The organism is Flavobacterium columnare (genome assembly GCF_014844295.1).
Classification (GTDB): Bacteria; Bacteroidota; Bacteroidia; order Flavobacteriales; family Flavobacteriaceae; genus Flavobacterium; species Flavobacterium columnare.
The window spans coordinates 12,501-70,171 of record NZ_CP054494.1 but is presented as its reverse complement, the minus strand read 5'-3'; the positions used below and the strand labels follow the sequence as shown (position 1 = coordinate 70,171).

Sequence of the window (57,671 nt, the reverse complement as noted above, 5' to 3'; positions counted from 1 at the left end):
TGAAGCAAATCAAATATTTATTTATAGCGCTTTGTTTAGTCGTTTCTAATCAGATAATTGCGCAATATACAGATGAAATTAATACCAATAGACCCGGTAATTCAGCAGGTGCTTTTTCGGTTGGGAAAAACGTTTTGCAGATAGAAGGAGGTTTATACTATGCTAACGAATCACATTCAGTATTAAATTATGAGGCCAATGGTTTTGGAGCAGACTTAACCACTCGTTACGGACTTTTAAAAGAACAATTAGAGGTATCTCTTGATTTGCAATATCAAATAGATCACTATACTGCTGGAATCTTTAATAAGAATAGAAAGGGTTTACGTCAAACAACCTTAGGAGCCAAATATCTTTTTTATGATCCATTTAAAAAAGGTGAAAAAAAACCTAACATATATAGTTGGAGGGCCAATCATAAATTTGATTGGAAACGATTAATCCCTGCTATATCAGGATATGTAGGTGTAAATTATACTATGAATAATGATTATGCCATACCAGATGAATTAGCTTTTTCTCCTAAAGCAGTTTTGATTACACAGCATCATCTGGATAGAAGATGGGTAATCGTGACTAACTTTTTTGCCGATAAAATTATTTCCAAAGCATTTAATTATGGTTATGTAATAACTGTAACCTATGGGATTAACGAAAAATGGTCCGCAATGCTTGAAAATAAAGGAATTAAAGGGAATTATTACTCAGATGGTATTTTTACTACAGGGATAACTTATTTGTTAAATAAAAACCTCCAATTAGACGCTTCTATTAGTAAAAATATAAAAAGCACACCTGATTTATTATATGGAGGATTGGGAGTTTCTTGGCGATTTGATAAAAAGCATCAAGATCCAAAAATTAAAAACGGCAAAGAGGTTAAAGAAGTTAAAAAAGAAGAAAAAAGAAAATCAAAAAAAGGTATTTTGTCAGAAGAAGAATTAGATAAAGCCGCTGAAAAAGCAGAAAAACAAAAACGAAAAAACGAAAAAAATAAAATAGAAGAAGTAAAGCCTGTAGAAGAAAAGAAAAAACGTGTTGATGATTTAGAAGATTCAGGTAACTAAGCGGTTTTATATATGATAACAATTATTGAAGCTAAAACAAAAAAACAACTAAAGGAATTTATAAAATTTCCATTTCAATTATATAAAAACAACCCCTATTGGGTACCACCATTAATTAGTGATGAAATGGAAACCTTTGATAAAAAGAAAAATCCCGTTTTTAAAAATGCAGAAGCCTACTTTTATCTAGCTTATTCAAACAATACAATAGTAGGACGTGTAGCGGCCATAATTAATTGGGACGAAGTAGAACAATTAAGTAGAAAAAAAACACGTTTTGGTTGGTTTGAAGCTATTGATGATATAGAAGTTACCAAGCTATTAATTGAAAAAGTAACAGAATTAGGGACCAAAAAACAAATGGATCATATAGAAGGACCTATGGGATTTTCTAATTTAGATAAAGTAGGATTTCTTACCACAGGATTTGATCAGTTGAGTACTGCTATAGGCTGGCATACACAACCGTATTATATAAACCATTTTGAAAAATTAGGCTTTCAGGTAGAAAAAAAATACATAGAAAGTGAATTTAGTTTTGATGGGGTTCCTTATGAACCCATAAAAAAAGCCTCGGATCTTGTAAAAAAACGTTACGGTTTTAAATCTATAAATTTTACTAATACAAAAGAAATAGAACCCTATGTAGATCGAATGTTTGAATTGTTTAATCAGTCATACGTGAAACTTCAGTCATTTGTTGTTATTACTAAAGATCAGATTGACTATTTTAAGAAAAAATACATCCCCTTTGTGAATCCTGAATATATAAAATTTGTAGAGGATGCAAATGGAAATATTATTGCTTTTGCTATTGTTATGCCTAATTATGCTCCAGCTCAACAAGCAATAAAAGGAAAACTTTTTCCTTTTGGTTTTTTAAAAATGCTTCAAGCAAAGAAAAATAATAAGGAAGCCGTTTTTTACTTAATAGGAATAGCACCTGAATACCAAAGCAAGGGAGTAACAGCGGTTATATTTGAAGAGTATCACAAGGTTTTTACTAAAAGAGGGGTAACTAAATGCATCAGGACACCTGAACTAGAAGAAAATGTAGCGATACAAAATCTTTGGAAAAACTTTAATCCTATAATTACGAAAAGAAGATGTACTTTTAGTAGATCTTTGTAAGTTACCACAGTAAAAAGGTTCCAAAAAAGAAGAGTTAACTAATACTTGTATATATTTCTAAACAAAAATAGAATATAAAACACTAGAAAAGAAATCAAATACCTTAAAAAACGACCCCCTGCTTTTTAAAGATATCTAATTTTTAAAAAACAGGAGGTATGATTTATTTAAATTTAAAAGAAAGACTTACATAATAAGCAATTAGATCTTAACAGTCCATCCAAAAGGATCATTAGTTACTTTATGCTGAATAAAAGTTAGTGATTCTTTTAATTGTTTTGCATAAGAATTGTCAATAGTAGGCAGTTCGTAATATTCTTCTTTGTATTGAAAACCTTTTATAGGGCTTACAACAGCTGCAGTACCCGCTCCAAAAATTTCAAGTAAACTACCGTCTTTTGCTGCTTCAATTAATTCAGAAACAAATACTGGACGTACCATTACTTGTATACCTTTACTTTCAGCTAAGGTAATTAAGGTTTTACGAGTTATTCCATCCAAGATACGATCGCTAGTGGGGGCTGTAAGTAATGTGTTGTTAATTCTAAAAAACACATTCATTGTACCGCATTCTTCTAGTTGTGTGTGTGTAGCATCATCAGTCCAAATTATTTGCTGAAACCCAGCTTCATTTGCAAGTTTAGTAGGGTAAAATTGCCCAGAATAATTCCCAGCAGCTTTTGCTGCACCTATTCCTCCATTAGCAGCTCTACTGTAATAATCAGCAATCATTACTTTCACATCGCCTGAATAATAAGCTCTAGCTGGTGATAGAATAACGCAAAAACGATATTGAGAAGAAGGTTGTGCAATCACTCCACTACCTATAGCTATCATAAATGGTCGAATATAAAGGGTATTACCTATTCCTTTTTCAATCCAAGCCTCATCAATTTTTAGCAATTCTTTTAAAGCATCTATAAAAATAAATTCTGGAACCTCAGGCATACACATACGTACAGCTGATTTATTCATGCGAATATGGTTTTCTTGTGGGCGGAATAACCAAACCGAATTGTCCTCTGCCTTATAAGCCTTCATACCTTCAAAAATAGCTTGTCCGTAATGAAAGACTTTTGCAGAAGGATCTAATGTAAAAGGTTGGTAAGGTTGAATGGTAGGTTTTTCCCAAGAACCATTCCTGTAATCACAAACAAGCATGTGATCTGTAAATACACTACCAAAAGTTAAAGCATCAAAATCAATTTGATTAATTTTGGAAGAAGTGCTCTTAATTATTTCAATGTCACTTATAGTTTGTAAGCTCATTACCTTTTTTTCTTGCTAAGTTAAAAAAAATAATATCTTTTGTTGTGAAATATGTATTTTTTTTCGCTTAAAAGTCAATATTATTTTATTTTGTTGAAATAAAAAGGTTTTTTATTAAAATTTTTGCTATAAATTAAGAAAAATTAAATTAAAAATATTTTAGCAAGAGTTTTTTTTTGAAATAAATTTAAATAAGAAAAACGCATAAGAGGTTGCATTACCAATGTGTTTTAAATTGTCTCAATTTTAAAATAAGAAAGGACTTTATTGCATCATTACTTAGAATAAGATTGGGTAAAAAAAACAGATAGAATGTATATTGACTAATTGTGACAAGTCTTTATAAAGTGAAACGAACTTCATAGATTTGTAAAGAAAATATTTAGAAGTATAAATTTCTTATAGAATGTTTGATACGAATAAGAATATAGAACAGATATCAGTCATAAAACTACAAATAGAACATTGGAACGAAAAATTATAACGACCCTAGATGGATCTACGACTATTCAATTAGTAGATTGGAACGAATGTTATCATTCAAAGATGGGAGCTATTCAAGAGGCTTATCACGTATTTATAAAAAATGGTTTAGATTTTTTTGAAAACCAATCCATTTCAATTTTAGAAATAGGTTTAGGAACAGGCCTAAATGCTTTTATTACATTTTTAGAATCAGAACGAAAAAAGCAGTACATAAAATATGAAGGGGTAGAAGCCTATCCCATAAATATAGACGAAGTACAAAAGATGAATTATTGTTCCGCTTTAAATGAAGAATCTAAAATTCCTATTTTTGAAAAAATACACATTTCAGAATGGAACAAAGAAATAGATTTAAGCGAAAGGTTTTCCTTAAAAAAAAGAAAACAGTTTTTTCATGAGATAGAAGATACCAATCGCTTTGATTTAATTTATTTCGATGCTTTTGGTTACCAAGTACAACCCGATTTGTGGACCGAAGAAATATTTCATAAAATGTATAAAGCACTAAAGGACAAAGGAGTGTTAGTAACGTATGCAGCACGAGGTGTTGTTAAACGCGCTATGAAATCTGTTGGTTTTGAGGTGGTTAAGGTTCCTGGACCTCCGGGTAAAAGAGAAATGATGATAGGTTTTAAAAAAAATTAAAGAAAAATTATAGTTATTTTAAGACTTATTTAACCTTAAAAGAATTAAATTTGGTAAACTAAAATAAAACTAAATAGCATGCCAAAGAGAAATATTGATTTTGTTAAATCAATCTTAGAAAGAGTAAGTTTTGATGCCAAATTATTTGCAAAAGAATTACAAAAAGCACTAAAAATTCTTTTGCCTTATGAAGTAGAAGAGTTGTCATCTTGGTTTTATCAATACACACATGAAAAACCAGAATTAAGAAAATGTAAAATTTATTTAGAAGATTAATATTAAATAACACACACGAGGCTGTTCTAAACTTTTTTAGGACAGCCTTTTTTATTACTAAAATATTCGGATACCTATCGGAGATGATTTTCATATATTAGATTCTTAGAAAGTGAGTTCAACTTTTACGACAGTTTCTGTTTATTAAACTCCAATATTATGCGTTGGATTTTGTGCTGAAGAAGAAAAGAGCAAAGAAGAAAAAAGGGACGAAATTTTTCTCCAGAAGATCTAGTTTTACTATATTGAAGACAAAAAAAGAAATATTTTTTTAGATTCAAAGCCCTTTTTATCTGTAATAAAATTTGGAATTAAAAAAAAAATAAACAAGAATTATATTATTTTTTTATATTACGTGTAATATTATAAAATTGAGGATTTATATAAAAAACTTTTAAATGAGTAAGTTACCATACGTTTTATTGATGTTTTTTTTGAATTTAAAGTTCTTTGGACAAGAACAATTTTCTATTTATTTTAAGAGCGATAAATATGATTTAGCTCCTTCTGAAAAAGGAGTATTAGAAAAATGGATTCAAGAAAATAAAAAAAGTAAAATTTTAACTTTAAAGGGGTATACAGATGAAGATGGAACCTATCAATACAATGACAGTTTAGCTAAAAAAAGAACAGAAACCGTTTTTAATCTTATAAAAGGGAAAATCGTAATTCGAGAAGATTTTAAAAAAATAAATTTCGGAGAATTACACAAACAATCAAATATAAAAGCTGAAAACAGAAAAGTAGTACTCTTTTTTTTAAAAGAAAAAGATTTATATAAAGAAAAAGAAATCATAGCATCAAAAATACCAACTCAATTGATCAACGAATCTATTGTTTTTCCTAAGACTATCGTACTAAATAACCCCGATGGAAGTGAAACCGAAATAGATTTAGATGTTCAGTTTATGAAAAAATTATACGAATCCAAGGTTGGAGAAAAATTGAAAATTGAAAATCTAAATTTTGTGCTAAATACCTTTGCTATAACCAAAGAGTCTAGAGGAAAACTATATGAACTCTGGTTAGTTATGCAACAAAATCCAAGGTTAAAAATACAAATCCAAGGACATGTTTGTTGCGTAGCAAAAGACAGGCAAGATTTGTCAACTCAACGAGCTAAGGCAGTATATAAATTTCTAGAATTTAAAAATATTGACAAAACGAGAATGTCCTACAAAGGATTTGGTAGTACCCAACCATTATATGATTTACCTGAAAAAAACGAAGAAGAAAGAGCTGCCAATAGAAGAGTAGAAATAGAAGTCGTCGAGAATTAGTTTTAAAAAAAAAGATAGGATTTCATGTTAAGAATTAACTTCTTTTTATATTTGCGCGACAACAACATAACTTTATATAATGACTTCTGATACTTCAAAGCGTTACGCAATGCGTGGTGTTTCTGCATCTAAAGAAGATGTACATAACGCCATAAAAAATATAGATAAAGGTTTATTTCCTAAAGCTTTTTGTAAAATTGTTCCCGATTATCTAACATCAGACGATGATTACTGTTTGGTTATGCACGCTGATGGTGCAGGTACAAAATCATCACTAGCTTATATGTACTGGAAAGAAACAGGTGATTTATCCGTATGGAAAGGTATTGCACAAGACGCACTTATTATGAATATAGACGATCTGTTATGTGTAGGTGCAGTAAACAATATAATGTTGTCCTCTACCATCGGACGTAATAAAAACCTAATTCCAGGGGAGGTTATCTCTGCTATTATTCATGGAACAGAAGAACTTATAGAAGAATTAAAATCCTTTGGAGTTACCATTCACACCACAGGTGGTGAAACGGCTGATGTAGGAGATTTAGTTCGTACCATTATTGTAGATTCTACCGTTACAGCTCGTATGAAGCGTTCAGAGGTTATAGATAATGCCCGTATTACAGAAGGAGATGTAATCGTTGGTTTAGCTTCTTACGGACAAGCTAGTTATGAAACAATGTATAATGGAGGAATGGGAAGCAATGGTTTAACCTCCGCTAGACATGATGTGTTTACTAATGAATTAGCAAGTAAATATCCTGAAAGTTATGATGCTTCAGTACCATCAGAATTAATTTATTCAGGACAAATTCAACTTACAGATCCTATTGAAGGATCTCCTATAGACGCAGGAAGATTAGTATTGTCACCTACGCGTACTTACGCGCCTGTGATCAAACAAATTTTAGAAAAATATACTCCAAATCAAATTCATGGAATGATACATTGTAGCGGTGGAGCTCAAACAAAAATTTTACATTTTGTAGAGAATCTTCACATTATTAAAGACAATTTATTTGAGGTTCCTCCTTTATTTAAGTTAATTCAAGAACAATCTAAGACCGATTGGAAAGAAATGTACCAAGTATTTAATTGTGGTCATCGCATGGAATTGTACGTTCCTTCCGAAATAGCAAACAATATCATAACGATAGCCCAGTCATTTAATATTGATGCAAAAATTATAGGTCGAGTGGAAGCTTCTGAAACTAAAAAATTAACCATTACCTCCGAATTTGGTATTTTTGAATACTAATTTAGGTAAAACAAATGATACTTATACGAAGTAATAACAATGTATAAAAAATAAAAGCGAATCTAAAAATTCAATACCCAATGTACGAATTACTATTTTGGAAATACAAAGACGAGGTTTACCTTAATAATCATGAAGTGTATGAAAGATTGTTAGAAAAAGAAATGATTGAAGGGTTGGAAGAACTTCCTCTTACGCTTATTATGAGTCGTATTTCCAATGTGTTTTCTAAATGGGAAAAAATAGACGCAATGAGTTTTAAAAATACGATGGGAGTAGGTGCTTTTCATATACAAACTACTAGTCAGAGCGTGTTAATTAATTGTTATGGAACTAAAGGTACGGATATGGATAAATTGTGCCAAATAATGGAGGAATTCAAATGTCCTTTATACGATCCACAAGTACCTACAAGATATGATGAATTTGCTGAATAATGATGAAAATTAATCCAAAAATAGGAATTGATCAATTGGTTTTCGGGATGAAACCCAATGATGTCGTAAAATTATACGGTCAACCCAACAAACAATTTGAAGATGAAGAACAAAACTTAATCTATTTGTATAATGATCAAAAATGGCGTTTGACGTTTTACGAAGATGAAGCATTTCGTTTAGGATATATTATTTCCTCTAATCCAGATTTAATATTATTTGAGAAAACTATTTTAGCACAACCTATTAACGAAATTCAAGAATTATTAAATGCTAAAAAATGGAAACCTTTAGAAATAGAATCCTTTGATTCAGTAGACAACTATTTTAACGAATCAAATTGGATGATTTTTCAAGTGGAGTATGGTTCTATAATTCGTTTTGAATTAGGAGCCGTATTTAATGATCACTCCGATGAATTTGAATGGAAATTTAGAGGATAATAAAAAAACATTTTATTAATGAGCCTGTTCGAAAAATAACTATCCATATCTACTGTTCAATAATTATAAGTAAGTGTCTAAAAAGTAATAACTTAAAGTTTGTCTTTTCAAACGACAGGGGAAGTCACCTATACAGTCTGTGGCATCTCCTGCTTACTTCGTTCGATCCTCCCTTTGGTCAAAATGAAAGATAGTACCCTTTTATAGGTCTTCTTCTTTGTCATTCAAATAACCAGATTATACATTTTTAGATAACTCCCTTTGTTTTATACCTAAAAAGAATGAATATTATAACTTTTTGGGTTTCGTTTGTACGTCAAAAGTATTATTTATAATAGATGGTATAATTATAATTTAAAACGAAGGATGTATTCCAAAAATGACGCGATAAGTACATTTTTTGGAATAGTGTTAATCAATTGGTAGTTTTCTTTGTCACTCAAAAAGAGGAACGACATATTAGCAATCAAATGTTCATTGGTTTAAGAACTACAAGAGAGTTGTGAGCAACCTATTTTTTCTTTTGCCCAATCGGGTCTTTTAGTGAACCATTTTTCATATTCAGGTTGTTCTTCATAAGGCTTTTGAATTACTTGATAGAGTTCTTCCAGTAATGTATAATCTTCTAGCTCTGCTTTTTCTATAGCAAGTTGAGCCATATAATTCCTAAGAATATATTTTGGATTTACTAAATTCATTTTTTCTTTTCTTTCTTCATCAGAAAGAGGTTCTAGGTTAATTCTATTTAAATAATTTTGAAACCATACTGACCATAAATGTTCAAATTCAGGATTTTTATTTGGTATTTCGTAAAAAGAAGATTGTATCGTTTCAAATGCGTTTTCTTTAGTTTTTTCTTTTGAAACATTTCCAAGCAATCGGAAGAAAATGGTATAATCTGTTTCTTGTAATTGCAATGAATTTATAAGTTGATAGATTAGTTCACGATCAGTGCTATGAGCTTGAGTAAGACCTAATTTTTTTCGCATCATATTCATATAGTCGTTTTCGTACTCATCTTCATATTCGTGTAATATTTTTTCTAATTCCTCGGTTTGATTAATTAAAGGATATAGAGCATTGGCTAGTTGATATAAATTCCAAAGCGATATTTGAGGTTGATTACCAAAAGCGTATCTATGCTGATGAGCATCAGTAGTATTGGGTGTCCAATTAGGATTGAAATCATCTAACCAGCCATAAGGGCCATAATCAATAGTAATGCCATGAATAGACATATTGTCTGTATTCATTACGCCATGAACAAAACCTACTTGTTGCCAGTTTGTTATTAATTTTCGCGTTAGTTGAGCAACTGTTTGAAAAAACGCAATATAGGCCTCTTTTCCTGTAGTTTTAATCTCAGGAAAATAGTGTTTGATCGTAAAATCAGTTAATAATTGTAAATTTTTTAAATCATTTCTAGCGGCAAATAATTCAAAATTACCAAATCGAATGAATGAAGGAGCAACGCGGCAGACTATAGCCCCTTTTTCATAAGCGGGGTTTCCATTGTATAAAACATCTCTTAATACATCATTTCCTGTTGTTATAATACTCAAGGATCGGGTAGTAGGAATACCCAAAGAGTTCATGGCTTCAGCACATAAGTACTCTCTAATAGAAGAGCGGAGTACTGCTAAACCATCAGCATTTCTTGAATAAGGGGTTTTTCCAGCACCTTTTAATTGAAGGGTGTATTTTTTGTTGTTATTTTCAATTTCAAACAGATTAATGGCACGACCGTCGCCCAGTTGTCCTGCCCAAACACCAAACTGATGCCCTCCATAACACATTGAAAAAGGGTTTGTTTCAGGATAGATTTTTTTTCCAGAGAAAAAGGAAAGAAAATCGTCTGATTTTACATCACTTACCGAGAGTCCTAATTCGTTTGCAAAACCAATGTTTGCATGAATTAAATGGGGTTTTTTAGGAGGAGTAGGAGTAACAAAGGAAAAAGCTGATTCGAATACTTTACGAACTGTATTTTCATTAATTGAGTCAGCAGGTAACTCCTTTGTAAATTTATTTTTGATTGAAAAGGATAAAGACATATAAATTTTTAAAAAAGAATTAATGGAATAAAACAGTAAGTATTGCTAATGATGCAGGAATGGTTTGTACATATAAAATGCGTTTGGAAACTGTTAAAGCACCATAAATTCCTGCAATAGCTACACAGCTTAAAAAGAATAAAGCTATATTTTTAAACCATTCAGGATTATTTATGAATAAGGACCAGATCAATCCAGCTGCTAAAAAACCATTATATAAACCTTGATTGGCAGCTAATTTTTTGGTTGGTTCGAATAAATTTTTTGGAATATTTTTAAAAACATTAGGTCCCTTCGTGGTCCAAGCAAACATTTCAAGCCATAGGATATATATATGTATAAAGGCTATAAAAAGAATACTGCTTTTTGCTAAGATTATCATAATTACTTTTTTTTTAGAGGTTGTAATGTTTTTAAACCCAGATTATACATTAAAAATTTATTACAGATAAAAACGACTTCATTTTTTGTTCTCAAGGTGATAAAACTACAGTTTTGGTAAAAATAGCTGTTTATTTTTAACTTCTTTGCCTTTTTCATCTTGATCCGAAAGGCTAACGCATAATTTAGGTTACACCATTGTTTTGTTGTGCTACTGTTGTATATTCTTACTTATATATTAAAACATCGATTTATGTATATGTTTGCGTCTATGTTTGGTTTGTACTAAATTATTTTCTCCAGAAATCACACTAATAGTTCCATTGGTTTCAAACATAGCAAGTTTAACGTTTTCAAAATGTTCAATTCCGTGTTCTCGTATGGCTTGTTCTAGTTCTTCTAAAGTTATTCCTAGGCGAGTTAAAGTTTTATAATCAGTAATTCCGTCATGTATTAATATTTCAGGTTTACTGGTTATTAAATTTTTAATAACATTTGATTTTATCATAGCTTTTTTAAACACCACGTTGATTATAAAAAGAGCTAAAGCTGCTGTTAGACCTCCTAATAGAGAAGTATTACTTCCTACCATTGCATTTTGTACAGAATTACTAATGAGTAAAATAAGAATAACATCAGCTGTATTAAGTTGCGATAGCTCTTTTTTACCAAATAGTTGAAGCGCAATTATCATAAAGAAATAAACGCATGAACTACGAATAATAATGTCTATAAAAGGATTCATTATTTTATTTTAAAACTTTTTTCAATAGCTTTTATCATTTCGCCAGCAATATCTTTATGTGTAGCTCCTTCTATACCTTCTAGTCCAGGAGAAGAATTTACTTCTAATAGAAGAGGTCCTTTACTAGAGCGAATGATGTCTACTCCAGCTACTTTTAAATCCATTGCTTTGGCTGCTTTGATGGCTATTTTTTTTTCAGCAGCAGTTACTTTTATAACAGATGCACTTCCTCCCATGTGTATATTTGCTCTGAACTCACCGGGAGCAGCTTCTCTTTGCATAGCGGCTACCACTTTGCCATCTACAACAAAAAGGCGTAAATCTTTACCATTAGCTTCTTTGATGAATTCTTGTACTAAAATATTTGCATTAAGACTTTTAAAAGCATTGATTACGGATTCAGCTGCTTTTTTTGTTTCTGCTAATACAACTCCTTTTCCTTGAGTTCCTTCTAATAATTTGATTATTAGTGGTGATCCTCCAACCATTTTAATCAAATCATTTGTATCCAAGGGAGAATTAGCAAATCCCGTAGTAGGAATGTCAATACCACTTTGTAATAATAATTGAAGAGAAAACAATTTGTCTCTAGATTGGGTAATAGCCGCTGCGGAGTTAAGAGTAAAAACTCTCATAGCTTCAAATTGGCGGATCAAGGTGCATCCATAATAAGTAATACTTGGTCGAATACGAGGGATAACAGCATCAAAATTATCTAAGACGCGTCCGCCCCGATAATGAATTTCAGGAGTTGTAGCATCTAGCTTAATATAACATTCTTTGATATTAAGAAACTCCATTTCATGACCTCGCATTTCACCAGCTTCCATTATTCGGCGGTTACTGTATAAACTAGGATTGCTGGCTAGTACTGCAATTCGTAGTTTAGCACTTGATTCTTTATTAACATGATAATGGGATTTAATTTCATCAAAGGAAGGTTGACCTAAGAGGTATTTTTCTTCAGGATCGACCATCATTTTTCCCACCATGGCTTCGCGTCCTAAAAGCATACGAAACCCCATGGAATCTCTATTGGCTAAGGTTACTTCAATAGGAAACGTTTCATTACCAATACTTAAATTGGTTTTAATGACATAGCGTTGTTCCCTATAGCCACTAGAACTTTTTACAATTCTTTTATCAATTAATTTAGCTTCACAATGTCTGGTTATTTTAACATTGCTTTGAAGAGGGTTTACATCAAATTTGACCCAATTTTCTCCGTTTTTAGAAAAAGGAGTAATATTTGTGGCGTGCATAGCGGATGTCTTAGCTCCAGAATCCACTCTAGCCTTAATATAAGGGATTTCTAATTCAGGAAAGGAGCACCATTCTTCGCTCCCTATAATCTCTTTTTTAGATGACATACTTTAAAACAAACAAATAAGATAACAATAACTATTTTCGAATAAAAAAGCCTACTAGTCTGTAGGCTTTTGAGATTTTTTTACTTGAATTTTTAATTCTTGTGAACTAGTGTCTAAATCCATCTCAATTATATCTCCTTCATGTATTTTAGAGGTAATAATTTCTTCTGCTAGAGCGTCTTCTATATATTTTTGGATAGCTCTTTTTAATGGACGTGCACCAAATTGTTTATCAAAACCTTTTTCGGCAATAAATGCCTTGGTTTCTTCTGTTAATCGGAGTTCATATCCTAATTCCTTAATACGAGCATATAATTTTTGCAACTCAATATTAATGATTTTATCAATATCTTCTTTTTCAAGGGCGTTAAATACAATAACGTCGTCAATTCTGTTTAAGAATTCAGGAGCAAAAGTTTTTTTCAATGCGCTTTCAATAACTCCTTTTGCATGGTCATCAGCCTGTGCTTGTTTGGCAGCTGTACCAAAACCTACGCCTTGACCAAAGTCTTTTAACTGTCGAGCTCCTACATTAGAAGTCATAATGATAATTGTGTTTCTAAAGTCAATTTTTCGACCTAAGCTATCCGTTAAATACCCGTCGTCAAGCACTTGCAACATCATATTAAAAACATCAGGATGCGCTTTTTCAATTTCGTCTAAAAGAACGACACAATAAGGTTTGCGTCTTACTTTTTCGGTTAATTGTCCTCCTTCTTCATAACCAACATATCCTGGAGGAGCTCCGACTAAACGAGAGATGGCAAATTTTTCCATATATTCACTCATATCAACTCTAACTAGAGCTTCTTCTGAATCAAATAATTCTTTTGCTAATACTTTTGCCAATTGGGTTTTACCAACACCTGTTGAGCCTAAGAAAATAAATGAACCTATTGGTTTGTTAGGGTCTTTTAATCCCGCTCGATTGCGTTGAATGGCACGTGCAATTTTTTGAACAGCATCTTTTTGGCCGATTACTTTTTTGTCTAGAATTTCAGGTAAATGAGCTAATTTGTTACTTTCAGTTTGAGCAATACGATTTACAGGAATACCTGTCATCATAGACACCACATCGGCAACATTGTCTTCTGTAACGCTTATTCTATTATTTTTAGAATCTTCTTCCCATTGTTCTTGAGCTATTGCTAATTCTTTTTCAATGCGTTTTTCATCATCACGTAATTTGGCAGCTTCTTCGTACTTTTGGCGTTTTACTACAGTATTTTTTAATTCGCGTACTTCATCCAGCTGACGCTCTAAATCTAGGATTTGTTGAGGAACATGAATATTAGTTATGTGTACACGAGAACCAGCTTCGTCTAAGGCATCAATAGCTTTATCTGGAAGAAAACGATCACTCATGTAGCGCTCCGTTAACTTAACGCACGCTTGAATTGCTTCAGGCGTAAAACTTACATTGTGGTGATCTTCGTATTTTCCTTTTATATTATTTAAAATTGTAATTGTTTCTTCAATAGATGTTGGATCTACAATTACTTTTTGGAAACGACGTTCTAATGCCCCATCTTTTTCTATATATTGGCGGTATTCGTCTAATGTTGTAGCTCCTATACATTGTATTTCGCCTCTTGCTAAAGCTGGTTTAAACATATTAGAGGCATCAAGCGATCCTGTTGCGCCACCTGCTCCCACAATGGTATGAATTTCATCAATAAATAGGATGATATCATTGTTTTTTTCCAATTCATTCATAACCGCTTTCATACGTTCTTCAAATTGACCGCGGTATTTGGTGCCTGCTACCAATGAAGCAAGATCTAGTGTTACAACTCTTTTGTTGTATAAAATTCTAGAAACTTTCTTTTGTACAATTCTTAGGGCTAAGCCTTCTGCAATAGCGGACTTTCCAACACCTGGTTCGCCTATTAGTAGCGGGTTGTTTTTCTTTCTTCGGCTTAAAATTTGCGAAACACGTTCTATTTCTTTTTCGCGTCCGACAACGGGATCTAGCTTGCCTTCTTCAGCCATTTCTGTTAAATCACGTCCAAAATTATCTAAAACAGGGGTTTTTGATTTTTTATTTGATTTGTTGGCAGGATTAGAAGGGCTGTTTTGATTAAAACTGTCATCTTGTCTTGAATCATCACCATAAGACGATTCGTTTTTTGGGAAATTGTCTTGAAAATCTTCTTCGTTTGGCATCATAGTTAAATATTGTTCTTTAGCTGTATCGTAATCAATTTTGAGTTTGTGCAATAATTTTGTAGTAGGATCGTTTTCATTACGTAATATACATAAAAGTAAATGAGCCGTACTGATTGTTGTGCTTTGAAAAACCTTAGCTTCTAAAAAAGTAGTTTTTAAAGCTCTTTCAGCTTGTCTTGTTAGATGTAAGTTTTTTTTGTCATTACCTAAAATAAAATTAGGATTTGCTGGGCTTAGTATTTCAACTTTTCTACGTAGATGTTCTAAGTCAACAGAAAGATTGTTTAAGATATGAATGGCGGAACCATTACCATCTCTTAAAATACCAAGCATAAAGTGTTCAGTGCCAATGAAGTCATGGCCTAAACGTAATGCCTCTTCTTTACTAAAAGAAATTACCTCTCTAACTCTTGGTGAAAAATTGTCATCCATATCTTACAGTTATTAGTAATTGTAAATTTAATGATTTATAAATGGAATTGCAAAAAACATTCCATTTCAATTATACTGTCAGGCTAAAAGACAAAAAAAAAATGAAAAGAGCAAAGGTTATTGTAGGTATTTATTAACTAATAATGGGGTTTTATTTGTTAATAAAAAAATAAAATAACCCTTGTTAAGGTATGCTCAAAACCAGATAAATCCGTATATTAGCGCGTTTGTAAAAAATTTGATAAATTAACGTAAATACTTATGTCTGAAGGAGAAAAGTTAATTCCAATTAACATTGAAGACGAAATGAAATCAGCTTACATCGATTATTCGATGTCAGTTATTGTATCAAGAGCGTTACCAGATGTTAGAGATGGTTTAAAGCCTGTGCACCGTCGCGTGTTATTTGGAATGCATGAATTAGGAGTTTTTTCTAATAGACCACACAAAAAGTCAGCGAGAATTGTAGGGGAAGTGTTAGGTAAGTATCACCCACATGGAGACTCTTCTGTATATGATGCCATGGTTCGTATGGCACAAGATTGGAGCTTACGCTATTTAATGGTTGACGGTCAAGGTAACTTTGGATCAATAGATGGGGATAGTCCTGCCGCTATGCGTTATACAGAAGCTAGAATGAAAAAGTTCTCTGAAGAAATGTTAGCGGATATTGATAAAGAAACTGTTGATTTTCAATTAAACTTTGACGATACCTTAGAAGAACCTAAAGTAATGCCGACCAAAGTACCCAACTTGCTTGTAAATGGAGCATCTGGTATTGCCGTTGGTATGGCCACTAACATGGCACCTCATAATTTATCAGAAGTTATAGATGGGACTTTAGCTTATATAAATAATAATGATATTGAAGTAGACGAATTAGCGACTTACATTAAAGCTCCTGATTTTCCAACGGGAGGGGTTATTTATGGAATGGATGGCGTCCGTGAAGCATTTAAAACGGGACGTGGTCGTGTAGTAATCCGTGCTAAAGTAGGTTTTGAAGAAGTAGAAGGACGTGAAGCTATTATTGTAACCGAAATACCTTATCAAGTAAATAAAGCAGAAATGATTAAAAAAACTGCTGACTTGGTAAACGATAAAAAAATTGAAGGGATATCAACCATACGAGATGAGTCGGATAGAAATGGTATGCGTATCGTTTATATCTTAAAAAGAGATGCTGTACCCAATGTAGTATTAAATACACTCTATAAATATACGCAATTACAATCGTCATTTAGTGTTAATAACATTGCGTTAGTAAACGGAAGACCTCAAATGTTAAATCTGAGAGATTTAATACATTATTTTGTCGAACATCGCCATGATGTGGTTACCCGTCGAGCGCAGTTTGATTTGCGAAAAGCAGAAGAAAGGGCTCATATTTTAGAAGGGTTAATTATAGCATCGGATAATATTGATGAGGTTATTGCGCTGATTCGTTCTTCTAAAGATGGAGAGGAAGCACGTGGAAAATTAATCGAACGATTTAATCTCTCTGAAATTCAAGCTCGTGCTATTGTAGAAATGCGTTTAAGACAATTAACAGGTCTTGAACAAGATAAACTACGTGCCGAATATGAGGAAATTATGAAGTTGATAGCGGAGTTAAAAGCATTATTAGCTAGTAAAGAACTTCGTATGAATTTAATTAAAGAAGAATTACTAGAAGTTAAAGAAAAATACGGTGACGAACGTCGTTCCACAATTGAGTATTCAGGAGGAGATATGAGTATTGAAGACTTAATTGCTGATGAACAAGTTGTCATTACTATATCGCATGCGGGTTATATAAAACGTACTCCGTTGTCAGAATACAAAACTCAAAATAGAGGAGGAGTTGGACAAAAATCAGCAGGCACCCGTGATCAGGATTTCTTAGAACACATGTATGTAGCAACCAATCATCAATATATGTTATTCTTTACTCAAAAAGGGAAATGTTTTTGGATGAGAGTTTATGAAATCCCAGAAGGAAGTAAAGTAGCTAAAGGACGTGCTATTCAAAACTTGATAAACATTGAGCAAGATGATAAGGTAAAAGCCTTTATTTGTACAAAAGATCTAAAAGATCAAGAATACATCAATAGTCACTATGTAATCATGGTAACGAAAGAAGGACAGGTTAAAAAAACGTCTTTAGAGCAATATTCGCGTCCACGTACTAATGGAGTAGCAGCTATTACTATAAAAGAAGGCGATGAGTTGTTAGAAGCAAAATTAACAACAGGAAATAGTCAAGTTTTAATTGCTGGTAAGTCTGGTAAACTAGTTCGTTTTGAAGAAGAAAAAACCAGACCAATGGGAAGAACCGCTTCTGGAGTAAGAGGTGTAACTCTTGCCGACGAAAAAGACGAAGTAATAGGAATGGTATCTATTGATCGAGATCATGTAAATGATTCTCAAATATTGGTAGTTACAGAAAATGGTTATGGAAAACGAACTAAATTAGTAGACGATGATGGAGAAGATGTGTACAGAATTACAAACCGTGGAGGAAAAGGAGTTAAAACCTTAAATATTACAGAAAAAACAGGCTCACTTATTGCTATTAATAATGTTACGGATGATGATGATTTGATGATTATCAACAAATCAGGGTTAACCATTCGAATGAGAGTTTCAGACTTACGTGTTATGGGACGAGCAACGCAAGGAGTCCGTTTGATTAATATCAAAGGAAAAGATTCTATTGCAGCAGTATGTAAAGTAATGAGAGAAGAGGATGAAGAGGAAACTAATTTAGAAGAAAACGAGTTAAACGATCATTTAATAACAGATTCTGAAACAGAAACAGAATTAGAAAATCAAGAATAATATAAATAATAACAAAATGAAAATAAAGAATTTAGCACTAGTAACGGCTTTGTTTTTGTCAGTTACTGCAATTGCTCAAAAAGATGATATAAAAGCCGCTGAGAAAGCATTACGTTCAGGAAACCCTACTGAAGCCAAAGCAGCGTTAGATAAAATAGAGTATATGGTTATTAACCTAGATAGTCCTACAAAAGCACACTATTATTTTTTATTAGGAAATACAAATCTAGAATTGGCCAAGAAAAATATTGAAGAAGCAAAAAGTTTAGTAGCAGCAGCTAAAGCTTATAATGAATTAAAATCAACTGAAGCCAGTTCAGGAAAAAATAAATATACAGGACAAGCAGAAACTTCTTTGATTGAAGTTAAACGTTTGCTAACTAATAACGCTATTGCAGACTCAAATGCAAAACGCTATAAAGAAAGTGCTCAAAAATTATACGAAGTGTATGGTCTGGATAAAAAAGACACAACAATCTTATATTATGCAGCAGGGACAGCTATAAACGGTGAGGATTATGATTCAGCCCTTTCTTATTATAAAATGTTAAAAGACCTGAAATATTCAGGTAAAGCAACGAATTATTTAGCAAAAAATAAATCAAACGGACAAGAAGAAACTTTTGCCTCAATGAAAGACAGAGATTTTTCCGTAAAAATAGGAACTCATGAGGCTCCAAGAACAGAAAACGTTGCGTCAAAAAGAGGAGAAATAGTTAAAAATATCGCTTTAATTTTAAATCAAAAAGGAGATTTAGCAGCAGCTAAAAGAGCCGTAGAAGAAGCAATACAAGCCAATCCAGGCGATACAGGACTGTATACTGCTGGTATGGAAGTAGCATTAAAAGCAAATGATTATCCAACCTATAAAAAATATGCTCAAGAAGCCTTAGCTCAAGATCCAAACAATGCCGATTTATTTTATAACCTAGGCGTTATTTCAGGTCAAGCAAATGATAAACAAGCAAAAATAGATGCAGAAGGGTATTACTTAAAAGCCATTCAGATTGATCCAAGATATAAAAATGCGTATTTAAATTTAGGGGTCTTAAAATTAGATGGAGAGAAAGAAATTGTGGATCAAATGAATAAATTAGGAACCTCAGCAGCTGACATGAAAAAATATGAAGCTTTAAAAACAAAAAGAGAAAATTTATACAAATCAGCAATTCCTCATCTAGAAAAAGCGTATGAATTATTTGAAAGTGATAAGGATATTAAAAATACACTATTAAATATGTATAATGCACTTGATATGACAGATAAATACAAGGCACTAAAAGCCAAAAATTAAATTTGAAATAAATAAAAAACTCCTCAATTTGAGGAGTTTTTTTATGAACCTAGGTTCTAATTTTTACATCCAAATGTAAAAATAAATTTAGGTACTAATCCAATAAAATTTCCTCTTCGTTTACTCATTTCGACAGTATAATAAATGGAATAAAATAAAGGCATAAAGTTTATGTAATTTATTTTGGTTGTTCATTTCATTTGAGAGACTCCCTTTGGTCCAAATAATAGGATTTATAGAGTAATAATTGATTTCTTCAGTCAACTAAATTAAGTCATTGTGTGTTTTTAAAAAAATGTGTAAAAAACGTATGTATAAATAAAAAAAATAAAGAATAAACTACATTTAAATGAAGAATTAAAATATACTATTTTAATGTAAAATTTTTAAATTTGTTAAGAGAAAAAAAATAAATGTTATTGTATTCTGTTTTTATATTTTAATTTTATGAACATCAGTTGGTCTGTACACATAGTACAAAAAGGAGATACCTTAGAATCAGTAGCCCAAGGATTAGGAATTAGCGGTGAATCACTTCGAGAATATCACAATACCTATTGTGAGTTAAAATATTTGATAAATTATAATGACCTAAAAGGAATAAAAGAACTAATCTTACCCTCTACACAAGAAATTAAAGAAATCAAAGAAACAGAAAAAAAAATAAGAATCCTAAGCAGCTTACCGTTACACTACCTACCCCAAAATTTTCATAAACCCAGTTATGATATAGATGAAACAATAGAAACATCATCAAAAGAACCCTTTACAGTAAGCTATAAGACGACCCTAAAAACCACAAAAGAAAAAGAAGGAACCATAGTATCGTTAGCAAACAGCCATTTTCAAAAAGAAGAAGAAACCCCAGAAGATAAGATCTCTACATTGGCCATAGCTTGTATAAATGCAATATATCCGATAGAATTTATTATAAATCCTGGAGGTCAGATAATAAACATAAAAAATCATCAAGAAATAATAAACAAATTTAAAGAAAGAAAATTAGACCTGTTAACTTATTTTTCAGGGGAAATAAATCAAGCATATATTGATACGTTTGAAAAAACTTTAACAGACAGAAAAAAAATTCTAAAGAGTTATTGTTCAACCTTATTATACCAAGTTCTTTTCCCCAATATGAGTTGGTTTAGTAAAGAAGAAAAAAAAGATTATTTTTATTTTCAACCCAATTCATACAACGTAGAAAGTGCAGTTATAACACAACATGATTTTGAAAACACAGACTATATAAAAACCATTGTTACATCAAGTTATGAAGAAGGCAGTACATTTCAAGAAATATTGCGTAAAAAAGTTATAGAATATTCCCAAATTACAATAGATCCCCAAGAAGAAGATCTATCAAATTGGCAAGGAACCATAAATTTTACCTATTACACCTCCAGAAAAAACAAACAATTACTAAAAGCAGAAGCCGAACTTAAGATAGAAAACAACCAAGAAATATATGTAAAACATACCCTAAAAATAAATTAAACAAAACAAACAAACAAAACTAAACAACTATATATGAAAAAATATAGAGTACAAAAAGGAGACACCCTAAACTCCTTAGCTGAAAAATTTGCTATAAAAGACGGAGCCCATCTTCGAGCATTTCACAACCTATATTGCCCTTTAGAAGACTTATTAGGGGCAGAAGTAGTAGCAGGAAAAGAACTCCTAATAGCAGAGGAATCCCCTTATATAAAAGAAAAAAACAGTCCATCTGAAAACCCTGAAAAAACATCAGAAGTAGCGGTATCCAAGAGTTCAGAAGAAACAACAAAAAAAGAAACAAGTCCAAGTCAATCCTCATCAAGTTCCACAGCACATGAAGGCAAACACTTTGTAGTCCAAAAAGGACAATGCCAATGCAACCAAGGCTTTGAATTTCCATCCTTTAAAGTAACGAGTCATAACAAACACTATTGGAACGATTCGGAAGGAGAATCAGATTACCTAGCCGTAACTGAATCAGACATACAACTAAACCCATCAGCACAACCCTTTGGACAATGCAAACTAAAACCCAGCTCCGGAGGTTATTTGCCCTGCTCCTTTGCAGCAGCCGGAAAATGGAGTAAAACCTACGACAAAGTAAAAATTTTAGACAAAAAATGCGTTACCGAAATATCCGAATTAATGTGCAGTACAGGAGGTAAAATAACGATTTTAAAACACGGACAACAAAGTCAAAGCAGTAAAAGCCAAGTAAAAAAAGCCAATCCACGAGAACAACATTTATATAACCCCATTATGAATTTTGAAGAATTTCAAGAAGAAATCAGCAGTAAAAACAACGAAGCTTGGTAATAAAAACACAGATTTATAATGAAAAAAGGCATATCCGCAATATCAGGAGTAACCTCGCCCACAGTAGGCGAAAAATACACCTATCACATATCCGAATGGTACCCTAATACCCCGATATCCGAAAGAGAACAAGCAAAGGTTACCTGGGAGCTGTTCAAAAAAAGAAGCGATGGTAGATTTACCACCACCCATATTAAGAAAAAAGGAGACAGCAGTTTTACCTTTGGCGAATCCTCAGTAGGAGAGACCTACCGATTGGAAGGATATTTATACCAACCCGAAGGAGGCGGATTAATCATAACCCCCAAAGCCAGCAAAATCCCGAAAATCTGCAAAGTAGACCTAAACTACGTAGACGATAGCAAAGGCAGCGTTTTTAGTTTTACAGAAAAACTACGAGCCAAAGCCCATTGCATAAATATGTTTAACAAAGAAGTCCTATTTACCTTATGGGAAGACGATGCAAAAGGCAGCGGACACAATACAACCAACCAACTCATTGATACCAAAAAAGCAAAAGTAGACCTATACGGAGATGCAGAAGTAGACTTTATGCTAACCAAAGCACTAATGAAAAAAGCCATGGAAGGCGAGACAGACATACGAGAACTAGAATTTTATGTAACAGTAGAATATTACAAAACCAAAAAACACACAACCTCAAACGTAGAAATAAAAAATCCATCCCCCACAGAAAATAAAAAACCATCACAACCCACGGCAATTAAAAAAGCCAAAGGTTCTCCGGCAGAGCACAAACCAAGGAGTAAAAAAGAAGAGAAAGGAGTATTTAGAAGCATTTCAGAAACCATAGACGAAATATGGGATTGGGCAGAAACCCAAGGAACCGCTCAAAGAGACAAACCCCACACCATTGAAATCCCCGAAGGAAAAAGCCCCGCTGTTATAGGAAAAACGAAGGTGGAGAAGACTTCAGTAGAAACTATTATTGATGTTTACTTTGCCAAAGAAGAATTTACAAAAGAAACAACTGAAAAAACAGGAACCCATCAATATAAATTTCAAAACGAGAACAAAAATATTGATAAAGATAAAATTGCTACAATCATCAAGAAAAAAGTAGATGAAGCAATAAGAAAAGATAAAAAATATTCAAAACTAGACGATATAAAAGCTGCTTTAACTAAAACTACTTATGCTAAAAATGAAGTAATATCTTTTGACGTATATAAGCTAGGTTCTAATTTGGTTAAAATAAACAATGCTCCACTTGAAGAAGAAATATATATAGTAGCAAAAACCGTATTGCTAGAAGGAAAAGAAGTAAACATTAAAATAAAAGAAAAAGAAGAAATTTTAATAGCTAAAGCTGCCGATTTACCCGTTCAAGAAGCGAAAAAAGATGGTGCCGAATTAACCACATTAAAAGCTACAGTAGAAAAAGGAGAAGCTAAAATAAAAATCAAACTTCGCCCAAAATCTGATGAAGATTTAAAAAAGTGGAAAGAAAAACTGGCTGGAATAAAAGATGGACAACATACTTATACTTTTGGAGGTAAAAATGATACTAGTACCGATGCCAAGAAAAAAACGGTTGCAGGAATAATTATTAAAAAAATAAAAGACGAATTAGCTAAAAATAAAAAATTTGCAAAATCTGAGGATATTGTAAAAACAATGGCAAATGCCTCGTATGACAAAGGCGAAAAAATCACTTTCGACACCTACAAAGTACCTACCGAATACCTGTGGCTACAAGCAGAATGTCAAGGTGATGTAAAAAAACACGAAGGCGAATTTTTGAAAAGGGATGGGGTGTATTTTGTAATTGGGAAGAAATGTGAGTGTGAAGCGAGAATAAGAGCATTTATGAGAATGTTGAGAGTTGGTGAAGGAACAGAGGGAGAAAAAGGTTATACAACGCAATATAGCGAAACACAATTTAGTGATACGAGTAAACATCCAGAAAATGTTATTACAGCTGGAAGTTATTCATCTTCTGCGGCTGGAGCATATCAAATAATGAGGTATACATGGTGGTGGCTAAAAGGAGAAAAACTAACTAAAGATAATAAAAAAGCAAATGTATATGAGGAGTCTCACGACTATATAAAAAAATATTCAATTCCCGACTTTTCTGCTGAATCACAAGACAAATTATGTATCATTATTTTAAAACACAAAAGAATTGGTAGTTTAGATTTAATAACAAAAAACAAAATTAAAGAAGCATTAGAAAAATATGGTAGTTATGAATGGGCAAGTTTACCTCCAGGAAGATATGGGCAACCTACTCAAACTATGGAAGAAGCTCTTAAAAAATATGATGAATACCTTAAAGAAGAATTAGCTGGAGAAACAAATTTATATCTCAAAAAAGGATTTTTAAAGGAATTCGATATTAAATGTAATTGCGGAAAGGACAATAGTGATTCAGATTGGCATCAACCATTAGATAATATGGAATTAAGAGGTTGGTATTCAGATACACAATGGTCACCCGGTAAAAGTGATTTTCATGGAAGAACAGGAGGAAAACATGATGGTTTAGATTTATATGCACCAGTTGGAACTCCTATTTATGCTTGTATTGATGGTGAAATAACTTATTTAGAAGATCCAAATGGATATGGAAATAGAATTTTTCTTGAAGGTAATTATAAAGAACAAAAATATTTCTTAATGTATTGTCATCTTTCAGAATATAAAACAGGGCAAGTAAGCGCAGGAGATGAAATTGGTAAAACTGGTCAAACTGGAAATGCTAATGGTCAAGCAGCAAAAATGGCTCATTTACACTTTGAAGTGAGAAAAGAAAAAATGTCAAAGCCTTCTTTTGACCCACTTGTTGAAATTGAAGAATTAGGAAATAGTGTAAATAAAAACCCAGATAAAAACTCACAAACAGGACAATAAACAATGAAATTTAAATTTATTTTTTGTTTTTTAGCAATAACCGCATTAGACCTTTCTTGTAAAAAAAACAATGTTACCGTTCAAAAGGATTCGGAAAAATCTTCGATTAAACAAGTAGAAAAAAAGGCATATGAGATTCCGTCTGAATTAAAAATTATAAGTCAAGAAGAAATTGATTTTGATGATGATGGAACGAAAGATACTATAATTACAGCTACTGACGATAAAGCTATTAATACTACTGAGTTTTGGCTTAAAAATAATGAGTTCCTTTATGAATTTACATATCCTTGGGGAAGTATAAATAAAAAGTGGTTAGTTAATTTAGATGATGACGCAGAAATAGAAATTGTAAGAATTCAAGGAGATGAAGATGGAGTGGATTATGTGATTTATGATATTATTGATAAACAACAGAAAGCAATACTATATTTTAATCCTGTTTTAGAAGATAATCGCTATCCTAATCAATTCATCTGGGCTTATCCCAATGATATAAAAGGATTGATTGTTAATCAAAAAAGAGAAATAAAAGCATCATTAAATAATGATTATCAAAGAGATGATAATCATACTGAAGCTGAAAGTCAAAAAGAATTACCTTTTATATTTTTTAATGGCAAAACAAGCCAACCTGAAATGAAGCTTTCAAGAATGAATAAGCCTCAATTCATGAAAGTAGAAGCTGTGATTAACAAGGTGTTTAAAAACAAACTAGATCAAAACATATATAAAGAATGGCTAGGTACTTATTCATGTAGGTTTTTAAGAATGAAAGAAGAGTCAGGTGATCCACGAGGTTGGGGAATGATGAATTTAGTAATTCAAGATAATATGGCTATTTTTAAATTAGACAGTTATGTTGAAAATATTTCTAAAGATTTACAATTAATAGATATAGACAAGGACAAAATAGTTTTTTCTATGAAAGAAGATAAAAGTAAGATGTTTATAATAACAAATAACGGACAACTCTTTAATCTTAAAAGTTCATTTATTGATGAAATGGTTGGTGAATCACAAACTTATAAATTAGAAAAAAATAAAAATAGGTAAGAATCTTAAAAAAAATCATGATACTTTAGACTTGTATTCACCAATTGTTACAACAATGTACGCCTGTGTTGATGGAGAAGTAAATGAGATTTATTATTCTGAAAGTTATGGAAATCGCGTAAATATCAAAGGTGATTATGATGGTAAAACATATTGGTTTTTTTATGCTCATTTAAGTGAAACCTCAATAACCGCAAAAGATAAAGATGGAAATCCAACCAAAGTTAAAGCTGGGGATATTATAGGTAAAACAGGTCAAACTGGAAATGCATCTGGACAACAAGCAAAGATGAATCACCTTCATTTTGAGGTAAGAAGTACGAGTGCAAGAACTGGAGGTAAATTAGACCCATTAGCAACCATAGAGGAACTCAAAAATGATGTAATAACTAATCCAGATAAAACTAAACAAACGGGAAACTAATATGAAAATCAAAACAAATATTTGCATTGCATTTATATTAATATTTTTAACTTCTTGTAAAAAACAAGTTGAGAATAATAAGATTGTAAATAGTAAAAAAAGTGAAAGTATTAACGTAATTGATACTATAAAAAAAGTTGTAGAACAAAGAGATATTTTCATCAATAAAGAATACTTTGAACAAGAAGAATTATTAGATATAAAAATTTTAAATTTCGAAAAGACATCAATTGATAGTATATACTATTGCTTATATAAAATCAATAATTCTGAAAGTTATATTTTCTCACTGGATAAATTTTTAAAAAATGAAGAATTAGCGAAATATAAAATTATTGACACAGTACATACAAATTCTCAAAATATAAATATAAATGTTGAAAATTCCATAGGCTATAAGACGTTAAAATTAATTTTGAATAAAAAGGTAATAAAGAGCTGGGAATTTAAAACAAACCATAATCTAACAAAAGAAAAATCAATTTTTAATATTTGGGAAAAAGACAATATTGAAATTCATTTAGATAAAGAAAATTTATCTTATTTATTCCACGAACAATGCGCATACTCATTTCCTATAAAAATATTAAATGAAAATCAAGTTGAATTAATATGGGGGTTTAAAACTAGAGATTGTGTGTATGATGTTTTTTTTAATGAGACGTTTAATTTACCTCAAAACAAAATACCTCAAATAGGGAAACCTTTTTCAAAATACTCTGTAGAAAATAACACTTTAAAAGTCACTTATTATTATGATGAATGGATAAAAAAATATAGAAAAAAAATGGAAGAAGATAACAAGCCTTACCCATTTTTTACTTCATTTTCTATTAAAACAAACTAGTTTTAAGTCAAAAGATAAAAAAATGTTTTGAGTTATATACTTAATATCTGTTTTATATTTTTTTGATAAATTGGTTTTGTATTTAGCATTCTTTCTATGGTTTTATGAAAAATACTTGTTTTAAATTGAGAACGGTTTATTCTAAAACAAAACTCATCAAAATAAGCTTGAATATACCATTTGTTAATATGGGTTGGTATTGTTCTAATCCAAGATTTCAATAGCATTATTATAATATGTAATTCGTTGAAATTTCTTCCCTTATTACTTAATTGCTGTTCAATATTGTAAAGTTTTTTTAGAGGTTCATACCCTCTCCATTTATCGGTTACTATCTTTGCCGTTTGACTTATATGTTCTTCAAAAATTGGAGTTAGTGATTTTGAAGAATAGTCGTCAATAGATTTCACATAGACTCTTTTTATCTGATGTTTTTGGTTTAATTCTACTGCTATTACTGCTTTTTTCTTTTTAGAATCATAACTTCTTCCTTGTTTTGCTTCTTCTTTTCCACCCACAGTAAATTCGTCTACATGAACCAATTCTGACAAAGGATATTTCTGGCTACTTTGCATTGCTTTGCGCACTTTTTGCATAAAATACCAAGCAGTACCTTGGCGAATACCAAAACGTTTGCCCATTTGAATACTTGATACACTTTTACTACTAGTTGTCATTTCGAACACAATACAAAAAGCTTTATGTAAACCAAATTTAACCTTGTGAAACAACGTATTGGCAGTGGCACTTTCAACATGTTGACAATTATAACATTGGTAATTATATCCCGATTTTTCACATCCTTTTGTATGACCACACTTCATACAAATAAAACCATCTTTCCATTTTATTTGTGCTAAATATGCCTTACAAGATTCATCATTTGGCAATTCTTTTATAAAGTTTAGTATATTTTGTCCTTCAAATACTTCCATAATACATGATTTTAAAGACTTAAAGATACAGAAATTAAATGATTAACTCAAAAAATTTATATTTTTAATTCAAACGCTCTTTGACAAACTAAAAACCAATTGGGGACATAACTGAGATAGAAGAAGGAAAATGGCAACATTTTCCTTGCCCCACTGGTATATAACCTCAAAAAGAAGACAAGGATTTGTACAGAAAAAGGAGCGATATTACAAAACCAACACACACAACCTTAAACATAGAAATAAAAAAGTAAAGGTTCTCCGGCAGAGCACAAACCAAGGAGTAAAAAAGAAGAGAAAGGAGTATTTAGAAGCATTTCAGAAACCATAGACGAAATATGGGATTGGGCAGAAACCCAAGGAACCGCTCAAAGAGACAAACCCCACACCATTGAAATCCCCGAAGGAAAAAGCCCCGCTGTTATAGGAAAAACGAAGGTGGAGAAAAAAGAGGAAAAGAAAGGAGGGTGCTTTTGTAAACAAGAAGAGAACCAATTTTATTGGAGTGATAAATTAACTTGTGACCAAAGAAAAAAAGTGCTTGAAGTTTGTCAAGAACTTTGGGGAGAAAAAAACAAAAAAGAAAAAGCGAGCCAGCTAATGTCTATAATGTATATAGAAACGAATAAGACATTTAGTCCTTCAGTAGATAGCGGTTAGGTTTTTCTGGGTTAATTCAATTTAATGATAGGTCAGCTAAAGGTGTTGGAACAACACGAGAAGAATTAAAAAAGATTGTACTTTTACCAGTTCAAAGCTAACATATAAAAAAGGAGATAATAAAAGAATTAATCTATGAATAAAATAATTATGTTTCTTTTATTAGCAAGTACTATAGTTCCTGCTCAAATAAAAGGAAAAGTAATAGATGCTAATAATCAACCGATTCCTTATGTAAATATTGGAGTACAAAATGAAAAAATAGGTACAAATTCTGAGGAGGACGGAAGTTTTTATTTACCTATAAAAGAAGAAAAAATGATTGTTTTTTCAGCTTTAGGTTATGAAAAAAAAATAGTACCCTCTTCTGCTATACAAACCGTACAACTTGTTTCAACAACTTATCAACTTAATGATGTAATCATTACAAATAAGAAAGAAACGAGAATATTTGAATTATCATTAACAAATAGTATTTCCCAAGCTTTTGAAAATGGACCTAAAATAGATGCCATTTATTTTCCTTACGGAGCCAAGATTAAAAAAAATAGATACTTAAAGAAAATAGGATTATTTACAGAAAGTAATATTGAAACAGCAAGTGTTAAAATACATTTTTATAACGTAACACCTAGTGGATTACCTGGCGAAGAATTAATAACAAAGGATTTGATTGTTCAAGTCAAAAAAGGAAGCCGAAAAACTTATTTTGATATCTCTGATTATAATCTCGTTTTTCCTAGAGAAGGTTTATTTATAGCAGTAGAACGCTTATTAATAGAAAAAAATAAATGGATTAAAAATTCAATAGCAATTGATGGCTCCCTAAAAATACAGACTATTTACTATCCTTTGCTTTTTTATAATTTTGTAGAAAAAGATTTTACTTATACTTATTATGGAGGAAATTGGTATAAAGAGTTAAAAAAACGAGTGGATGCAACTACAAAAAACAGGGTTTTTGAGCCTGCCATTAGTTTAATATTAACAAACTAATGAAGTAGTTTAACCCCAGATTGTGTGTTAGATGTTATGATGAAGATCAAAAGGAAAAACAAGAATAAAAATACGCGGGATTTTTTTAGGATAGTGTCATTTAAAATTATTTTTGTTTTAATAAATTTCTAATTCGTAGCTTGATTTGAGTTAATAATACCATTTAAACTTAAAATATACTGGATTAAAAAGTAAAGTTCTCGATACGTTTTTTTTTCATTTTAAAAACAACTCGAACAGACGGTTGAGTATATAATTGAAATCATCGTTCGTTCGAGTGCGAAGCGCATCGAGAACCAATACTAATATTTGTTGCTTTTCTAGATGTACTATTTTTAAAAAGAAAATTCAAAGTTTAAATGGTATAATTCAATTACTACTACAATAAAATGTGAATTATCAAAAAAAGCAGAAAATATATTATATTACAGTAAAAGAGAATACTGCTATTGTACGAGTAGATGATAAGATGCACTTAGCGTTTAATTGGTTACTTCAAAAACGGCAGAAATCACATTAGTGCTATGTGATTTGTTTTGTCTATTCACTTCATTCGAGCCTTCCTTTGGGTTCAAATGAATTGTGTTTATTTCCAAAAAGAACAATAGCCATCATCGAAAAAAATGGATGGCTATTATTCCTAAATAAAATTTTATTTTTTATTTAATGTTTTTGTCATATCTAATGATATAGCAGAACGTTCCATTTTTATTTTACCAGCCATAGTTTCTATAATAACTGTACCTTCGGCTAATTCAGCTATTTTTCCATGAATTCCACTTTTGGTGATAATCTTGTCGCCTACTTTTAGTGAAGATTCAAATTCTCTTTCTTTTTTTATTTTTCGTTGTTGTGGTAGTATTAAGAATACAAACATTACAACAAACATTAACAAATAAGGTAAAAATTGCATCATTTTCGTATTAATTTACTTTTTATATTGTTATAAGATATTAAAAACTATTTAGTAGTAGAGTCGTTATTTTCTACTAATATATTTGCTTTAAAAGTTAAAATTTCGTTTCCTTGTTCTGTATTGGTTAAAAGAGCAACTGATTTAGTTTGTTGACCCGATTTTCCTTTAGAATCAAAAATAATTTTTATTTCACCTGATTGTCCTTTTTTTACGGGTGTTTTTGTCCATTCTGGAGCTGTGCATCCACAAGAAGGGCGAACTTCCATTACATATAAGTCATTTTTACCTGTATTAGTAAACTTAAATATATGCTCTACTTTATCTCCTTGTTTAATTGTTCCAAAATCATGTTGAAGATTATCAAACTCTATTTTTGGGTATTCACCTGGTTTTAGTTTCTTTTTCATGCTTTCTTCTTTCATGGAAAGCACACCTTGTGGTAATACTAAATTATTATCGTCTAATTGTTGAACCTCAAATTCGTCTTTAGATTTGCAGGCTACTAATGAAAGGATTGTAAAAATTGCAAAACTGTACTTTTTCATCTTGTTATTACATTAAGCCACGACCTGTTTTTTTTAACTTGCCGTTCGTGTTAAATTCTTTTACTAAATTATCTAAAATTCCGTTGATAAATATAGAACTTTTTGGAGTAGAATATTCTTTTGCTATTTCTAAATATTCGTTAATTGTTACTTTAACAGGAATTGAAGGGAACTTTAATAATTCACAAATGGCCATTTTTAGAATAATAGTATCAATTTCTGCAATACGTTCTATTTCCCAATTAGGTGTTTTTTCAGCAAATTCCTTAGCAAGAGTCGCTTCGTTTAAAGTTGTTTTTCGGAAAAGTTGTGATACAAATTCACGATCTTCAATATCGTTAAATAATTTAGGAACAAAGAATAAATCGTCTTCGTTCTTAATGGCCCTTAATTGTTTAACAATAAATGTATTTATTAGAGGAATGTCATCTATCCAAGTTAACTTATGATCTTCTAAATATTCATAAAGTTTAACGTTTGGCGCTAAAATTTCTGTAAATAGATTGATAATGAAATCTTTGTCTTCTTGAAAATCATTGATGCGATTAGTCATGTACTTTTTGTACAAATCGCTTTGTTTAATTTCAGTAGTAAAAATTTTTACATATTCCTCATGTATATGCCAATCATTAATTTTTCGATCGGTTAATGCAATAGATAGGGAATTGCTTTCCTCTAATAGATGAAGAACTTTGTTATGAACAAATTTTAAATTTGGATTTTTTTCTTCTCGGGTAGCTAAATATTTTTTACTAGATAAATCTAAAAACTCTTCCTCTTTCTTTCTTATTTCTAATAATAAAGAAATGGTTACAAGATACAAATCTTGCATATTATCGATACTATTAAATAAGAACCTCTCTTCTTTTTCAATATTATCTGAATGGTTTTGATGCATTGCATATATAGTTTGCATCACTTTTAGTCGGATATGTCTTCTATTTAACACCTTTGTAAGAACTTTTAAAAAATTAACGAAGCGAAAGAGTTTCTCTCGCTTCGCAAAAATACATATTTTTTAGAGATTAAAATACCTTAACATAAAGAGTAATTAACAATTTTTGTTAGGTTATTTGTTTTTTAATCGTCAGTTATTTAGCCAATTCTTTCTTTTTAAGGTCAATACGATTTTGAGCAATTTTGAAAGCGGCTTCGTGAGTTGTAATATTATTAGCATCAGCATAGTCAAATATCTCTAATGTCGTATTGAAGATATTTTCAGTTCTACGCATAGCTTCCTCTTTGCCGTAGTTAGCTATTTCGCCGTACACGTTAATGATACCACCTGCGTTAATCAAGAAATCAGGAGCGTATAAAATTCCTTTTTCTTTTAGCATTTGTCCGTGGCGTACCTCATTCGCCAATTGATTATTAGCAGCACCAGCAATTACTTTTGCTTGTAACTTGCTAATAGTATCATCATTTACCGTTGCACCCAAAGCACATGGAGCGTAAATGTCTATATCTGTACTGTATAAATCATCTCCTTGGGAAATTTTAGCACCGTATTTGTTTCCTATTTCAGTTAAACGAGCTTCATTAATGTCTGAAATAATAACTTTTGCCCCTTCATTTGTTAAATAGTCAACTAAAGTTTCTCCTACGTGACCAATACCTTGTACTAAAACTTTTTTACCGTCTAAGTTTTCAGATCCAAATTTATATTTAGCTGCAGCTTTCATTCCCATATATACACCGTATGCGGTAACAGGTGAAGGATTACCTGATCCACCTATTGCTTCAGAAATACCCGTTACGTGTGGTGTGTGTTGACGAATTAAGTCCATATCAGGTGTTGTTGTACCTACATCCTCAGCTGTAATGTAACGCCCGCTTAAAGAATGTACAAATTGACCGAATTTAGCAATCATTTCAGGAGTTTTATCAACTTTTGAATCGCCAATGATTACTGCTTTACCGCCACCTAGATTTAAGCCAGATATAGCCGATTTAAAAGTCATTCCTCGAGACAAACGTAGTACATCATTCAATGCTTCCCACTCGTTTGTATATTTCCACATTCTAGTCCCTCCCAAAGCAGGACCTAAAACCGTGTTATGGATACCAATTATTGCTTTTAAACCAGTATCTTTGTCGTGGCAAAAAACAATTTGTTCGTGATTATCAAATGAAACTTGACCAAATACAGGATCAACTTTATGTAATTCACTTGCTTTTACAGATTCAGTAATCATAATGAATGTTTTTTAAAATAGTATGGTTTGTTTTTTAAAACCGATGCAAAATTACGCTTTTCGATTAATTTTTTGCAATTATAAGCTAAAATATTTAGTTCTAGTTATAAAAAATAAAATTTTATTATCTATAAATTACTGTTTGAATATTAAAGTTTTATTGAAGTATTTTTATTTAAAAACGTTTTTATTTTGAAAAAATGAAAGAGCTTAGGTATATCAACCCTTATTTTTTAAAGTATAAATATCATTTTTTTGGAGGAATTTTAATTACAATAATTGCTCAGTTTTTTTCATTGTTTACTCCTGAATTAATCGGAGATTCCATCTCTGAAATAGAACACTATTTTAGGTATAATCAATCCAATTCGACCGAAATAAGAACTAATTTAAAAAAATACATTATCCTAATCTTAGGAGCTACTTTGTTTGCTGGTTTTTTAACTTTTTTGATGCGCCAAACATTAATTGTTATGTCTCGTCATGTGGAATATGATCTAAAAAATGAAGTCTTCAAAAAATACGAAATATTAAGTCAGCGTTTTTATATAGAAAATAGAACGGGTGATTTGATGAATCGTATTACTGAAGATATAGCAAGAGTGAGAATGTATGTGGGACCTGCGGTTATGTATACAATCAATACAATCATCAGATTTGCTATTGTTATTTTTTACATGATAAAACTGTCTAAAATACTAACGATAATAGTATTACTGCCATTGCCTTTATTAGCGTACTCTATTTTTAAAATAAGTTCCGAGATTAATAAAAAAAGCACTATTTTTCAGCAAAATTTATCCAAGCTTACCAGTTTTGCACAAGAATATTTTTCAGGAATTCGTGTTGTTAAATCCTATCATATTCATTCTTTTAAAGAATTAGAACTCAATGATCTTTCTAAGATTAATTATGAAAAAAGTATAGATTTAGCTAAGACACAAGCTTTTTTTGCTCCTTTAATGTTATTGTTAATAGGATTAAGTAATTTACTAGTGATTTCCGTAGGAGGGTATATGTATATTCAAGGAAGTTTGTTAAATCTTGGAGTTATTGCCAAATTTATACTTTATATCAATATGTTAATTTGGCCCGTTACATCCATAGGTTGGGTTTCATCGTTGGTACAAGAAGCAGAGGCTTCTCAAAAAAGAATAAACGAATTTCTAAAAACGGTACCAGATATTACGGATGATTCCAGTAGTAAATCGTGTCGTTTAGATAATAGCCTTTATTTTAAAGAGGTTAGTTTTCGTTATCCCAATAGTAATGAGTTGGTTTTGAGAAAAATTAATCTTAATATTAAGAAAGGAGAAAAAGTTGTGGTATTAGGGCCTACAGGTTCTGGTAAAACAACCCTTTTGTCTCTTATACCTAGATTGTACGATGTATCAGAAGGAGCTGTTTTTATAGATAAAATAAATATAAAAGAAATCCAACTACAAAATTTAAGAAAAATGATAAGTGTTGTGCCTCAAGACTCATTTTTGTTTTCTGATACTATTTTTAACAATATATGTTTTGGTAAAGAAGAGGCTACTCTAGAGAATGTAATAACTGTAGCAAAACAAGCGGTTATTCATGATACTATTTTGGGATTTAAAGATCAGTACCAAACAGTATTAGGTGAAAGAGGAATTAGTCTTTCAGGAGGTCAAAAACAACGGGTGTCTATTGCTCGTGCTTTAATTAAGGATGCTGATATATTATTGTTAGATGATAGCTTATCAGCCGTAGATACCGAAACAGAAGAAGAAATTTTAAATAATTTTAGAAAAAACCCTAAAGATCAAACGATTATAATGATAACCCATAGGGTATCGTCTGCTAAAAAAGCAGATAAAATTATCGTTTTAGAAAATGGAATAATTACTCAGCAAGGGACTCATAATCAGTTAGTAACTAAGGAAGGGTATTATAAAAATTTATATTTAAAACAAATAACTGAAAAAGATTTTTAATAAATATTTGGCTGTAAGTATTTTTTTTTACAAATTTGAACATCACAACACAAAATAATTTTTGATAGAATGAGAATGAACGAAAACGAAATGTTAGAAAAAGAAGAAATTTTTTCTAAAGTATTACGCGCAGGGAGGAGAACTTATTTCTTTGATGTACGTTCTACAAAGGCAGATGATTACTACATCACAATTACAGAAAGTAAAAAGTTTACGGAGGATGATGGATCTTTTCATTTTAAAAAACACAAAATCTATTTATATAAAGAAGATTTTGCAGCATTTAAAGATATTTTAGATGAAATGACATCTTATGTCTTAGATCAAAAAGGAGAAGAAGTGATTTCAGAACGTCATCAAAAAGATTTTAAAAAAGAATATCAAAGAGAAGAGGAGAGCTTAAGAAATTCTTTTACAGATATTGATTTTGAGGATATTTAAATTTTTAAAAATAAAATTTAGAAAAGGGTTGTTTTTTTTAACCAACCCTTTTTTAATTGAAATAAGAGCTAAATGGGTGGTGTTGGTAGGAATTGGTGCTGTTTTATTTTAGAGAATGGGAGGAAATTAGAAAAATGTTGTTTGGATAGAAAAAAGATACTACATAAAAATATTTTGTTTCCAATCGTAAGATTTCTTCTTTTGTTGATGTAAACCAGTCAAATAAAAGATTATCTGCTTAATTGTCATCAAATTCACAAATTTTAGATCAACTAATAAAAAAGCATTGGCTTGAATAATTACGTTTTTAGAAGTATTTGAATGCCTATGAGATAACGAATTAGATTTTTTTTAGATAAAAATCACTCTTAGAATCTAAAAAAACACTCGATTTTTATCCTCAATCTAACAAAACCAACTCTTTTAAAAAAAATCCGTGCATTTTATCTTTTTCTTTTGCCCTTTCCATCTTCATTATAAGGACTAACGCATAATCTAAGGTTAAAATATTTTGGTATGTATTTTTAAAAAAAGTCCATTACTTTAAGTAATGGACTTTTTTTTAATTAAGGTTTGTAATTTTTTATACTCAATAGATTTTGGTGAGTTTTTTAAGACACATTTTCAACATTAGCTTCCGCTAATACTTTATAAGTACCATTGCTTAATTTTTCACGAATGGCTTCAAAAGCTGCTAACGTTTCATCTATATCATTAATAGTGTGTGAAGCAGTAGGTATCATGCGTAGTAAGATAATACCTTTAGGAATTACAGGATACACAACAATAGATAAAAAGATGTTGTAGTTTTCACGCAAATCATTAACCATAACCATGGCTTCTGGTATAGATCCTTCTAGGTATACAGGTGTTACACAAGTATTTGTATCGCCTATATTAAATCCTTTGGATTTTAAACCGTTTTGTAAATAATTAACATTTTCCCAAAGCTTGTTTTTTAATTCAGGCATTGTACGTAGCATTTCTAGGCGTTTTAAAGCGCCTACAGTAAATATCATAGGCAATGACTTAGCAAACATTTGAGAACGCAAGTTGTATTTTAAATAGTCAATTATATCTTTATCGCCTGCTACAAAAGCTCCTATACTAGCCATTGACTTAGCAAAAGTTGAAAAGTATATATCTATACCATCTTGGCAGCCTTGTTCTTCACCAGCTCCTGCTCCTGTTTTACCTAAAGTACCAAAGCCATGTGCATCGTCAACTAACAAGCGGAAATTGTATTTTTCTTTTAAAGCTACAATTTCTTTTAGCTTACCTTGTTGTCCACGCATACCGAAAACCCCCTCAGTAATAACCAAAATGCCACCGCCTAATTCAGTAGCCATCTTAGTTGCTCTTTGTAGGTTTTTTTCAAGGCTTTCTACATCGTTATGTTTGTAGGTAAAACGTTTACCCATGTGTAAACGAACTCCGTCAATTATGCAGCCATGTGAATCTACATCGTATACAATAACGTCATTTTTAGTTACTAAAGCATCAATCGTAGATACCATACCTTGATAACCAAAGTTTAGTAAATAAGCGGCTTCTTTACTTACAAATGAAGCCAGTTCATTTTGTAATTGTTCGTGTAAAGTTGTGTGTCCGCTCATCATACGAGCTCCCATTGGATAGGCAGCACCATATTGTTCGGCTGCTTCTGTATCAACTTTTCTGATTTCAGGGTGGTTCGCTAAACCTAGGTAATCATTGATAGACCAGTTTAAAATTTCTTTACCATGAAACTTCATGCGAGGGCCTAGTTCGCCTTCAAGTTTAGGAAATACATAGTAACCTTCGGCTTGCGATGCCCATTTTCCTAATGGCCCTTTATTGTTTTGAATTCTTTCGAATAAGTCTTTTACCATCTTATTATTAGATTAAAAAAATCAAGACAAAAATATAAATTAATACCGATTAAATTAAAAAATGGATGAACAATAAATAAAAAAAGTCATACTCTGAACAGTATGACTTTTCTTGATAATTTTAAATGATCAATGTAATTCCCCAAAAACAAATAACGAGATAAAGTGTATTGTTTTACTAAAAATAAGAAGTGTTAAGAAGAAAACTACTCAATTAAATAATACGAAATATTTTTTAGTAAACCTTTACTCGCGTAGATCATTTAAAAATAAAAAATGTTTATTTGACTAAGCAATGCTGGGCAAAGTTAATTAACTGTGATTTAATCTTGTTACGGGTTTTCCGTACATTTTGTTAAAGTTTTTTTGGAGGTAAAGAGCTGGTTTTTATGAAAAGAAGTGGAGTAAAAAGATGAACTCGTTTTAAGAGAATTGAATATATGAAAAGAATCTTTGGTATTTTGAATATTTTAGTCATAAAAAAGGCTGTCCTAAACTATGGACAGCCTCATTTTTTAAATTTTTAAACGATAATTGTGTATCTCCCAAAAACAAAATAAAAGATAAAGTTGTGGTATTTATACGCTAATCAATAATTTTTTACTAACAAATTATTTAATAAAAACACCAAAGTATGGATCGTAAGTTTACTTTATCAAAAAGAACGTTTAAAAATTTAGTTTGTTTACTTGATTAAGAACGTATTACAAATTTAAAGGAGTGAAATTTAAATTTGTTACGGTTTTACCATATATTTTGTTAAATTTTGTTTCTGGTGTTTTCAGTTTCAAACGACTTTTATCAGTCCGTATGTTATCATTTATAAGGAAAAAATAAACTTTTACTTTGTAGTTTGTTACTTCGAGGTAAGATTTAATTAAGTATAATAGTCGATAGACTTGTACCGTTTAGGATGTGTAACTATTGTTTAGAAATAAACTAGTTAGGTAAATTGTGATTTTTATATCATTATTTAAACAGATATTGCCTTTAAAGAAACAAATAAATTGGTAATTTATGTTTTAATATGATTTAAAAATAATCAACTTGAATTAATTAATGATTGATTAGAAGTAAAGATTACAAAAAATGATTTATAAAGGCTAATTAGTTGATAAAAAGAGTATTAGAAGATAAGAATAGTCGTGAAAAAAGAACGTTTTTTTTAAACTTCTTTTACACAGCGAAGTTTGAACTCATAATCATACTTGACTTTTCTTTCCATAAAAATACCCCCAAATAGTATCTAACTTTTTGGGGGTAGTGCAAATGATTATTAGGACAGTCTTTTTTATATTAAAAGGAATAGATTTATTTTCTCTTCATTACTTTTTCAACAGCTTCTACGATAGAAGGGGCATTTAATTTGTATTTTTCCATTAATTGCTCAGGTGTTCCAGATTCACCAAATGAATCTTTAACAGCTACAAATTCTTGTGGAGTAGGAGTGTTCATAGCTAATACCCTAGCAACACTTTCGCCTAAGCCTCCTAAGATGTTGTGCTCTTCAGCAGTTACTACACAGCCTGTTTTAGCTACTGATTTTAAAATAGCTTCCTCATCTAATGGTTTTATGGTATGTATATTAATTACTTCGGCAGAAATACCATTGGCTTCTAATGTTTCTGCGGCTTGTAGTGCTTCCCATACTAAATGACCTGTAGCTAAAATTGTAACATCTGTTCCTTCACTAAGGTGTAAAGCTTTTCCTATTATAAAAGGTTCGTCAGAAGATGTAAAATTAGGTACTACAGGACGACCAAAACGCAAATAAGCAGGACCATGATGATCCGCTAAAGCTATAGTAGCCGCTTTAGTTTGATTATAATCACAAGTATTGATTACAGTCATACCAGGTAACATTTTCATTAAACCAATATCTTCTAAGATTTGATGAGTAGCCCCATCTTCACCCAATGTCAAACCTGCGTGAGAGGCACAAATTTTAACATTTTTATCTGAATAAGCAATAGATTGACGAATTTGATCGTATACACGACCCGTAGAAAAATTAGCAAAAGTACCTGTAAACGGAATTTTACCACCAATAGTTAAACCTGCTGCTATCCCGATCATATTGGCTTCTGCAATACCAATTTGAAAGAAACGTTCAGGATGATTTTTCTTAAAATCATCAAATTTTAAAGATCCTATTAAATCCGCACAAAGTGCTACCACATTTTCGTTTTTTTGACCTAATTCAGTCATACCCGCTCCAAAACCAGAACGTGTATCTTTACTCCCTTGATTTGTATATTTTTTCATTTTTTTAATTGCTATAAACTCTAACCAACAGTAATACATATATTGTATACTTGTTTGAGGTCTAAAGTATTTTAATAATCACCTAAAGTTTCTGCATTTTGAGCCAATCCATTAGCTAATTGCTCATCATTAGGAGCTTTACCATGCCAAGCATGAGTGTGCATCATAAAGTCTACACCATTTCCCATGACAGTATGAAGTAATACACAAATAGGTTTTCCTTTACCAGTACGATTTTTAGCTTCAGTCATTCCAGCTAAAATGGCTTCAATGTTATTTCCTTCTTTTATTTCAATAACATCCCAGTCAAAAGCTTCAAATTTAGCTTTTAAATTACCTAATGAAAGAACATCATCCGTAGATCCATCAATTTGTTGACCATTATAATCAACAGTGGCAATTAAATTATCTACTTTTTTAGCAGAAGCATACATAATAGCTTCCCAGTTTTGTCCTTCTTGTAATTCACCATCACCACATAATAAATAGACAAGATGGTTGTCATTATTTAATTTTTTAGCTTGAGCAGCGCCTATACCTACTGACAAACCTTGTCCTAATGAACCTGATGCCATACGTATTCCAGGTAAACCTTCGTGAGTAGTAGGGTGACCTTGTAAACGTGAATTTAATTTTCTAAAAGTAGCCAATTCAGAAATAGGAAAATAACCGCTTCTAGCTAAAACACTGTAAAAAACAGGTGAAATATGACCATTAGATAAAAAGAAAATATCTTCTCCAATACCGTCCATGTCAAATCCTGGTTTACGGCTCATTAGATTTTGGTATAATACAGTTAAGAACTCAGCGCATCCTAATGATCCACCAGGATGTCCTGAGTTTACAGCATGTACCATACGAAGAATGTCTCTCCTTACTTGTGTTGTAAAATCATTTAGTTGTTGAATGTCAGACATTTTTTAATAGGTTTTTGTGAATCGGTGTCAAAATTACTTCATATTTTTTCGAAAGACAAATCTTGTATGAATACTTTTTTAGTTAAAGATTTTAAAAATCTAAAATTGGCAATCTAAAATCTGAATCCAATAGGTTATCTTTGCGCTTTAAAATTTTGGAAGAAAAGTTATTATGAAGTTCGAATTATTACATACAGATCCACAAACACAAGCACGAGCAGGGAAAGTAATTACGGATCATGGCGTTATTGAAACCCCTATTTTTATGCCCGTAGGGACTGTTGCTTCTGTAAAAGGAGTACATCAACGTGAACTAAAAAAAGATATTAATCCTGATATTATTTTAGGAAACACTTACCATTTATATTTACGTCCACAAACAAAAATTTTAGAACAAGCTGGGGGATTGCATAAGTTTATGAATTGGGATCGTAATATTCTTACTGATTCGGGAGGTTATCAAGTATATTCGCTTTCTTCTAATCGTAAAATAAAAGAAGAAGGAGTTAAATTTAAATCGCATATAGATGGATCATATCACTTTTTTTCACCAGAAAGTGTTATGGAAATTCAACGTTCTATTGGGGCTGATATTATTATGGCATTTGATGAATGTACTCCTTATCCTTGTGATTATCGTTATGCTAAACGCAGTATGCACATGACACACCGTTGGTTAGATCGTTGTGTAGATCACCTGAAAAAAGTACCCGAAATGTACGGTTATGAACAAACTTTATTTCCTATTGTTCAGGGAAGTACATACAAAGATTTGAGAGCTCAGTCTGCGGAATATATTGCTAATGTTGGCGCACAAGGGAATGCTATCGGAGGATTGTCAGTAGGAGAGCCAGCAGAGGAAATGTATGCAATGACAGAAGTAGTTACCGCTATTTTACCTAAAGAAAAACCAAGATATCTAATGGGAGTAGGAACTCCTATAAACATTTTAGAAAATATTGCTTTAGGTATTGATATGTTTGATTGTGTAATGCCAACTCGTAATGCTAGAAACGGTATGTTGTTTACAGCAAATGGAGTTATTAATATTAAAAATAGAAAATGGGCCGATGATTTCTCACCAATTGATGAAATGGGCCATACATTTGTTGATACGGATTATACAAAGGCCTATTTAAGACATTTATTTGCGGCAGACGAATATCTTGGTAAGCAAATAGCAACTATCCACAACTTAGGCTTTTATATGTGGTTAGTTCGTGAAGCAAGAAAACACATTTTAGCAGGAGATTTCCGCGAATGGAAAGAAAAAATGGTTAAACAAATGGCTCAAAGGTTATAATGTTCTCAAATCTATTTTCAAAATTAACATTAATTGATCGTTACATACTGAAAAGATACTTAGCTACCTTTTCAGCTATGCTTTTATTGTTCATTCCAATAGGAATTACGATTGATATATCTGAAAAAATAAATAAAATATTAGAAAATAAAGTTCCCTTTATTAAGGTTGCATCTTACTATCTAGATTTTGTAATTTACTTTGCAAACCTACTTTTTCCAATATTCTTATTTTTATCAATTATTTGGTTTACATCAAAATTAGCCAATAATACAGAAATTGTAGCTATTTTAAGCTCAGGTATTTCGTTTCAGCGATTTTTAAGACCTTATTTAATAGGTGCTACAATAGTCTGCCTGTTAGCCTTGATTATGGGCTTCTTTTTAGTACCAAAATCAAGTGAAGGATTCAGAAGCTTTCGGTATATGTATCTTATTGGAGGAGGACGAGAAGAAATGCGTCAAACCAATGATGTCTTTAGACAAATTAGTAAAAACGAGTATGTTTATGCAAGTAATTTAAATGTAGAAGGAAAAACAGCCTATACATTTGTATACGAACGATTCGATAAAAATAAACTAGTCGAAAAAATAACAGCCACCTCAATTACGTATAATCCTAAAACAAAAGATTATACACTGTCTAATTACACTAAAAGAGTAGTAGGAGAATTAGATGACAAAATAGAATCAGATATAAGTAAAAATTATAAATTTAATTTCGAAATAGAGGACTTGACACCAGTAGTTTATATAGCTGAGACCTTAATGCCTACTGAATTAGATGAATTTATAGAAAAAGAAAGACAAAGAGGTTCTTCCAATATTAATGCTTATTTAGTTGTTAAGTATAAAAAGTACAGCGTGCCTGTTTCAGCCTTTGTCCTAACAATAATAGCAGTTGCTGTTTCATCAATGAAACGACGTGGAGGAATGGGAGTAAACCTAGCAATAGGAATAGCGGTTGCCTTTTCCTATATTTTCTTAGATAAAATATTTGGTACAATGGCAGAAAAATCCTCTTTCCCCGCTTTTATTGCCGTTTGGTTACCCAATGTCATATTCGGTGTTTTAGCCTATTACTTATTAAAAAATGCTAAAAGATAAAACGTTTACAAGTTATTTACATCTCCATTTAATTGTTTTTGTATGGGGATTTACAGCCGTTTTAGGTGCTTTAATTACTTTAGAAGCACTGCCTTTAGTTTGGTTTAGAATGAGTATAGCTTCTGTTTTTATTCTAATTTATGTTTTTTTTGCAAAAATTAGTTTAAAAATTACTTTACAATCATTGGTACGATACCTTATAGCAGGATTAGTTATAGCATTGCATTGGTATACGTTTTTCCAAGCAATCAAAGTGTCTAATATATCCATAACTTTAGCTTGTTTGTCTACAGGTGCTTTTTTTACATCCATATTAGAACCTATCTTTTTTAAACGTAAAATAATTCTATACGAAGTAGCACTAGGTTTAATGGTAATTGTTGGCCTGTACTTGATTTTTAAAGTAGAAATAAAATATATTCAAGGAATTATATTAGCCTTGACTTCAGCATTTTTATCCGCTTCTTTTTCCATTATTAATGGAAAATTAGCTAAAAATGATTCACCAACTATTATTTCTTTTTATGAATTATTAGGAGGTGTTTTATTTTTTTCTCTTTTTTTACTATTTACCGGAAGTTTTAATTATTCCTTTTTTCAAATATCAACAAATGACTTGCTATGGATGGGACTTTTGAGCTCTGTATGTACCGCTTACGCATTTATAGCATCAGTACAAGTTATGAAATATTTAAGCCCTTATACAGTAATGCTAACCATAAATTTAGAACCTATATACGGTATAATTTTAGCCTTATGGGTTTTTGGAGATAAAGAAAAGATGAATCCCCCGTTTTATTTAGGCGCTTTTATTATACTAATAACGGTAATTTTGAACGTGTTTTTTAAAAATAAAACCAAAAAAAAAGAGTAAGTGATTGTATTTTAGAAAGTTGTGTTGCTGAGGGATACTTTAGATCAAATATTTCTTTAAAACTCCATCTAAAATTTTATCTTTGCTCACTCAACTAGAAATATAAAATCTTATGGAATATTTAGATTTTGAATTACCTATTAAAGAGCTTGAAGAGCAAATTGAAAAATGTCAGCTTATAGGAGAAGATACACAAGTAGACGTATCAGCTACATGTGAACAATTAGCAGAAAAGTTAGAAGAGACAAAAAAAGATTTATACGAAAATTTAACAGCATGGCAACGTGTTCAAATGTCTCGCCATCCAAACCGTCCTTATACTTTAGAACACATTGAAAATTTAACGCAAGGTGTATTCTTAGAACTATTTGGAGATCGCGGAGTAAAAGATGATAAAGCCATGGTTGGAGGGCTAGGTAAGATAAACGGCCAATCTTTTATGATCATCGGTCAACAAAAAGGAATTAATACAAAAATGCGTCAATTGCGTAATTTTGGTATGGCAAATCCAGAAGGGTACCGTAAAGCATTACGTTTAATGCGTATGGCTGAAAAATTTGATATTCCAGTTTTAACCTTAGTTGACACCCCTGGAGCCTACCCTGGTTTAGAAGCAGAAGAAAGAGGACAAGGGGAAGCTATTGCACGAAATATTTTCGAAATGATTCGTCTAAAAGTACCCATCATTACAGTAATTATAGGAGAAGGAGCCTCTGGTGGAGCACTAGGAATAGGAGTAGGAAACAAGGTGTATATGATGGAAAATACTTGGTATTCCGTAATATCACCGGAGTCGTGCTCATCTATTTTGTGGAGAAGCTGGGAACATAAAGAAAAAGCAGCCGAAGCACTTAAATTGACAGCAAAAGATATGAAAGAACACGGATTAATTGATGAGATTATTCCAGAACCTCTTGGTGGAGCACACCGTGATAAACCCACAGCCTTTAAAAATGTAAAAGAATATGTATTAAAAGCTTTTGGCGAATTAAAAGACTTATCAACAGAAGAGCTAATAGCTCAACGAATGGATAAGTATAGCAAAATGGGGCATTATCAAGAATAATATAAGAATTTAATATATTTAAATCCGAAGCCCATGGTTTCGGATTTTTTTATTCTTATTAACAAAACAAAATAATAATTAACAGTAGTTCTCAACACTTTAAGGATTGTTTTTTCTTCTCTTTTTCGAGATTTCAAACTACCTTTGTATTATGGAAAATTTTAAAAATATCAACCCAGCTAAAGTAGACAAAACGGCTATAATAAACCTTGAAAAAGGAAAATTGCCACCACAAGCCATTGATTTAGAAGAGGCTGTTTTAGGAGCCATGATGATAGATAAAAAAGGAGTTGATGAAGTTATTGATATTTTACAACCCGATGCCTTCTATAAAGATGCCCATAAGTATATTTTTGATGCCATCGTTACGCTTTTTAATGATTCGCAGCCAATTGATTTACTGACCGTTTCAGCCCAACTCAAAAAAATGGGTAAATTAGAAGTAGCAGGAGGGGATTATTATTTGATTCAACTGACTCAAAAAATTTCATCTTCCGCACATATAGAATTTCACTCACGTATTATTCTTCAAAAATATATTCAGAGAAGTTTGATTAAAATTTCTTCCGAAATCATAGAAGAAGCCTATGATGAAACCACCGATGTTTTTGAGTTATTAGATAGCTCAGAAGCCAAATTCTATGAAGTAACACAAGGTAATATCAAACGAAGTTCAGAAACAGCACAAAGCTTAGTAATTCAAGCTAAAAAAAGAATTGAACAAATAGCAGGTAAAGAAGGATTGAGTGGTATACCAACAGGTTTTCACGCATTAGATAAAGTAACTTCAGGTTGGCAACCTTCTGATTTAATTATCATTGCAGCTCGTCCAGGTATGGGGAAAACAGCATTTGTATTATCCATGGCACGAAATATGGCAATCCAATTTAATAGTGGAGTAGCTGTGTTTTCCTTAGAGATGTCCTCCGTTCAGTTAATTACTCGTTTGATTTCCTCCGAAACAGGCCTGTCTTCCGAAAAATTACGTACGGGTAAGTTAGAAAAACACGAATGGGAACAATTATCAGTTAAAGTTAGAGATCTAGAAAAAGCACCTCTTTTTATAGATGATACACCCTCCTTATCAATATTTGATTTAAGAGCTAAAGCACGAAGATTAAAGTCACAATACGATATAAAAATTATAGTTATTGACTACCTTCAATTAATGACAGCAGGAGGAAACGCAAAAGGAGGAGGAGGAAATCGTGAACAAGAAATTTCAACCATTTCCCGAAATTTAAAAGCATTAGCAAAAGAATTAGATGTACCAGTTATAGCTTTATCCCAGTTATCACGTGCCGTAGAAACACGTGGTTCTAGTAAACGACCCCTATTATCCGATCTACGTGAATCAGGAGCAATCGAACAAGATGCTGATATCGTATCATTTATTTATCGTCCTGAATATTATAAAATTGAAGAATGGGATGATGATGAACGTTCTCCCACTCAAGGGCAAGGAGAGTTTATCATAGCCAAACACCGTAACGGTAGTTTAGAAAATATACGCCTAAAATTCTTAGGACATCTAGGTAAGTTTGATAATTTAGACGAATTTGGAAGTGATTTTGATGATCTACCTTCCAAGATGAATTTAGAAGACTCTAATCCATTCATTACGCCTAATTTACCTTCTCCTAATGAAGCATTTGGTAGTACTATGAATAATTTTGATGACGATAGCGATGTCCCTTTTTAATTAAATAATAAAAATTTATTATTATATTTGGTAATAGATACACATAGGTTCCATGAAAGTTTTTTTGATTTTTATAATTACATTTTTTAATATTTCCATAAAAGCAAATTCTATTTTGCTTCCCATGGATGAAACCGCTCAAAAAAATCATTTAAAAGCCTATGGTATTACTTATTGGGTATTAGACAAAGGATATAAAGGAAGTTGGTTGCTTAATTATAGAGGAGGTTCTTTTCTTTTGCCAGATATTCAAGAAATTAAGAAAGAATGTCAAATAAGAGGTGTCAGTTTTGAAATTATTTCAGATAATGAAACACAACAAATCCTGGCAGATATAGCCTCTCCATCTCAAAATATGGAAGCTGTAACATTAGAAAAAGCACCAAAAATAGCAGTGTATTCGCCTCCAGGAAAGCAACCTTGGGATGACGCAGTAACAATGGTTTTAACTTATGCAGAAATTCCCTTTAAGGTAGTGTATGATCAAGAGGTATTAAATGATCAATTATTATTGTATGATTGGTTACACTTACATCATGAAGATTTTACAGGACAATACGGTAAATTCTACGGGTCATACAAAAATATGCCTTGGTATATAGAACAAAAAAGAGATTCAGAAGATTTAGCAGCCAAATTAGGTTTTCAAAAAGTATCCAATGAAAAATTAGCCGTCGCTAAAAAAATACGTGATTTTGTTATAGGAGGAGGATTCATGTTTGCTATGTGCTCCGCAACAGATAGTTTTGATATAGCCCTTTCTGCCGAAGGAATAGATATTTGTGAAACAATGTTTGACGGAGATCCCAGTGAATCAAATTATCAAAATAAAATAGATTATTCAAAAACCTTCGCCTTCAAAGATTTTCTTCTAGAAAGAAGACCTGAAAAGTATGAGTTCTCAACTATAGATACAACTGAAAAACACCAATCAATTGTACCTTTTGATAAAGATTATTTTACTCTATCAGAATATTCAGCAAAATGGGATGTTATACCCAGTATGCTTTGTCAGAATCATACCGCATTAGTTAAAGGTTTTATGGGACAAACTACCGCATTCGATAAAGAATTAATTAAATCAAACGTTTTAGTAATGGGCGAATGTCAAATAAACGGTGAAGCACGTTATATTCATGCACAAAAAGGAAAAGGATTTTTTACTTTTTATGGAGGACATGATCCCGAAGATTACCAGCATAGAGTAGGGGATGAACCTACTGATTTAAATTTACATCCTAATTCTCCTGGTTTTCGTTTAATTTTAAATAATATTTTGTTCCCAGCAGCTAAAAAGAAGCACCAGAAAACGTAATTTAATTTTATTGAAACATTTGTATTTAGGCATTATAGTAAAAAATAACACTTTTTTTAGTACAGCACCAAAACCCATATTATGCGTTAGTTTGTGATGAAGAGGAAAAGAAAAAGTGCGTATTTTTTACCGAAACTGTAATTTTATTAAGGGTAAAAAATGACTACTTTTTAGAATCAAAGTCACTTTTATCTGTGATAAATTTCTAATCCGAAAATCTAGGTGTTACAAAAAAATAATAGTAATCTTATAAAAACCGCCAAGCTAAAATTCTTGTGGTTTTGTTACCTTGTTCCATAGGAATGATTTCAAACGTAGCTTTTAATTTTTTTAAAATAGTTTCAAAATTTTTTAAATGTTCTTTTTTAGAAACTAATGAGGTAAACCATTTAACTTGTGATTTAAAATGTACACTTTCGTAAATCATATTGGTGATAAAGGCTTTTTCGCCACCTTCGCACCATAATTCATTATTCTGTCCGCCAAAGTTCAAAACAGGCTTGCCTTCAATGGTTTTGCCTAAATTTTTCAATTTACGAGTGGTTCCTTTGGTGGCTTCTTCTCTAGAATTATGAAAAGGAGGATTACAAATTACACAATCAAACCGTTCACTGGGCTGAATAATATTTTTTAAAATATTTCTCTTACTTTCTTGAAGACGTAACGTAATAGACTTAGTTAATTCATTTTCTTCAATTATTTTTTCTGCAGTTAGTTTCGCAGGCTTATCTATTTCTGTTCCTACAAAAGTCCAGCCATATATTTTATTCCCTAAAATAGGATAGATGCAGTTTGCACCAGTCCCTATATCTAATATTTTAATACCACTTCCAGTTGGTAAAGTTCCATTAATACCTTTGGCTAGTAGATCAGCAATATAATGTATGTAATCAGCTCTGCCTGGTATTGGCGGACATAAATTAGTTTTAGGTAACCTATAAAAATGAATTTGATAATAATATTTTAATAAAGCACTATTTAAGCTTCTAACAGCATCAGGATTAGCAAAATCAATACTTTCACTTCCGAATTTATTCAGATTAATGTGTTTTTTTAAATCAGGATATTCAGAAATCAATAACGAAAAATTATAATTTTGATTATGCTTATTTCTGGGATGCAAGCCTTTATTTTTATCAGTTTTCATAGCTTTATTTAAAATGGAAATCTACAAACAAAAATCCCAATCTTTCGACTGGGATTTTTTAAGTAAGTTAAATATATTGTTAAACGTTATTATTTTACTTTGTTAAGAATAGCTTTGAAAGCTTCAGGGTGATTCATAGCTAAATCAGCTAAAACTTTACGGTTTAACTCAATGTTATTAGCTTTTAATTTACCCATGAATTGAGAATAAGACATTCCTTCTAAACGAGCACCTGCATTGATACGTATAATCCATAAAGAACGGAAATTTCTTTTCTTTTGCTTTCTGTCGCGATAAGCATATAACATTGCTTTCTCAACCGCATTCTTAGCAACTGTCCAAACGTTTTTTCTTCTACCAAAGAAACCTTTGGCTTGCTTCATTATCTTTTTTCTTCTTGCTCTTTTAGCAACTGAATTTACTGATCTTGGCATAATTTTTACTTTTTTGAAGTAAGGCGTTCTGAAATTTATCAGACTCTTAAAAGCCCACCCCAGGGTTATTAAATTGTTTTAACCGAAATTATCAAATTAAATACTTAGTAGTAATTAGTAAATAGCTATAGTGACCTAATCACTTTTTATTTTTACTAATCGCTTAATTAGATAATTCTTAATTGTTCTTTTACACTTTTCACGTCTGATTGATGAACTAAAGCAGAGTGAGTTAACGCTAATTTACGTTTTTTAGACTTTTTAGTCAAAATGTGACTTTTAAAAGCGTGTTTTCTTTTAATTTTTCCAGAGCCAGTAACCTTAAAACGTTTCTTAGCACTAGATTTAGTTTTCATTTTAGGCATAATTTCCCAAATTTATTTAATTTAACTTACTTACTATTTTAAATAATTAGTCAAAAGCAGTTAGGCTAATGTCTAATTCTTACTTACCCTTTTTTTTAGGAGTGATAAACATAATCATACGTTTGCCTTCTAAAACAGGCATAGCTTCCACTTTTCCTACCTCTTCAAGATCCTGAGCTAATCTTAATAACAAGATTTGTCCTTGCTCTTTATAAATGATAGAACGACCTTTAAAGAATACAAAAGCTTTTAATTTTGCTCCGTCTTTAAGGAATTTTTCAGCATTCTTCTTTTTAAATTCATAATCATGCTCATCTGTCTGAGGACCAAAACGAATTTCTTTTATAACGATCTGAGTTGATTTGGCTTTCAATTCTTTTTCACGTCTCTTCTGTTCGTATAAGAACTTTTTATAGTCCATTATTTTACAAACAGGAGGTTCAGCGTTTGGAGAAATTTCAACCAAATCAAGTTCTAATTCATCTGCCATACGCAAAGCGTCTGAAGTCTTTACAACTCCAGGCTCCACATTATCTCCTACTAAACGAATCTCTGGAACACGAATATATTGATTAATTCTGTGTTCGTCTTTTTTTTCTACGCGAGGTTGATTACCTCTGTTGTTCCTGATTGCGATAACTTTTAATTTTTTAGTTAAACTTCAAATGTTTTTAAAGATTTGCTCACTTCCTCATTTACTAAAGTAGCAAAATCTTCTATTTTCAAGGTTATGTTTCCTTTTCCTTCTTGTCCGTGTCTGCGAACAGATACCGTTCCATTTTTCTCTTCTTCTTCACCCACAATCAACATAAATGGAAACTTCTTAACCTCCGCTTCGCGAATTTTCTTACCAATCGTCTCGTTTCGGTTGTCAATTAGGGCGCGAATTTCGTGATTTTCTAGCAAATCTGAAACTTTTTTCGCATAATTTTCATATTTTTCACTCAAAGATAAGATTATAGCCTGTTCAGGCATTAACCAAAGAGGAAAATTTCCTCCTGTATGCTCTAATAAAATTGCAATAAAGCGCTCCATAGAACCAAAAGGGGCTCTATGAATCATTACAGGTCTATGTAATTCATTGTCAGAGCCTTTGTAAGTCAAATCAAAACGCTCAGGTAAGTTATAGTCTACTTGAATAGTTCCTAATTGCCAACTTCTTCCTAAAGCATCCTTAACCATAAAGTCTAATTTAGGACCATAAAATGCAGCTTCACCGTATTCAATAACTGTATTTAATTGTTTCTCTTTAGCCGCATTGATAATTGCATTCTCGGCCTTTTCCCAGTTTTCATCAGAGCCAATATATTTTTCTGGTTTTTCTGGATCTCTTAACGAAATCTGAGCTGTAAAATTTTCAAATCCTAAGGAACCAAATACATATAATACCAAGTCAATTACATTCTTAAATTCTTGATCTAATTGATCAGGAGTACAAAATAAATGTGCATCATCTTGTGTAAAACCTCTAACGCGAGTTAATCCATGTAATTCGCCAGATTGCTCATATCTGTATACTGTACCAAATTCCGCATAACGCTTTGGTAAGTCTTTGTATGACCAAGGTCTGGCATTGTAAATTTCACAGTGGTGTGGACAGTTCATCGGTTTTAATAAAAACTCTTCACCTTCTGCAGGTGTATGAATAGGTTGGAAGCTGTCTGCCCCATATTTTGCATAATGTCCCGAAGTAACATATAGTTCTTTTTGACCAATGTGTGGAGAAACAACTTGTTCGTAACCTGCTTTCTTTTGTGCTTTCTTTAGGAATTGCTCTAAACGGTCACGTAAGGCAGCTCCTTTTGGTAGCCATAAGGGTAAACCTTGACCAACACGTTGTGAAAAATGGAATAAATCAAGTTCTTTTCCTAGTTTTCTATGATCACGACGTTTTGCTTCCTCTAATAAAGCTAAATAATCAGTCAAGTCTTTTTGTTTAGGGAACGAAATACCATAAACACGCGTTAACTGTTTGTTTTTTTCATCGCCTCTCCAGTAAGCACCCGCAACCGAAAGAATTTTCATAGCTTTAATAATCCCAGTATTCGGAATATGTCCGCCACGACATAAATCGGTAAAAGTAGCATGGTCGCAAAAAGTAATCGTACCGTCCTCTAAATTTTGAATTAACTCCGTTTTGAATTCATTGTTCTTATATGTTTCTAAGGCTTCTGCTTTAGTTACACTGCGCATTTTGAATTCGTGTTTCTCTCTAGAGATTTCTAACACACGGTCTTCAATTTTCTTGAAATCAGCGTCGGTAATTTTATGTTCACCAAAATCAACATCATAATAGAATCCCTTCTCTATGGCAGGGCCAATAGTTAGTTTGATGCCAGGGTAAAGTTCCTCTAAAGCCTGAGCCATCACGTGCGAAGTCGAGTGCCAAAAAGCTTTTTTTCCTTCCACGTTATCCCAAGTAAATAAAGTTAAGTTACCGTCGGTAGTCAATTCGGTAACCGTCTCAACGGTTGTCCCGTTAAAGCTTGCCGAAATAACATTGCGCGCTAAACCTTCACTAATCGATTTAGCCACGTCCATAGGAGTCACGGCACTTGCGTACTCTCTAATCGAACCGTCTGGTAAAGTAATCTTAATCATATTAAAAATTTAAGAACGCAAATATAAAGGTTTATAAAAATAGATACAATATATATAGGTAGAATTTAAAAAATTACTTTGACCTCTGATTGTGTGTTGTATTTTTAGATGAAGATTAAAAGAGCAAAGAAAATGAAAATACACGGAATTTTTTTGCCAGAGCTGTAGTTTTATATAGAGGGTGAAAAAATGAGTTTTTTTACATTTAAAGTTATTTTTATCTGTAATAAATTTCTAATTGAGTAATATGGGGTAAATAATTAGGTCTTATAAAAAGATGATGAAATAAGGAAGGAATAGAAACAAAGAATAATAAATAAGTTTTACGGGGGTAAGTTAATTTTTATAGATAAATAATTGTTTAACTTTGATTCTATGGGCGTGCCCCTTCGGGTCGGGCTGTCCGTTCTATCTTTTGCTAAAGAAACCTTCACAAAAAAAAGCTATAGCATTCAGCAAAAGGATGCCACTGCCATCCCTCACGCAAACCACCCTTTAAAAACAAAACAATCCAAAACAGACCATAGAATGATAAAGGTACAAATACTCTAAGAAAAAACGGTCAAAAATCCATCAAAGCAAAAACAAAACACGTACATACCTATTATTAAAACCAACAACAACAACAATAATAAAGACCATTTAAAAGGAAAAACACAAATAAAAAACGATAACTAATTGATTTATAAAAGATAACAAAAAAAAGAAAAAAAAGAAAGCAAGAAACTTGTAAAAAACAAAAAAAAGAGTGTACCTTTGCCGTCCGCAAGGGAAATGTTCATTGAAAAAACCAGTCAAAATAATGAAGCTTACTTCAAAAAAAGTTTTCAAAAAAAGATTTGGTAAATTAAAAAGAAACACTACCTTTGCACCCGCTAAGACGTTAAGTTGAAAGCGAAAARAGTAAATAAATAAGTTCATAGACATATTGGATTGACAGCACGTTTTAACAGCAATGTTAAAACAGATAAAAAATTAAGAGAGTAAGAAAAACCTAGCATTCTTTGTCAAAAACAAATAGCTGAAAAGCTGTAAAAACATACGATGAAGAGTTTGATCCTGGCTCAGGATGAACGCTAGCGGCAGGCTTAACACATGCAAGTCGAGGGGTAGAAGGAGCTTGCTCCTTTGAGACCGGCGCACGGGTGCGTAACGCGTATGCAATCTACCTTGTACAGGGGGATAGCCCAGAGAAATTTGGATTAATACCCCATAGTATTTTCAGATGGCCTCATTTGATTATTAAAGTTCCAACGGTACAAGATGAGCATGCGTCCCATTAGCTAGTTGGTGTGGTAACGGCATACCAAGGCAACGATGGGTAGGGGTCCTGAGAGGGAGATCCCCCACACTGGTACTGAGACACGGACCAGACTCCTACGGGAGGCAGCAGTGAGGAATATTGGTCAATGGGCGCAAGCCTGAACCAGCCATGCCGCGTGCAGGATGACGGTCCTATGGATTGTAAACTGCTTTTGTACAGGAAGAAACCCTCCCTTGTAAGGGAGCTTGACGGTACTGTAAGAATAAGGATCGGCTAACTCCGTGCCAGCAGCCGCGGTAATACGGAGGATCCAAGCGTTATCCGGAATCATTGGGTTTAAAGGGTCCGTAGGCGGTTTTATAAGTCAGTGGTGAAATCTGGTCGCTCAACGATCAAACGGCCATTGATACTGTAAGACTTGAATTACTTGGAAGTAACTAGAATATGTAGTGTAGCGGTGAAATGCTTAGAGATTACATGGAATACCGATTGCGAAGGCAGGTTACTACGAGTATATTGACGCTGATGGACGAAAGCGTGGGGAGCGAACAGGATTAGATACCCTGGTAGTCCACGCCGTAAACGATGGATACTAGCTGTTTGGAGCAATCTGAGTGGCTAAGCGAAAGTGATAAGTATCCCACCTGGGGAGTACGCTCGCAAGAGTGAAACTCAAAGGAATTGACGGGGGCCCGCACAAGCGGAGGAGCATGTGGTTTAATTCGATGATACGCGAGGAACCTTACCAAGGCTTAAATGGGAAACGACAGATTTGGAAACAGATCTTTCTTCGGACGTTTTTCAAGGTGCTGCATGGTTGTCGTCAGCTCGTGCCGTGAGGTGTCAGGTTAAGTCCTATAACGAGCGCAACCCCTGTTGCTAGTTGCCAGCGAGTCATGTCGGGAACTCTAGCAAGACTGCCGGTGCAAACCGCGAGGAAGGTGGGGATGACGTCAAATCATCACGGCCCTTACGCCTTGGGCTACACACGTGCTACAATGGACGGTACAGAGAGCAGCCACTACGCAAGTAGGAGCGAATCTACAAAACCGTTCTCAGTTCGGATCGGAGTCTGCAACTCGACTCCGTGAAGCTGGATTCGCTAGTAATCGCAGATCAGCCATGCTGCGGTGAATACGTTCCCGGGCCTTGTACACACCGCCCGTCAAGCCATGGAAGCTGGGGGTACCTGAAGTCGGTGACCGCAAGGAGCTGCCTAGGGTAAAACTGGTAACTAGGGCTAAGTCGTAACAAGGTAGCCGTACCGGAAGGTGCGGCTGGAACACCTCCTTTCTAGAGACAAAAAAGAAGCTATTTTTTAATTTAGATACTAAATTAAAAAAAACTTACTCTCGCTGTTAATTCAAAAAAAAGAAAAGGCTTAAAATACAGAGTCTCGTAGCTCAGCTGGTTAGAGTACTACACTGATAATGTAGGGGTCGGCAGTTCGAGTCTGCCCGGGACTACTTTTTAAAGCACAAGGAAATTCTAGAAGCGAATTTTGAATTATAAATTTTAAATGATGAATTTGAAAAATAATTCAAAAAAATAATTCAACATCCAAAATAGAAAAAAGATTGGGGGATTAGCTCAGCTGGCTAGAGCGCCTGCCTTGCACGCAGGAGGTCATCGGTTCGACTCCGATATTCTCCACCAAATTGATTTGAAAATGAATTGATTTGAAAATTTGAAAATGATCATCATTTTCAAATTAACGAATCTTAAAATCTTCAAATTGAGTAAAGTTCATTGACATATTGAGATAAACATACAAACAAGTAGAAAGAACACTTTAGTAATTAGTAAAGAGTGAATAGTAATTAGTCTTAGGACTAGTCACTAATTACTTAGAGCTAATCACTAAAAAAAAGAAAACAATAAGCAAAATAAGGGCGTATGGGGGATGCCTAGGCTCTCAGAGGCGAAGAAGGACGTGATAAGCTGCGAAAAGCTGCGGGGATTGGCACATACGAATTGATCCGCAGATATCCCAATGGGGCAACCCACTATGTTGAAGACATAGTATCCAATAGGAGGCGAACCCGCTGAACTGAAACATCTAAGTAGGCGGAGGAGAAGAAAACAAAAGTGATTGCGTAAGTAGTGGCGAGCGAAAGCGCATTAGCCCAAACCAGTGTTGTTACGGCAATACTGGGGTTGTAGGACCACAATATTTCTTGTAAACCGAATTAGAATAACCTGGAAAGGTTAACCACAGAGGGTGATAGTCCCGTATAAGTAAGGAATATAAAGGATAGTGGTATCCTGAGTAGGGCGGGGCACGTGAAACCCTGTCTGAATCTGGCGGGACCATCCGCTAAGGCTAAATACTCCTGAGAGACCGATAGTGAACCAGTACTGTGAAGGAAAGGTGAAAAGAACCGTGAATAACGGAGTGAAATAGAACCTGAAACCATACGCCTACAAGCGGTCGGAGCAGCAAAAGCTGTGACGGCGTGCCTTTTGCATAATGAGCCTACGAGTTAACGTTGCTGGCAAGGTTAAGCACTTCAGGTGCGGATCCGTAGCGAAAGCGAGTCTGAATAGGGCGCTTGAGTCAGTAATGTTAGACGCGAAACCGTGTGATCTACCCATGGGCAGGATGAAGCTGTGGTAACACATAGTGGAGGTCCGAACCGGTTGACGTTGAAAAGTCTTCGGATGACCTGTGGGTAGGGGTGAAAGGCCAATCAAACTCGGAAATAGCTCGTACTCCCCGAAATGCATTTAGGTGCAGCGCAGTGGTAGAGTTATATAGAGGTAGAGCTACTGATTGGATGCGGGGGCTTCACCGCCTACCAATTCCTGACAAACTCCGAATGCTATATAATATACACAGCAGTGAGGGCTGGGGTGCTAAGGTCCCAGTCCGAGAGGGAAAGAACCCAGACCATCAGCTAAGGTCCCCAAATGTATACTAAGTTGATCAAACGCGGTTTGATTGCATCGACAGCTAGGATGTTGGCTTGGAAGCAGCCATTCATTTAAAGAGTGCGTAACAGCTCACTAGTCGAGCGATCGAGCATGGATAATAATCGGGCATAAGTATACTACCGAAGCTATGGATTTGACAAAAGTCAAGTGGTAGGGGAGCATTCTAACATCGTAGAAGGGATTCCGTGAGGATTTCTGGAGAGGTTAGAAAAGAAAATGTAGGCATAAGTAACGATAAGGGGTGCGAGAAACACCCCCGCCGCAAAACTAAGGTTTCCGCAGCTATGCTAATCAGCTGCGGGTTAGTCGGGACCTAAGGCGAATCCGAAAGGAACAGTCGATGGCCAACGGGTTAATATTCCCGTACTACTTATAATTGTGATGGAGTGACGCAGTGGTGAAAGTACCGCGAACTGACGGAATAGTTCGTTAAAGCACCTAGCTATAGGCCCGGTAGGCAAATCCGCTGGGACTGGTGAAATGCGATAGTACTCGGATTCTTCGGATGATGGGATAGTGTACCTAAAGGCTGCCAAGAAAACCTTCTAAACATAGATTATAAGTACCCGTACCGTAAACCGACACAGGTAGTTGAGGAGAGTATCCTAAGGCGCTCGAGAGATTCATGGCTAAGGAATTAGGCAAAATAGACCTGTAACTTCGGGAGAAAGGTCGCCAGCGCAAGCTGGCCGCAGTGAAAAGGTCCAGGCGACTGTTTATCAAAAACACAGGGCTCTGCCAAATCGTAAGATGAAGTATAGGGCCTGACACCTGCCCGGTG

45 protein-coding genes, 2 tRNA genes and 2 rRNA genes (2 of these 49 cut by a window edge) are annotated in these 57,671 nt (G+C 32.6%); 30 read left to right on the top strand and 19 right to left on the bottom strand.

Translation table 11 applies throughout. The annotated features are described in order from the left end of the window. Positions 1-1,067, top strand: the 3' portion of a protein-coding gene (locus tag HUE53_RS00300; protein WP_014164227.1) for a transporter. 1 nt of this gene lie to the left of the window's left edge; the window shows 1,067 of its 1,068 coding nt (coding positions 2-1,068); its start codon straddles the left edge of the window (only 2 of its three bases are visible, at positions 1-2); the stop codon is at positions 1,065-1,067. Positions 1,068-1,079: 12 nt separating this feature from the next. Beyond that, positions 1,080-2,198, top strand: coding sequence for a hypothetical protein (locus tag HUE53_RS00295; RefSeq protein WP_014164228.1), 1,119 nt, complete (start codon positions 1,080-1,082; stop codon positions 2,196-2,198). 201 nt (positions 2,199-2,399) lie between these two features. Here HUE53_RS00295 and HUE53_RS00290 read toward each other — a convergent pair whose 3' ends face one another. Then, complete coding sequence (locus HUE53_RS00290; protein ID WP_014164229.1) at positions 2,400-3,467, bottom strand: branched-chain amino acid aminotransferase; 1,068 nt, start codon at positions 3,465-3,467, stop codon at positions 2,400-2,402. A 465-nt stretch (positions 3,468-3,932) separates the two neighbouring features. Between HUE53_RS00290 and mnmD the strand changes: the two genes are divergently transcribed. The 6 genes from mnmD to HUE53_RS00260 all read left to right on the top strand — a co-directional run bounded on the left by mnmD (position 3,933) and on the right by HUE53_RS00260 (position 8,292). Continuing rightward, positions 3,933-4,598, top strand: a complete 666-nt coding sequence (gene mnmD / locus HUE53_RS00285) for a tRNA (5-methylaminomethyl-2-thiouridine)(34)-methyltransferase MnmD (protein ID WP_065213290.1) — start codon at positions 3,933-3,935, stop codon at positions 4,596-4,598. Between the two features lie 78 nt (positions 4,599-4,676). After that, positions 4,677-4,874, top strand: a complete 198-nt coding sequence (locus HUE53_RS00280; protein WP_014164231.1) for a hypothetical protein — start codon at positions 4,677-4,679, stop codon at positions 4,872-4,874. A gap of 398 nt (positions 4,875-5,272) precedes the next feature. Then, positions 5,273-6,154, top strand: a complete 882-nt coding sequence (locus tag HUE53_RS00275; RefSeq protein ID WP_050855762.1) for an OmpA family protein — start codon at positions 5,273-5,275, stop codon at positions 6,152-6,154. Between the two features lie 79 nt (positions 6,155-6,233). Then, positions 6,234-7,412, top strand: a complete 1,179-nt coding sequence (locus tag HUE53_RS00270; protein ID WP_107317156.1) for an AIR synthase related protein — start codon at positions 6,234-6,236, stop codon at positions 7,410-7,412. Between the two features lie 80 nt (positions 7,413-7,492). Continuing rightward, on the top strand, positions 7,493-7,849 hold the full coding sequence (locus HUE53_RS00265) for a hypothetical protein (RefSeq protein WP_014164234.1): 357 nt from the start codon (positions 7,493-7,495) through the stop codon (positions 7,847-7,849). Beyond that, positions 7,849-8,292: a hypothetical protein gene (locus HUE53_RS00260; RefSeq protein ID WP_014164235.1), complete on the top strand. Its 444-nt coding sequence runs from the start codon at positions 7,849-7,851 to the stop codon at positions 8,290-8,292. Before HUE53_RS00265 ends, HUE53_RS00260 begins: the two co-directional genes overlap by 1 nt. A gap of 482 nt (positions 8,293-8,774) precedes the next feature. Here the strand turns inward: HUE53_RS00260 and HUE53_RS00255 are convergent, their stop codons facing one another. From HUE53_RS00255 to HUE53_RS00235, 5 genes are all read right to left on the bottom strand, one after another. Continuing rightward, positions 8,775-10,346, bottom strand: coding sequence for a protein adenylyltransferase SelO (locus HUE53_RS00255; RefSeq protein WP_107317155.1), 1,572 nt, complete (start codon positions 10,344-10,346; stop codon positions 8,775-8,777). 19 nt (positions 10,347-10,365) lie between these two features. Beyond that, positions 10,366-10,728: a DUF1304 domain-containing protein gene (locus HUE53_RS00250; RefSeq protein WP_014164237.1), complete on the bottom strand. Its 363-nt coding sequence runs from the start codon at positions 10,726-10,728 to the stop codon at positions 10,366-10,368. Between the two features lie 237 nt (positions 10,729-10,965). Continuing rightward, on the bottom strand, positions 10,966-11,472 hold the full coding sequence (locus tag HUE53_RS00245; RefSeq protein WP_065213293.1) for a DUF421 domain-containing protein: 507 nt from the start codon (positions 11,470-11,472) through the stop codon (positions 10,966-10,968). Then, on the bottom strand, positions 11,472-12,842 hold the full coding sequence (gene rimK / locus HUE53_RS00240; RefSeq protein WP_014164239.1) for a 30S ribosomal protein S6--L-glutamate ligase: 1,371 nt from the start codon (positions 12,840-12,842) through the stop codon (positions 11,472-11,474). The genes HUE53_RS00245 and rimK overlap by 1 nt, the downstream gene beginning before the upstream one ends. Positions 12,843-12,896: 54 nt before the next feature. Beyond that, positions 12,897-15,443 (bottom strand): ATP-dependent Clp protease ATP-binding subunit, encoded by a 2,547-nt coding sequence (locus tag HUE53_RS00235; protein ID WP_014164240.1) that lies wholly within the window; start codon positions 15,441-15,443, stop codon positions 12,897-12,899. Between the two features lie 261 nt (positions 15,444-15,704). On the opposite strand from HUE53_RS00235, the gene gyrA reads away from it, so the two are divergent. From gyrA to HUE53_RS00195, 8 genes are all read left to right on the top strand, one after another. After that, positions 15,705-18,263 carry a DNA gyrase subunit A gene (gyrA, locus tag HUE53_RS00230; protein ID WP_014164241.1) on the top strand — a complete coding sequence of 853 codons (2,559 nt, stop codon included), beginning with the start codon at positions 15,705-15,707 and terminating at the stop codon, positions 18,261-18,263. 16 nt (positions 18,264-18,279) lie between these two features. Continuing rightward, entirely contained in the window at positions 18,280-19,557 is a 1,278-nt protein-coding gene (locus HUE53_RS00225) for a tetratricopeptide repeat protein (protein ID WP_065213294.1), read from the top strand. Positions 19,558-20,004: 447 nt separating this feature from the next. After that, positions 20,005-21,054 (top strand): hypothetical protein, encoded by a 1,050-nt coding sequence (locus HUE53_RS00220; protein WP_192188595.1) that lies wholly within the window; start codon positions 20,005-20,007, stop codon positions 21,052-21,054. A 33-nt stretch (positions 21,055-21,087) separates the two neighbouring features. Beyond that, complete coding sequence (locus tag HUE53_RS00215) at positions 21,088-21,873, top strand: DUF4280 domain-containing protein (protein ID WP_014164244.1); 786 nt, start codon at positions 21,088-21,090, stop codon at positions 21,871-21,873. A gap of 18 nt (positions 21,874-21,891) precedes the next feature. Then, positions 21,892-24,750, top strand: coding sequence for a peptidoglycan DD-metalloendopeptidase family protein (locus HUE53_RS00210; RefSeq protein ID WP_107317153.1), 2,859 nt, complete (start codon positions 21,892-21,894; stop codon positions 24,748-24,750). A gap of 3 nt (positions 24,751-24,753) precedes the next feature. Next, positions 24,754-25,806: a hypothetical protein gene (locus tag HUE53_RS00205; protein WP_107317152.1), complete on the top strand. Its 1,053-nt coding sequence runs from the start codon at positions 24,754-24,756 to the stop codon at positions 25,804-25,806. Next, the gene (locus tag HUE53_RS00200; RefSeq protein ID WP_317047087.1) at positions 25,793-26,230 is read left to right on the top strand and encodes a M23 family metallopeptidase; all 438 of its coding nucleotides are present in this window, start codon (positions 25,793-25,795) and stop codon (positions 26,228-26,230) included. The genes HUE53_RS00205 and HUE53_RS00200 overlap by 14 nt, the downstream gene beginning before the upstream one ends. 1 nt (position 26,231) lies before the next feature. Beyond that, the gene (locus tag HUE53_RS00195; protein ID WP_192188594.1) at positions 26,232-27,077 is read left to right on the top strand and encodes a hypothetical protein; all 846 of its coding nucleotides are present in this window, start codon (positions 26,232-26,234) and stop codon (positions 27,075-27,077) included. 32 nt (positions 27,078-27,109) lie between these two features. On the opposite strand, the gene HUE53_RS00190 is transcribed toward HUE53_RS00195, so the two are convergent. Next, on the bottom strand, positions 27,110-28,012 hold the full coding sequence (locus tag HUE53_RS00190; protein WP_107317149.1) for an IS1595 family transposase: 903 nt from the start codon (positions 28,010-28,012) through the stop codon (positions 27,110-27,112). 438 nt (positions 28,013-28,450) lie between these two features. Between HUE53_RS00190 and HUE53_RS00185 the strand changes: the two genes are divergently transcribed. Both HUE53_RS00185 and HUE53_RS00180 read left to right on the top strand, forming a co-directional pair. Beyond that, positions 28,451-28,672, top strand: a complete 222-nt coding sequence (locus HUE53_RS00185) for a hypothetical protein (RefSeq protein ID WP_065213299.1) — start codon at positions 28,451-28,453, stop codon at positions 28,670-28,672. Positions 28,673-28,807: 135 nt separating this feature from the next. Next, positions 28,808-29,668: a carboxypeptidase-like regulatory domain-containing protein gene (locus tag HUE53_RS00180; RefSeq protein ID WP_065213300.1), complete on the top strand. Its 861-nt coding sequence runs from the start codon at positions 28,808-28,810 to the stop codon at positions 29,666-29,668. Between the two features lie 652 nt (positions 29,669-30,320). On the opposite strand, the gene yajC is transcribed toward HUE53_RS00180, so the two are convergent. From yajC to HUE53_RS00160, 4 genes are all read right to left on the bottom strand, one after another. Beyond that, on the bottom strand, positions 30,321-30,584 hold the full coding sequence (gene yajC / locus HUE53_RS00175; RefSeq protein WP_014164251.1) for a preprotein translocase subunit YajC: 264 nt from the start codon (positions 30,582-30,584) through the stop codon (positions 30,321-30,323). Between the two features lie 44 nt (positions 30,585-30,628). Further along, on the bottom strand, positions 30,629-31,129 hold the full coding sequence (locus HUE53_RS00170) for a DUF1573 domain-containing protein (protein WP_014164252.1): 501 nt from the start codon (positions 31,127-31,129) through the stop codon (positions 30,629-30,631). Between the two features lie 7 nt (positions 31,130-31,136). Further along, the gene (nusB, locus tag HUE53_RS00165) at positions 31,137-32,045 is read right to left on the bottom strand and encodes a transcription antitermination factor NusB (protein ID WP_014164253.1); all 909 of its coding nucleotides are present in this window, start codon (positions 32,043-32,045) and stop codon (positions 31,137-31,139) included. 175 nt (positions 32,046-32,220) lie between these two features. After that, a complete protein-coding gene (locus tag HUE53_RS00160) occupies positions 32,221-33,324 on the bottom strand; it encodes a Glu/Leu/Phe/Val dehydrogenase dimerization domain-containing protein (RefSeq protein WP_014164254.1) in 1,104 nt (367 codons plus the stop codon). 200 nt (positions 33,325-33,524) lie between these two features. Here HUE53_RS00160 and HUE53_RS00155 point away from each other — a divergent pair, with 200 nt between their 5' ends. Next, positions 33,525-35,285, top strand: a complete 1,761-nt coding sequence (locus HUE53_RS00155; protein WP_014164255.1) for an ABC transporter ATP-binding protein — start codon at positions 33,525-33,527, stop codon at positions 35,283-35,285. Positions 35,286-35,360: 75 nt separating this feature from the next. Next, positions 35,361-35,726, top strand: a complete 366-nt coding sequence (locus HUE53_RS00150) for a PUR family DNA/RNA-binding protein (RefSeq protein WP_014164256.1) — start codon at positions 35,361-35,363, stop codon at positions 35,724-35,726. Between the two features lie 611 nt (positions 35,727-36,337). Here HUE53_RS00150 and HUE53_RS00145 read toward each other — a convergent pair. The 3 genes from HUE53_RS00145 to HUE53_RS00135 form a co-directional block, all read right to left on the bottom strand. After that, on the bottom strand, positions 36,338-37,597 hold the full coding sequence (locus HUE53_RS00145; protein ID WP_192188593.1) for an aminotransferase class I/II-fold pyridoxal phosphate-dependent enzyme: 1,260 nt from the start codon (positions 37,595-37,597) through the stop codon (positions 36,338-36,340). A gap of 1,311 nt (positions 37,598-38,908) precedes the next feature. After that, the gene (locus HUE53_RS00140) at positions 38,909-39,862 is read right to left on the bottom strand and encodes a transketolase family protein (RefSeq protein ID WP_041253304.1); all 954 of its coding nucleotides are present in this window, start codon (positions 39,860-39,862) and stop codon (positions 38,909-38,911) included. A gap of 71 nt (positions 39,863-39,933) precedes the next feature. Next, a complete protein-coding gene (locus HUE53_RS00135; RefSeq protein WP_014164259.1) occupies positions 39,934-40,779 on the bottom strand; it encodes a transketolase in 846 nt (281 codons plus the stop codon). A 172-nt stretch (positions 40,780-40,951) separates the two neighbouring features. Here HUE53_RS00135 and tgt point away from each other — a divergent pair, with 172 nt between their 5' ends. The 6 genes from tgt (at position 40,952) to HUE53_RS00105 (ending at position 48,145) form a co-directional block, all read left to right on the top strand. Further along, positions 40,952-42,082: a tRNA guanosine(34) transglycosylase Tgt gene (tgt, locus tag HUE53_RS00130; protein WP_065213302.1), complete on the top strand. Its 1,131-nt coding sequence runs from the start codon at positions 40,952-40,954 to the stop codon at positions 42,080-42,082. Continuing rightward, on the top strand, positions 42,082-43,188 hold the full coding sequence (locus HUE53_RS00125) for an LptF/LptG family permease (RefSeq protein ID WP_014164261.1): 1,107 nt from the start codon (positions 42,082-42,084) through the stop codon (positions 43,186-43,188). The genes tgt and HUE53_RS00125 overlap by 1 nt, the downstream gene beginning before the upstream one ends. Then, positions 43,175-44,062, top strand: a complete 888-nt coding sequence (locus tag HUE53_RS00120) for a DMT family transporter (protein WP_041253143.1) — start codon at positions 43,175-43,177, stop codon at positions 44,060-44,062. The genes HUE53_RS00125 and HUE53_RS00120 overlap by 14 nt, the downstream gene beginning before the upstream one ends. Before the next feature lie 112 nt (positions 44,063-44,174). Further along, a complete protein-coding gene (locus tag HUE53_RS00115; RefSeq protein WP_014164263.1) occupies positions 44,175-45,128 on the top strand; it encodes an acetyl-CoA carboxylase carboxyltransferase subunit alpha in 954 nt (317 codons plus the stop codon). A gap of 151 nt (positions 45,129-45,279) precedes the next feature. Then, on the top strand, positions 45,280-46,830 hold the full coding sequence (gene dnaB, locus HUE53_RS00110; RefSeq protein ID WP_014164264.1) for a replicative DNA helicase: 1,551 nt from the start codon (positions 45,280-45,282) through the stop codon (positions 46,828-46,830). Between the two features lie 52 nt (positions 46,831-46,882). Beyond that, the gene (locus HUE53_RS00105; protein WP_014164265.1) at positions 46,883-48,145 is read left to right on the top strand and encodes a hypothetical protein; all 1,263 of its coding nucleotides are present in this window, start codon (positions 46,883-46,885) and stop codon (positions 48,143-48,145) included. 247 nt (positions 48,146-48,392) lie between these two features. On the opposite strand, the gene rlmF is transcribed toward HUE53_RS00105, so the two are convergent. From rlmF to thrS, 5 genes are all read right to left on the bottom strand, one after another. Further along, complete coding sequence (rlmF, locus tag HUE53_RS00100) at positions 48,393-49,292, bottom strand: 23S rRNA (adenine(1618)-N(6))-methyltransferase RlmF (protein WP_065213303.1); 900 nt, start codon at positions 49,290-49,292, stop codon at positions 48,393-48,395. 89 nt (positions 49,293-49,381) lie between these two features. Further along, positions 49,382-49,726 (bottom strand): 50S ribosomal protein L20, encoded by a 345-nt coding sequence (gene rplT / locus HUE53_RS00095; RefSeq protein ID WP_192188592.1) that lies wholly within the window; start codon positions 49,724-49,726, stop codon positions 49,382-49,384. Between the two features lie 167 nt (positions 49,727-49,893). Further along, complete coding sequence (gene rpmI / locus HUE53_RS00090; protein ID WP_014164268.1) at positions 49,894-50,091, bottom strand: 50S ribosomal protein L35; 198 nt, start codon at positions 50,089-50,091, stop codon at positions 49,894-49,896. 79 nt (positions 50,092-50,170) lie between these two features. Continuing rightward, on the bottom strand, positions 50,171-50,728 hold the full coding sequence (gene infC, locus HUE53_RS00085; RefSeq protein ID WP_196771915.1) for a translation initiation factor IF-3: 558 nt from the start codon (positions 50,726-50,728) through the stop codon (positions 50,171-50,173). A 17-nt stretch (positions 50,729-50,745) separates the two neighbouring features. Next, on the bottom strand, positions 50,746-52,692 hold the full coding sequence (gene thrS, locus HUE53_RS00080; RefSeq protein ID WP_065213304.1) for a threonine--tRNA ligase: 1,947 nt from the start codon (positions 52,690-52,692) through the stop codon (positions 50,746-50,748). 1,041 nt (positions 52,693-53,733) lie between these two features. On the opposite strand from thrS, the gene HUE53_RS00075 reads away from it, so the two are divergent. The 4 genes from HUE53_RS00075 to HUE53_RS00060 all read left to right on the top strand — a co-directional run. Next, a 16S ribosomal RNA gene (locus tag HUE53_RS00075) occupies positions 53,734-55,249 on the top strand. Positions 55,250-55,348: 99 nt separating this feature from the next. Further along, positions 55,349-55,422, top strand: a tRNA-Ile gene (locus HUE53_RS00070). 113 nt (positions 55,423-55,535) lie between these two features. Next, positions 55,536-55,612 (top strand) — tRNA-Ala (locus tag HUE53_RS00065). Between the two features lie 219 nt (positions 55,613-55,831). Further along, positions 55,832-57,671, top strand: a 23S ribosomal RNA gene (locus HUE53_RS00060); it runs 1,036 nt beyond the window's last position. The 16S and 23S rRNA genes sit together here with 2 tRNA genes alongside, the layout of an rRNA operon.

Bases quoted from the DNA above. Each gene is read 5' to 3' on its own strand.
- HUE53_RS00140 (WP_041253304.1), bottom strand. From the start codon at position 39,862: ATGAAAAAATATACAAATCAAGGGAGTAAAGATACACGTTCTGGTTTT.
- HUE53_RS00205 (WP_107317152.1), top strand. From the start codon at position 24,754: ATGAAATTTAAATTTATTTTTTGTTTTTTAGCAATAACCGCATTAGAC.
- HUE53_RS00245 (WP_065213293.1), bottom strand. From the start codon at position 11,472: ATGAATCCTTTTATAGACATTATTATTCGTAGTTCATGCGTTTATTTC.
- HUE53_RS00210 (WP_107317153.1), top strand. From the start codon at position 21,892: ATGAAAAAAGGCATATCCGCAATATCAGGAGTAACCTCGCCCACAGTA.
- tgt (WP_065213302.1), top strand. From the start codon at position 40,952: ATGAAGTTCGAATTATTACATACAGATCCACAAACACAAGCACGAGCA.
- HUE53_RS00190 (WP_107317149.1), bottom strand. From the start codon at position 28,012: ATGGAAGTATTTGAAGGACAAAATATACTAAACTTTATAAAAGAATTG.
- HUE53_RS00150 (WP_014164256.1), top strand. From the start codon at position 35,361: ATGAACGAAAACGAAATGTTAGAAAAAGAAGAAATTTTTTCTAAAGTA.
- HUE53_RS00195 (WP_192188594.1), top strand. From the start codon at position 26,232: ATGAAAATCAAAACAAATATTTGCATTGCATTTATATTAATATTTTTA.
- HUE53_RS00155 (WP_014164255.1), top strand. From the start codon at position 33,525: ATGAAAGAGCTTAGGTATATCAACCCTTATTTTTTAAAGTATAAATAT.
- HUE53_RS00215 (WP_014164244.1), top strand. From the start codon at position 21,088: ATGAAAAAATATAGAGTACAAAAAGGAGACACCCTAAACTCCTTAGCT.
- rimK (WP_014164239.1), bottom strand. From the start codon at position 12,842: ATGTCATCTAAAAAAGAGATTATAGGGAGCGAAGAATGGTGCTCCTTT.
- HUE53_RS00270 (WP_107317156.1), top strand. From the start codon at position 6,234: ATGACTTCTGATACTTCAAAGCGTTACGCAATGCGTGGTGTTTCTGCA.
- HUE53_RS00265 (WP_014164234.1), top strand. From the start codon at position 7,493: ATGTACGAATTACTATTTTGGAAATACAAAGACGAGGTTTACCTTAAT.
- HUE53_RS00180 (WP_065213300.1), top strand. From the start codon at position 28,808: ATGAATAAAATAATTATGTTTCTTTTATTAGCAAGTACTATAGTTCCT.
- thrS (WP_065213304.1), bottom strand. From the start codon at position 52,692: ATGATTAAGATTACTTTACCAGACGGTTCGATTAGAGAGTACGCAAGT.
- HUE53_RS00125 (WP_014164261.1), top strand. From the start codon at position 42,082: ATGTTCTCAAATCTATTTTCAAAATTAACATTAATTGATCGTTACATA.
- yajC (WP_014164251.1), bottom strand. From the start codon at position 30,584: ATGATGCAATTTTTACCTTATTTGTTAATGTTTGTTGTAATGTTTGTA.
- HUE53_RS00170 (WP_014164252.1), bottom strand. From the start codon at position 31,129: ATGAAAAAGTACAGTTTTGCAATTTTTACAATCCTTTCATTAGTAGCC.
- HUE53_RS00160 (WP_014164254.1), bottom strand. From the start codon at position 33,324: ATGATTACTGAATCTGTAAAAGCAAGTGAATTACATAAAGTTGATCCT.
- HUE53_RS00250 (WP_014164237.1), bottom strand. From the start codon at position 10,728: ATGATAATCTTAGCAAAAAGCAGTATTCTTTTTATAGCCTTTATACAT.
- rpmI (WP_014164268.1), bottom strand. From the start codon at position 50,091: ATGCCTAAAATGAAAACTAAATCTAGTGCTAAGAAACGTTTTAAGGTT.
- HUE53_RS00280 (WP_014164231.1), top strand. From the start codon at position 4,677: ATGCCAAAGAGAAATATTGATTTTGTTAAATCAATCTTAGAAAGAGTA.
- HUE53_RS00225 (WP_065213294.1), top strand. From the start codon at position 18,280: ATGAAAATAAAGAATTTAGCACTAGTAACGGCTTTGTTTTTGTCAGTT.
- gyrA (WP_014164241.1), top strand. From the start codon at position 15,705: ATGTCTGAAGGAGAAAAGTTAATTCCAATTAACATTGAAGACGAAATG.
- HUE53_RS00260 (WP_014164235.1), top strand. From the start codon at position 7,849: ATGATGAAAATTAATCCAAAAATAGGAATTGATCAATTGGTTTTCGGG.
- HUE53_RS00235 (WP_014164240.1), bottom strand. From the start codon at position 15,443: ATGGATGACAATTTTTCACCAAGAGTTAGAGAGGTAATTTCTTTTAGT.
- HUE53_RS00220 (WP_192188595.1), top strand. From the start codon at position 20,005: ATGAACATCAGTTGGTCTGTACACATAGTACAAAAAGGAGATACCTTA.
- HUE53_RS00275 (WP_050855762.1), top strand. From the start codon at position 5,273: ATGAGTAAGTTACCATACGTTTTATTGATGTTTTTTTTGAATTTAAAG.
- HUE53_RS00105 (WP_014164265.1), top strand. From the start codon at position 46,883: ATGAAAGTTTTTTTGATTTTTATAATTACATTTTTTAATATTTCCATA.
- HUE53_RS00120 (WP_041253143.1), top strand. From the start codon at position 43,175: ATGCTAAAAGATAAAACGTTTACAAGTTATTTACATCTCCATTTAATT.
- rplT (WP_192188592.1), bottom strand. From the start codon at position 49,726: ATGCCAAGATCAGTAAATTCAGTTGCTAAAAGAGCAAGAAGAAAAAAG.
- HUE53_RS00255 (WP_107317155.1), bottom strand. From the start codon at position 10,346: ATGTCTTTATCCTTTTCAATCAAAAATAAATTTACAAAGGAGTTACCT.
- rlmF (WP_065213303.1), bottom strand. From the start codon at position 49,292: ATGAAAACTGATAAAAATAAAGGCTTGCATCCCAGAAATAAGCATAAT.
- HUE53_RS00295 (WP_014164228.1), top strand. From the start codon at position 1,080: ATGATAACAATTATTGAAGCTAAAACAAAAAAACAACTAAAGGAATTT.
- HUE53_RS00115 (WP_014164263.1), top strand. From the start codon at position 44,175: ATGGAATATTTAGATTTTGAATTACCTATTAAAGAGCTTGAAGAGCAA.
- nusB (WP_014164253.1), bottom strand. From the start codon at position 32,045: ATGCAAACTATATATGCAATGCATCAAAACCATTCAGATAATATTGAA.
- HUE53_RS00145 (WP_192188593.1), bottom strand. From the start codon at position 37,597: ATGGTAAAAGACTTATTCGAAAGAATTCAAAACAATAAAGGGCCATTA.
- HUE53_RS00135 (WP_014164259.1), bottom strand. From the start codon at position 40,779: ATGTCTGACATTCAACAACTAAATGATTTTACAACACAAGTAAGGAGA.
- dnaB (WP_014164264.1), top strand. From the start codon at position 45,280: ATGGAAAATTTTAAAAATATCAACCCAGCTAAAGTAGACAAAACGGCT.
- HUE53_RS00290 (WP_014164229.1), bottom strand. From the start codon at position 3,467: ATGAGCTTACAAACTATAAGTGACATTGAAATAATTAAGAGCACTTCT.